Origin of the sequence: Polyangium fumosum (genome assembly GCF_005144585.1) — a bacterium.
Lineage (GTDB): Bacteria > Myxococcota_A > Polyangia > Polyangiales > Polyangiaceae > Polyangium > Polyangium fumosum.
Genome location: NZ_SSMQ01000085.1, coordinates 1 through 53,292, shown reverse-complemented (window position 1 = coordinate 53,292; position 53,292 = coordinate 1). Strand labels below are relative to the sequence as shown.

32 protein-coding genes and 1 pseudogene are annotated in these 53,292 nt (G+C 68.0%); 13 read left to right on the top strand and 20 right to left on the bottom strand.

Annotated elements, in window-relative coordinates; all coding sequences use genetic code 11:
• The first annotated feature begins 788 nt into the window (after positions 1-788).
• On the top strand, positions 789-1,529 hold the full coding sequence (locus E8A74_RS45210; RefSeq protein WP_136935372.1) for a sterol desaturase family protein: 741 nt from the start codon (positions 789-791) through the stop codon (positions 1,527-1,529).
• Between the two features lie 530 nt (positions 1,530-2,059).
• Positions 2,060-2,518 (top strand): hypothetical protein, encoded by a 459-nt coding sequence (locus tag E8A74_RS45205; RefSeq protein WP_136935371.1) that lies wholly within the window; start codon positions 2,060-2,062, stop codon positions 2,516-2,518.
• Positions 2,519-2,865: 347 nt separating this feature from the next.
• Here the strand turns inward: E8A74_RS45205 and E8A74_RS45200 are convergent, their stop codons facing one another.
• Positions 2,866-3,660, bottom strand: coding sequence for an ATP-grasp domain-containing protein (locus E8A74_RS45200; RefSeq protein WP_136935370.1), 795 nt, complete (start codon positions 3,658-3,660; stop codon positions 2,866-2,868).
• 81 nt (positions 3,661-3,741) lie between these two features.
• Between E8A74_RS45200 and E8A74_RS54370 the strand changes: the two genes are divergently transcribed.
• Positions 3,742-4,248, top strand: coding sequence for a hypothetical protein (locus E8A74_RS54370; protein ID WP_136935369.1), 507 nt, complete (start codon positions 3,742-3,744; stop codon positions 4,246-4,248).
• A gap of 34 nt (positions 4,249-4,282) precedes the next feature.
• On the opposite strand, the gene E8A74_RS45190 is transcribed toward E8A74_RS54370, so the two are convergent.
• Complete coding sequence (locus tag E8A74_RS45190) at positions 4,283-4,738, bottom strand: carboxymuconolactone decarboxylase family protein (RefSeq protein WP_136935368.1); 456 nt, start codon at positions 4,736-4,738, stop codon at positions 4,283-4,285.
• Between the two features lie 235 nt (positions 4,739-4,973).
• Between E8A74_RS45190 and E8A74_RS45185 the strand changes: the two genes are divergently transcribed.
• A complete protein-coding gene (locus tag E8A74_RS45185) occupies positions 4,974-5,357 on the top strand; it encodes a hypothetical protein (RefSeq protein ID WP_136935367.1) in 384 nt (127 codons plus the stop codon).
• A 4-nt stretch (positions 5,358-5,361) separates the two neighbouring features.
• On the opposite strand, the gene E8A74_RS45180 is transcribed toward E8A74_RS45185, so the two are convergent.
• The 4 genes from E8A74_RS45180 to E8A74_RS45165 form a co-directional block, all read right to left on the bottom strand.
• A complete protein-coding gene (locus E8A74_RS45180) occupies positions 5,362-6,576 on the bottom strand; it encodes a hypothetical protein (RefSeq protein WP_136935366.1) in 1,215 nt (404 codons plus the stop codon).
• A gap of 197 nt (positions 6,577-6,773) precedes the next feature.
• Complete coding sequence (locus E8A74_RS45175; RefSeq protein ID WP_136935365.1) at positions 6,774-7,517, bottom strand: hypothetical protein; 744 nt, start codon at positions 7,515-7,517, stop codon at positions 6,774-6,776.
• 4 nt (positions 7,518-7,521) lie between these two features.
• The gene (locus tag E8A74_RS45170) at positions 7,522-8,253 is read right to left on the bottom strand and encodes a LysM peptidoglycan-binding domain-containing protein (protein WP_136935364.1); all 732 of its coding nucleotides are present in this window, start codon (positions 8,251-8,253) and stop codon (positions 7,522-7,524) included.
• 34 nt (positions 8,254-8,287) lie between these two features.
• The gene (locus E8A74_RS45165) at positions 8,288-10,783 is read right to left on the bottom strand and encodes a protein kinase domain-containing protein (protein WP_170229867.1); all 2,496 of its coding nucleotides are present in this window, start codon (positions 10,781-10,783) and stop codon (positions 8,288-8,290) included.
• Between the two features lie 373 nt (positions 10,784-11,156).
• Here E8A74_RS45165 and E8A74_RS45160 point away from each other — a divergent pair, with 373 nt between their 5' ends.
• Genes E8A74_RS45160 through E8A74_RS45150 form a run of 3 tightly spaced genes read left to right on the top strand, consistent with a single transcriptional unit; the run spans position 11,157 to position 16,157 of the window.
• A complete protein-coding gene (locus E8A74_RS45160) occupies positions 11,157-13,685 on the top strand; it encodes a hypothetical protein (protein ID WP_136935362.1) in 2,529 nt (842 codons plus the stop codon).
• Positions 13,686-13,707: 22 nt separating this feature from the next.
• Complete coding sequence (locus tag E8A74_RS45155; protein ID WP_170229866.1) at positions 13,708-14,814, top strand: helix-turn-helix transcriptional regulator; 1,107 nt, start codon at positions 13,708-13,710, stop codon at positions 14,812-14,814.
• Positions 14,811-16,157 (top strand): sigma 54-interacting transcriptional regulator, encoded by a 1,347-nt coding sequence (locus E8A74_RS45150; RefSeq protein WP_136935360.1) that lies wholly within the window; start codon positions 14,811-14,813, stop codon positions 16,155-16,157. The genes E8A74_RS45155 and E8A74_RS45150 overlap by 4 nt, the downstream gene beginning before the upstream one ends.
• Positions 16,158-16,168: 11 nt before the next feature.
• Here the strand turns inward: E8A74_RS45150 and E8A74_RS45145 are convergent, their stop codons facing one another.
• The gene (locus E8A74_RS45145; protein ID WP_232380036.1) at positions 16,169-22,180 is read right to left on the bottom strand and encodes an AAA family ATPase; all 6,012 of its coding nucleotides are present in this window, start codon (positions 22,178-22,180) and stop codon (positions 16,169-16,171) included.
• 256 nt (positions 22,181-22,436) lie between these two features.
• Between E8A74_RS45145 and E8A74_RS45140 the strand changes: the two genes are divergently transcribed.
• Complete coding sequence (locus E8A74_RS45140; RefSeq protein ID WP_136935359.1) at positions 22,437-23,426, top strand: response regulator; 990 nt, start codon at positions 22,437-22,439, stop codon at positions 23,424-23,426.
• 27 nt (positions 23,427-23,453) lie between these two features.
• On the opposite strand, the gene E8A74_RS45135 is transcribed toward E8A74_RS45140, so the two are convergent.
• From E8A74_RS45135 to E8A74_RS45120, 4 genes are all read right to left on the bottom strand, one after another.
• Positions 23,454-24,641: a cytochrome P450 gene (locus E8A74_RS45135; RefSeq protein ID WP_136935358.1), complete on the bottom strand. Its 1,188-nt coding sequence runs from the start codon at positions 24,639-24,641 to the stop codon at positions 23,454-23,456.
• Positions 24,642-24,676: 35 nt separating this feature from the next.
• Positions 24,677-25,369, bottom strand: a complete 693-nt coding sequence (locus E8A74_RS45130; RefSeq protein ID WP_136935357.1) for a TetR/AcrR family transcriptional regulator — start codon at positions 25,367-25,369, stop codon at positions 24,677-24,679.
• A 136-nt stretch (positions 25,370-25,505) separates the two neighbouring features.
• Positions 25,506-26,909, bottom strand: coding sequence for a hypothetical protein (locus E8A74_RS45125; protein ID WP_136935356.1), 1,404 nt, complete (start codon positions 26,907-26,909; stop codon positions 25,506-25,508).
• 169 nt (positions 26,910-27,078) lie between these two features.
• A complete protein-coding gene (locus E8A74_RS45120) occupies positions 27,079-27,981 on the bottom strand; it encodes a sigma-70 family RNA polymerase sigma factor (RefSeq protein WP_136935355.1) in 903 nt (300 codons plus the stop codon).
• A gap of 98 nt (positions 27,982-28,079) precedes the next feature.
• Between E8A74_RS45120 and E8A74_RS45115 the strand changes: the two genes are divergently transcribed.
• The 4 genes from E8A74_RS45115 (at position 28,080) to E8A74_RS45100 (ending at position 36,352) form a co-directional block, all read left to right on the top strand.
• Complete coding sequence (locus E8A74_RS45115; RefSeq protein ID WP_136935354.1) at positions 28,080-31,139, top strand: serine/threonine-protein kinase; 3,060 nt, start codon at positions 28,080-28,082, stop codon at positions 31,137-31,139.
• A 94-nt stretch (positions 31,140-31,233) separates the two neighbouring features.
• The gene (locus tag E8A74_RS45110) at positions 31,234-32,850 is read left to right on the top strand and encodes a protein kinase domain-containing protein (protein ID WP_136935353.1); all 1,617 of its coding nucleotides are present in this window, start codon (positions 31,234-31,236) and stop codon (positions 32,848-32,850) included.
• A 196-nt stretch (positions 32,851-33,046) separates the two neighbouring features.
• Positions 33,047-35,239, top strand: a complete 2,193-nt coding sequence (locus E8A74_RS45105) for a TOMM precursor leader peptide-binding protein (RefSeq protein WP_232380035.1) — start codon at positions 33,047-33,049, stop codon at positions 35,237-35,239.
• A 9-nt stretch (positions 35,240-35,248) separates the two neighbouring features.
• On the top strand, positions 35,249-36,352 hold the full coding sequence (locus E8A74_RS45100; RefSeq protein WP_136935351.1) for an amidohydrolase family protein: 1,104 nt from the start codon (positions 35,249-35,251) through the stop codon (positions 36,350-36,352).
• On the opposite strand, the gene E8A74_RS45095 is transcribed toward E8A74_RS45100, so the two are convergent.
• From E8A74_RS45095 to E8A74_RS45055, 9 genes are all read right to left on the bottom strand, one after another.
• Entirely contained in the window at positions 36,349-36,744 is a 396-nt protein-coding gene (locus E8A74_RS45095; protein WP_170229865.1) for a BMA_0021/BMA_0022 family TOMM bacteriocin, read from the bottom strand. The genes E8A74_RS45100 and E8A74_RS45095 overlap by 4 nt on opposite strands.
• A gap of 137 nt (positions 36,745-36,881) precedes the next feature.
• Positions 36,882-40,970, bottom strand: coding sequence for a TOMM system kinase/cyclase fusion protein (locus E8A74_RS45090; RefSeq protein WP_136935349.1), 4,089 nt, complete (start codon positions 40,968-40,970; stop codon positions 36,882-36,884).
• A gap of 164 nt (positions 40,971-41,134) precedes the next feature.
• Positions 41,135-42,865, bottom strand: a complete 1,731-nt coding sequence (locus tag E8A74_RS45085) for an MYXO-CTERM sorting domain-containing protein (protein ID WP_136935348.1) — start codon at positions 42,863-42,865, stop codon at positions 41,135-41,137.
• 326 nt (positions 42,866-43,191) lie between these two features.
• The gene (drmC, locus tag E8A74_RS45080) at positions 43,192-43,968 is read right to left on the bottom strand and encodes a DISARM system phospholipase D-like protein DrmC (protein ID WP_232380034.1); all 777 of its coding nucleotides are present in this window, start codon (positions 43,966-43,968) and stop codon (positions 43,192-43,194) included.
• Positions 43,968-45,845, bottom strand: a complete 1,878-nt coding sequence (gene drmB, locus E8A74_RS45075) for a DrmB family protein (RefSeq protein WP_136935347.1) — start codon at positions 45,843-45,845, stop codon at positions 43,968-43,970. The genes drmC and drmB overlap by 1 nt, the downstream gene beginning before the upstream one ends.
• The gene (drmA, locus tag E8A74_RS45070; RefSeq protein WP_136935346.1) at positions 45,842-49,222 is read right to left on the bottom strand and encodes a DISARM system helicase DrmA; all 3,381 of its coding nucleotides are present in this window, start codon (positions 49,220-49,222) and stop codon (positions 45,842-45,844) included. Before drmA ends, drmB begins: the two co-directional genes overlap by 4 nt.
• A gap of 16 nt (positions 49,223-49,238) precedes the next feature.
• Positions 49,239-49,913: a hypothetical protein gene (locus tag E8A74_RS45065; RefSeq protein ID WP_136935345.1), complete on the bottom strand. Its 675-nt coding sequence runs from the start codon at positions 49,911-49,913 to the stop codon at positions 49,239-49,241.
• On the bottom strand, positions 49,906-51,165 hold the full coding sequence (locus tag E8A74_RS45060) for an AAA family ATPase (RefSeq protein WP_136935344.1): 1,260 nt from the start codon (positions 51,163-51,165) through the stop codon (positions 49,906-49,908). Before E8A74_RS45060 ends, E8A74_RS45065 begins: the two co-directional genes overlap by 8 nt.
• A 652-nt stretch (positions 51,166-51,817) precedes the next feature.
• The gene (locus E8A74_RS45055) at positions 51,818-52,054 is read right to left on the bottom strand and encodes a hypothetical protein (RefSeq protein WP_136935343.1); all 237 of its coding nucleotides are present in this window, start codon (positions 52,052-52,054) and stop codon (positions 51,818-51,820) included.
• On the opposite strand from E8A74_RS45055, the pseudogene E8A74_RS45050 reads away from it, so the two are divergent.
• Positions 52,053-53,292 (top strand): annotated as a pseudogene (locus E8A74_RS45050) (hypothetical protein); the annotation flags it as partial. The gene E8A74_RS45055 and the pseudogene E8A74_RS45050 sit on opposite strands and share 2 nt — an antisense overlap.

The following is a 53,292-nucleotide window of genomic DNA, read 5'->3' as shown; positions in this document are numbered from 1 at the left end:
CTGTTCGATGAACTGCGCATCGCGCAGTTCATCGACCCTGGGTCCAGCGCCTCGCTGGTCCGGGTCCAGGGGCGGACAGCCCCTGGTGGGGCCTGGGGCAACGCCCCAGCGGCCAGAGAAGACCCATCACGGCCAGCGACGCTGCCCGTGCGGGAGACGGACCTCGGCGGCCTCGTGGAAGAGCTGCGCCTCGGCGCGGCGAACACGTGCCCTCGGGCGTCGACGAAACATGTTTGGCGGCGCGACAAACACCTCCACCGGGTGACGGACCGAGGGACGCGGCGTGTTTCCTGCCGTTGGCCTGCGCGCGTTCGGGTTGTCCTCCGCGACAAGCTCCCTCGACGGCCGACGGCGCGTGTGCGGCAGCTCGACAAGGACCCTCGGCCGCGTCCGGTGCTTGTCTTTGGGCTCGACCTTCCCCCCGGGAACACGCCCTGCTGCTTGTCCGGTGGCGAGACGCTTGCCCTTCCGCGCCGACACACCTTGTTCGGGCGTCGTGACGGAGGTCCCACGGCGTCGACGTGCCTTGTTGCGGCGCGGAACAGACGAGGCCACGAGCCGATGTCGCCTGTCGAGGATGCGCAGAGGCAACGGCGCGGGGAGAACCGATCGAGGACGAGCCCCGCGCAGCGCTCGTGGTCTCCCGCCGGGGCTCGTCAGCGCAGCGGACTTCGTTGGCAGGGTCGTCGTGGGTCTTGTCCGCGGGGGGGATCGCCGATTGAGCGCCGGCCCTGGGGCTGCTACCGTCGCCGACGGCCACACCTACGATCCTGCGACGCGAGCTTTTCATGCCCCACCTCACGCTCCCCACGATCTTCACCATGGCTTCGACGCTCGTGTTCCTCGTCCTCGAGCGCGTGCGGCCTGGGCGCGTCTTGCCGCACGTGCCTGGCTGGCATGCGCGTGCGCTCCTCCTGAACCTCGCGCAGCTTGGCATCACGCTCGCGTTGAACCGCGTCTGGGTGCACGTGTTCCAGGGAGCGTCGCTCTTCACGGTGTCTGCGCTCGAACGCCCGTGGCTCGAAGGGCTCATCGCTTGGTTCGTGGGCACCTTTTTTTATTACTGGTGGCACCGCCTGCGCCATGCGAACGGCTTCTGGCGTATCTTCCACCAGATCCACCACTCACCCGCGCGTATCGAGATCCTCACGTCGTTCTACAAGCACCCCGTCGAGATGGCCTCGGATGCGCTGCTCAGCGCGACGATTGCGTACCTCCTGCTCGGCATCTCGCTCGAAGGCGCGTTCTGGTTCAACTTCTTCGCCGCGACGGGGGAGTATTTCTACCACGGCAATTTCAAGAGCCCGCGCTGGCTGAAGTGGTTCATCCAGACGCCCGAGCTGCATTCCGTGCACCACGAGCTCGACGTCCATCGCTACAACTTCTCCGATTTGCCCCTGTGGGATCGGCTCTTCGGCACGTACCGGGACGCGGACGCGTTCGCCCCGCAGTGCGGGTTCCCCGGCACGAACGAGCGCAAGCTCGGCGCGATGCTCGTGTTCCGGGACGTCTATCACGATCCCTCCTGAAGGCGCTCCGGGCGCGGCGCACGGCTGAGCATGGGTCTCATCGTAAGCCGCCGCGCCGGGGCGCTGCCCCGGACCCTGCGGGGGGCTGTCCGCCCCCTCGACCCCGGACCAGGCACAGCCTGGACCGAGGGTTGAAAAACTGCGCCACGCGCAGTTTTTCAAACGGGCCGACGAAGAACCCAGGTTGCCAGCAGAACCCGCAGCGCGGCTGTCTCGGTGGGCAACGTCGCTGCGGGTCTTGACCGGGCCTGTTCGATGAGCTGCGCACCGCGCAGTTCATCGAGCTTGGGTCCAGCCCCTGGCTGGTCCAGGTCCAGGGGCGGACAGCCCCGGTGGGGTCTGGGGCAAAGCCCCAGCTCCGCGCCTCCCCAGAGGAGACCCATGCTCAGCCGCGGCGCAGCGCAAACGTCCCTCTTTTCGCCACGTTGGAGAGCCTTCGAAAAAAAGTCGACGGCCGTGTCGATCTCGCGCCCCCTCGTTCGACGTGAAGACAGCGCCAGGGCGAAACGCCCGGTCGAGGGAGAAGAGACATGAACTGCAAGCGCATCTCGATGGCCGTGTGTCTGTTCGTCGTCGCGTGTGGGGGAGAAGACCCGGAGCCCGCCGCGGAGCCGACCGCCTACAAGGACATGAGCTTCGCAGAGCGCGTGGTCTTCATGAACGACGTCGTGATGCCGGAGATGAAGGAGGTCTTCGTCGCGTTCGACGCCAAGTTCGAGGCGATGGACTGCACGACCTGCCACGGCCAGGGCGTGACGGATGGCACCTATGCGATGCCGAGCGCGCAAATCGCCCCGCTCCCCGGCACGGAGGAGGCGTTCCTCGAATACGTCAAGGATCCGGAGGCAGCGCGGTGGAGCCAGTTCATGTTCGACGAGGTCATGACGCGCATGGCCGCCTTGCTCCAGGTCCCCACGTACAACCCCGAGACCCACGCAGAGGGGTTCTCGTGCAGCAACTGCCATACCCATACGGTGGAGGCTCCCTGAGGCCTGAGGCCGCCGCGCCGGGGCCCTGCCCCGGACCCCGCGGGGGGCTGTCCGCCCCCTCGACCCCGGACCAGCCAGGGGCTGGACCCAGGGTTGAAAAACTGCGCTGCGCGCAGTTTTTCAAACAGGCCGACGAAGAAGCCGGGGGGCCAGCCGAACCAGCAGCGCGGCTGTCTTGGTGGGCAGGGTCGTTGCCGGTCTTGACCGGGCCTGTTCGATGAGCTGCGCGGAGCGCAGCTCATCGAGCCTGGGTCCAGCCCCTGGCTGGTCCGGGTGCAGGGGCGGACAGCCCCTGCTGGGGCCTGGGGCAAAGCCCCAGCGAAACGACTTCACGACGAGACCCATGCTCAGCTCTTCATGACGCGGCGCACCCAGCGCGTTTCGGCCTCCGACAACATGTCCCGCGCCACGCTCGCGCGCCGCAGCACGGAAAGCACGCTCGCCGGGTCGCATCCACAAAGCCCCGAGGCCCACGCGGGGTTGGCCTCGACCACGCCCCAGCCACGCCCGGCCATGCGCCCGACGTCCACGACGACCGCGGGAGGCATCTCCACGTCGGGGTCGTCGAGCACCGCGCGGATCGCGGTGGACGCCGCCTCGATCTCCGCGGGGGCCGCCTCCCAATCGCCCGCGGCATTCCGTGCGATCTCGCCATTGCGGATGTACGGCGAGAAGGCCGCCACCTCGCGCTCGCGCACGAAAAACCGGAACTCCACCTCGAAGACGACCGGCTCGCTCACCAGCACGGGCAGGTCCGGCGGCAACACCGGGTCCGGATCGAGCGCGGCGCCGTTGGCGTAGACGCGGGCGGGGAAGCACTTCTCGTCGGTCGGCTTGATGAACACGCGCTCCTGGATCGACAGGGCTTCCGAAAGCGTCGTGAGACGCACGTCACGGAGGCGGTGGCGCTGCGGGAGCCTGGGCAGCCAATCGCTCGTCGGTTCGAGGAGCACGAGGCAGAGGTCGTCCATGATCGCGTCGGCGAGGATCGTCTCGCCGTAGAACACCGGGGCGCGCGCGGCGAGGCCGTCCGGGCAACGGAAGGCGTGAAGGCGCTCGATGTCCCAGCCGGCCGCGAGCGCAGCGGCGAAGAGCGCGTTCGAGTCGGGGCTGTAGCGATGGGAGAGGACGAGCGTCGGCACGCAACGAGGGTACACCGAGTCGGCGTCCGCGACCGTCCTTGACCGCCCTTCGGCCCCCCTGGCATAACCGATCCACCTCGCGTGCCCCTCGACGCCCGCCCGCCGCTCGCCGCCCTGTTCGTCACCTGTGCCGCTTGCACCGGCGTGCCCCCCGCGCCGGCATCCTCCCCGCCCGCGGCTCCGGCGGCGACGGCCCCTGCTGCAGACGATCCGCACGTCCCCTCGGCTGCGGCGCAAGCTTCGAGCGAGCCGCCGCCCGCCCCCGCGGACGTCACGCCCGCCGGGCCTCCGCCCTACCCGGAGGCGTGGATCCACGAAGCCGAGGCCACGAACCACGCGCTGAGCTGTCACGAGCTCATCTACAAGCAGGGCTGCGCGGAGCTGCGGGTCGGCTCGGTGACGGTGGTGGTCACGCTCGCGCCCGACGGAAAGGTCCTCCGCGTCGATCAGGTCGACAACACGGTGGAGAACGAGCCGGACGTCGTCTGGCGCTGCCTGGCGCGGAAGCTGCCGCAGTGGAAGGTGCACGCGCCGGAGGGCACGTCGCCGACGTTCCGGCTGACGCTGCACTTTCGGGACAAGTGCTGAAGGCGCGCACGACGCGCGCCCCGGCATCACGCGACTACCAGACCGTGCCAGCGACCTGCTTGGTGGTGGCCATGAGGCGGTTGAACAGGTTGGTCAGGCCAATCATCAGGGTCAAGGCCGCCAGCCCTTGCTCGTCGTAATGCTTGACGGCCTCGTTCCAGATCTCGTCCGGGACCGGATCCGACCGATCGCTGAGCCGCGTGGCGGCCTCGGCGAGCGCCAGCGCGGCGCGTTCGGCCTCGGTGAAGTAGGGCGTTTCCCGCCAGGCCGCCACGGCGAACAGCCGTTCGTCGCTCTCGCCGGCCTTCTTGGCGTTGCGCGCGCCCGAGTCGACGCAATAACCGCATCCATTGATCTGGCTCGCGCGCAGATGGACAAGCTCGAGTGTCCTTTCCGGCACGCCGCCTTTCTTCGCGGCCTTGATCACATTGAGAAGGGCGGGCATCGCCTCGGGAAGGATCACCGCCGGGTTTTTCATCCGTGCCTGCATCGTTCGTCTCCTGGGTCAGATCGACTGGGAATCGTCCAGCACTGCGATGACGGACCGCGACGAGGGAACGTGACCGATGGACGAAAATTATTTTTCTGGCCGAGCGCTTCGAGGCCCACCGGACCCGAGCACCAAGCGCGGCTCGCCGACGCGGTCGGCCTCGCGCGGCTCGGCGCGCCACGTACGTGGGCTCCTCCTCCAGGCCAGCTCGTGGGGGTGTGGTAGGCTTGGCGCCATGGCGCGCAAGGCGAAGGGGCAGGGGCAACGCGGAAAGCCATGCGCGCTCCTCGTGGCCACGCTCGTCGGGACGCTCTCGGGGTGTGGTCCGCAGCTCCTGCACCGAGGCGAGAAACGGTTCCTTTTCGTGCGGCTGCGCGCGGGCGACGGCCGCGCCATTGCAGGGATGGTGGACGCGCCACGCTCGGCGACGCCGGAGGTCTGCACCCTCGCGCCCGTAGAGAAGCCGGAGCGCGCGCGCGAGGTCCTCGAATTCAACCTCCCGCACGCGCGAGACTATCAGCGGTCGGCGTGGGAGCTTCGCGCCCAGGCGCGCGGCACCTGTCGTGTCGAGGCGCGCGTCGGCGAGGTCGTCGCGCAAGCGCTCGTCGAGGTCGACTGAACGGTCATTTTGGCTCCGTCGCCCGCAGGAGCAGTTTTTGGATCGTGTCCCCGTCGAGCACCGTGAAGACGGAGGATTGGCCTTCGTGGTGCACGTAGATCCCGGTTTGCATGGCGACCGCGAGGGCGAGCAGCTTGACCGCCGGCATTCCCTCGGGTTTGCTGGTGTCCCCCTCGGCGGCGCGGAGGGACGCCTCGTCCGTGTACACGGCGAGGTTGCCCTCGTGGCGGGGCATCTTCCCGCCCGCGTTGTTGTAATAGAGGACCGACCGCAAAAGCTCCCGTTCGAAGACCTCGTGCGCCTTGGCATGGTCGATCCCGTAGGCCTCGGGCGTCCATATCGCGATCAGCGCGGGGCCGAGCTTCTCGTTGTTCGGGATCCCCGTCGTGAGGGCGGGATCCAGCGTCTTCGCCATCCGGATCTCGGGGACCGCCGTGGTCTCCGCGGGCGCCGATGCGCGCGGACGCTGGCCCTCGACGACATTTCGCACGTGCTCCTCGGTCGCAAAGCGCTGGAACTTGTTTTCCATGCGCACCCCGGCGAGGCTCTCGGCCTGCCTCATGGCAGCGTCCTGCTCGCGCGAACCTTGCCCTCGCACGTAAAATCCACCAATCCCCACGGCCATGAAGCCCAGGGAGATAGCCCCCGCCGCGGCCGACGGGACAGGCGGCGAGGGGTCGTTCTTCGTGGCCGCGAACAACACGCCCGCGCCGAGCATCCCGACGATCCCGACGATCCCCAGGCCGAGCCCGAGGTTCTTCTTGCTCTGCGCGCGGAGCACGTCCGTCTCGTAAAGCTCGAGGGCGCGGGCGTGGCTCTGGCGGACGCGCTCGCGCTCCTGGTCGTACGCCGTCTCGAAGGCCGCATCCCGGGCGATGCGCAGGGCGCTGAGCGCGTCGATCTCCGTATCGCCCTGGTAGACGTGCCATTCGTGGAAGGGGACCTCGGTCGGCTCCGTCGTGTAGACGACCTCCTTGCCCACGTACCTGCCGCTCGCGCTGTAGACCTGGCGCTCGCCGACACGGACCTTCTTGTCGACCGTGCGCACGGAGTCCTTGGCCTCGAAGCGGAGGGGTTTCCCATTCGACAGGTGCGAGACCTGGTACTCGTACATCGCGGGCGCCTGCGGCGGCGCCGGCGGCGCGCACCCGCCGAGCGCGGCGCCGAGCAAGAGCCCTCCCAAAAGATTCCTCGTCGATTCCGTAGATCCAGGATGCATGCGCATGACCTCGGTTGCCCCTACGACAAAAGCCGTGCCAGCATCCGAGAGACGCGCGCAGCCGCAGAATCGAGGGGGCTCTCGCCGGGCGTAGTCACGCCGTCATGACACTTCGGTGTCATGCGCGCGTACCACTGTAGCGTCCGCGTACCACACGCAACCAGGTCGAGGGCCCCCCCGAGGGTGTTCGGCGGCGGCTAATCCTCGTTCCAGGTCGGGGCCACATGAAACCCTTTTCCCCGGAGGATCTTGTGGTTCTCCTGGAGGAGCGCGGCGCGGAGCGGCCCCGTCTGCGTATCGATGCTCTCCTGGATGTTGTCCAGGCGCGGCTCGATGAAATCCTTGATGGCCGGCTCCTTCGTTCCCTGGAGAACGGCGAACGACTTGTTGTATTCGGCTTCCTCGTCCGCGAGGCCACGAATCAACGAGCCTATCTGGGCGACCCTCGCCGCGTCCATCCGGACGGTCGGAACGACGCGGGTGCCGTTCGGCAGCGACATCCCGGCCCCTCCGCATACGGCCCATATCACGCGGCGTTGCCCCGGCGGAATCACGATCCTGGAGAGCGAGTAGTAGGCCTGATGCTCGCTGAGCTTGCCGTTCTGCTGGTCCTCATACCCTACGAGGGTCGTGCCGTAATCGACCTGAAGACGCGCGTTCTTCGGCGCGTGCACGCAGAACGCGCCATGAAAGAGGATCCGGGTCAGCCAGTAGGGGGTCGGCGTCGTCCCGCCGTTGCAATCCGGGACCATGTCTCCGGCCATCACGGCCTGGCTTGGCTTGGATTCTGCCGCTCCCGGTTGGGAGGCCTTGGCGTTCGCCGAGGCCAGAGGCAACGTATCCGCTTCGGCCGCGGGCGCGGGGACAGCCCAAAGCGTCCCGAGGACCACGGCGAGCCCAAAGCATCGTCGAAGTGTCGAACCCTTCGTCTCGTTCTTCATGGCTCTACTCCAGCATGGCGCTGCAATCACGCGCAGAGGCCTCCGGCTGGTCGTACGGCAAGGTCGCCGGGAGATGGCTGCACGACGCGCCGCCGTCGAGGAACCTCTTCGCGACCCCGAGGCACTCATAATAACAAAGCGACTGGAACTTGCCGCATACGGCGACGGCACAACGATGCAATTCGTTCTCCGGCTGCCCGAACCACTTCGGTGGCGTCTCCCTCGCGACGGCGCTGCTCGCGGCGGACACCTGCGCGTAGCCCGGGAGCGCAGGGGTTGGCTGGGGAGGCCTGATCCCGAGAGGGCGCATTTCTGTCGCGATCTGCCCGAGGTCGTCCAGGTCCACCCGCTTCTTGCGCGCGATCATCTCCGCGATCTCGCGCTTGAGGGGCAAACTCCGCCGCTCGTAAAGGACGCCTGCCGGCGTCGCGAGCTCCTGGGGCAACACGATCCTGGTCTTCGGCCAGATCGTCCCGGTCCCGAACGGCTTGGGCGGCACGCCACGCTTGGCGGCGTCGAGCATATATTTGTCGTGCGCTTCTCGCAGGACGGCCTCGTTTTTCTTGAAGATCAGCTTGAAAGCCGCTGGGTCGCCGTAATAGCGCGTCGCCACCAGGTAGAGGGTGTCTGAATCGGTGATCTCGTACACGAGTTCGTTCGGCTGGCCGGCGCTCGCCACGGTGCATGTGCCGGCGACGAGCATGGCGACCATCAAGGCGCGCCGAAACATCTTCATTCGAATCATTGGTCTCCAAGTCCTCCCATGTCGCTCATTTGGCGACCGATACGACTTCGCCCGAGGCTTCGTTCACCCAGTACACGCGGGTCGCGTCGACCGCGATGCCCATCGGGCGCTGCTGCGCGGACGCGAGCAGCACGGGCTCCTGCTTTCCGTCGAGCCGTGCCTTCTTGACCATTCCGCCTTCATTTGTCCAATATACCCACGTGTCGTCGACGGCGACTCCGCGTGGCCCGGGCTCGTTCGCCGCAAGGACCTCGACCGGGCCGCCGCGTCGCGCGACCGAGAGGGTCCCCGATCCATTGCCTTCACGCGACCAGGCCACGACCTCTTCGCGGGGGTCGACGGCCACGGCAAACGGCTTGTCCTGGTTCTCGGCGACGAGCCAGGGCTCGCCCCGCTCTTTGAAGGACCAGCCCCAGATGCTGCCGCCTTGCGTTGTTCGCACGAAATAGACGCCGCGGCGCCCGGCGGCGAAGCCGAAAGGATTCGGATCGGCGCCGTCGTACTCGAGCAGCGGCTTCTTCCCGAGCTCTCTCCGCGCCCCAAAGAGCGTTCCCTTCTTGGTGTTCGTGTTCTGGAAGAAGAAGAAGGCACCACCTTCCGAGGACGCGAGCCCGGCAATCTGCTGCTCGGGATGGAGCCATTGGACCAGGGATTTTCGCGCGCCCGTGACGGCGTCTATCGTGAGCAAGCTCTTGGAGGACGTGTCCGTCCAGTACCAGCGACCGGTGTCGAACGCGATGCGGGTCGGCGCGCCCCCGACCGACATCGGCGCCGGGGTGCCTCCGCCTTTGCGCATGCGGAAGGCCTTGCCCTGCCTGGGAACGGTCCAGGCCACGATCCCCTCCACGTCGTCGTCCACGGCGACGCTGAGCGCACCAGGCTCGTACGTCCCGAGGACGATCGGCTTGCACCGCCCGCCTTCGAAGGCCTCCGGCGTCGCCTGCGCGTCGACCTCGCACCCATCGGCGGGGTCGCCGTTGCAATCGTGAAGCCCGGATCCGCAGGTCGCCTTGCAGATCCCCTCCTGGCACGTCGCGCCGTCGCCGACGATTCCTTTGCACGCGCGTCCGCAGAGGCCGCAATGATCGGCGCTGGACACGACGTCCGTCTCGCAACCATTGGCTGGGTTTCCGTCACAATTCATGAAACCCGGCTGGCACGTGGACGCGCACTCGCCAGCCGCGCACGCGGCGTCACCGTGCTGGTTCGTGCATGCGTTGCTGCATTTCCCGCAGTTCGCGGGAGCCCCGAGATCGGCCTCGCAACCGTTCGCCGGGTCCCCATCACAATCGGCGAAGCCTGCCGCGCAGACAGGCGCACAGGAGCCGCTCGTGCAGCTCGTCGAGCCGTGCTCGTTGAGGCATCGCACGCCACAAGCGCCGCAGCTCTCGACGTGCGTGAGATCCGTCTCGCATCCATTGAGCAAGGAGGCATCGCAGTTGCCCTTGTGCGGGTCGCACGTCGACGAGAGGACGTCCGGGCGCGCGCTGGCGGTGACGAACATTCCCGCGACGACGAGGGACGCCATCGCTCCGCCGAGCCAAATACGCCGCGGCTTGGAGACGGGCCGCGCCGGCGCCGGCGCCTCGACCTTCGAGCCATCCGGGAGAACGTCGAACGCCGCGGAGAACTCGGCCGCCGACTGGAACCGCATCTGCGGGTCTCTCTGAAACGCGATGCGGAAGAATGCGTTCACCTCGCCCGGAAGATGCGAGATGGGCGGCGGGCCATCGGAGGAGAGCAGAACGAGCCGCGCGACGTCGACGTGCGCCGCTCCCGTGAACGGCAACTTGCCCGTGAGGAGGCGGTAGAGCACGGCCGCGAGGGACCAGAGATCACTCCTGAAATCGACGCGGTTGGAATGGCGCCATTGCTCCGGGCTCATGTAGCTGACCGTGCCCATCGCCATGTTCTCTTGGGTCAGCTCGTCGTGCTCGCTCGTGATGATCTCGGTTCCGGGATCCACCATCGGCTCGACGAGCTTCATCAAGCCGAAATCGACGATCTTGACCTTGCTTTCGATGCAGTAGATGTTCCCCGGCTTCAGATCACGGTGAATGACGCCCGCGGCGTGGGTCGCCTGCAGCCCTTTGCATAGCTGTCTGCAGATCGACTTCACCGTCGGCATCGACATGGGCCCCTCGCGCTCGAGCCGCTTCGCGAGGCTCTCCCCCGTCAAGAGCTCCATCACCAGGAAGGGCGCCGGCGCGTCGCCATACTCGAAGCACCGGAGGACGTACTCGCTGTCGATCAGGCAAAGCGCCTGCGCTTCCCGGCGGAATCGCTCGAGGTCGTCCGGCGCGTGCGTCCGCGGAATCTTGAGCGCGACCTTCAGATGAAGCTTCGTGTTGATCGCCTTCCAAACCTGCCCGAAGGCCCCTTCGCCGAGCTTCGAGATCAGTTCGAACCGGCCGGCGAAGGTCCTGCCGGGACGAAGGTCGACCGGCTGGATGCCACCGACTTCGTCCGGCTGGAGCTTCAGGGTGGGCACGCTGAGGTCATCGCCAGTGGCCGTGTTCATGCTCGCGCCACCAGATTGCAGCAATGCGACGGGCTGGCCAAAATTTCGAGTCCTTATCAACGTGTCTCCGAGAAACGACACGGCTACGTATTTCTGCGTATGGACAGCCGTTCGATATCGTGCATGCAGGCGCCGGGAATCCCGACCACACACGAACGGGACCACGATGGCATCGAGGGACCGCCGCCGACGGGATGCACCTGACCATCCGAAGAGCCTCGAACTGCGCTCTGCCGGATGCACCCATCCCCCGAGATGCCCGGAAAAACGGCCCCGGACCGCAGGCATGACGCGTGCAATGCCCGAGGACATCCCTGCCGCTCGATCTTCATTGGATCGGCAGCGCGAACCCCTGCGATCAAGGAGCTCTCCCATGCAATCTCGGCGTTGGTTCGAGGTCAAAGTTCAATCGCCTTGGCGGACCGCGAGGAAACAGGCGCGGCGTATCATCCTGCTGCCGGACGGAAACCATCGCAAAGGCGAGTCCAGTCGCGACTACGCCGCCGGTGCCGCCAACGTCGTCGGCTGCGCCGAGCACGTCGCCCTGCGCGGCGACGTGGAGACGCTGCTCGTCTGCATCGCTTCACGTCAAAACGTCGACAAGAGGCCGGAGGCATTCTTCGACGTCGTCGCCGCGCAATTCGCGTGGCTGCGCACGGAGGTCCGGGAAGGCCGCGCGCTCGTTCCCTGCGGGATTCGTTGCAGCGTGCGCGGGGACCTCGCACGAATGCGCGCAGCGGGCGGCGCACGGGCCCGGCTCGTCGCCAGCATCGAAGCAGCCTGCGAGGCGACCCGGTCTCTGCCGGAGCCGCGGATGAACCTCGAATTCTGGATCGACTATCCGGACGAGCTCGCCTGGGAGCGGGATGTCGATCTCGTCCTCCGCACCGGCGCCGAAGAGCCGGACGTCGTGCGTCCCGGCTTCTGCCTTCCTCCTTTCGTGCCGTGCGCCGCGACGACGACGTTGTGGCCCGACGTCCATCCCGAGGAGATAGGAGCTCTCATCGATCGAGGCCTGCGGGACGCGCCGTCCCATTTCGCCCCCGGATACAATCTCGAGCTGGCGCTCGAACTCGCCCGGGCGCTGCCGCGCGCGCGCATCCCTGCGCCGATGCGGCTCACCCTTCCCGTCTGCGCCTCGGCAGAGGAGATCGACACGAGGCTCGGCGCCTTCCACGCCGATCCGACGGGGGAGCCCGCCGTGGAGGTGAGCTGCCTGGGTCCGCGCGGATGGGGTGGTCACGAGCGCGCGCTCGACGACGATACCTGGTATGCGATTCGAATCGTCCCGGCGGCCCGCTCGGCCGAGGGCATTGCCGAGGACTACGACGCGGTCATCGCCCCGGGCCAGGCTGCGCCAAACGTCCTCCTCGCCGCGCCTTCCACGGCCGCGGCGCCGGTCCATCCGTGCGCCCCCACGGCGCAGGGCATTCTTCATGCGCTCCGACGCGCGGTTCGTTTCCCTGTCGCGCACGTCCTCTTGCAGGGCGCGGACCGGAGTCGAGGGCCCTCGATTTCGGTCGATCCGCCCTGGCCCGCCGAGATCCTCGACCTCATCGAGGTGACAGCAGCGAAGCCCGAGCGCTCGATCGAGCAGATCGTGCGCGCGCGCTTGCCGAGCGCCGCCGGCGCGGACGCCGAGCGCGACCTGCTCGTCGAGGCCATGTCGGCGCGGGTGCTCGGGCAGGCCCTGTCGGAGGGGCTCCTGCTCCCGGATCGATCGTTGCGCCAGGGAGATCGCAACTATGCGTATACGGGCGCCTACATGATGCTCCGCGTGCCGGACGAGGCGGATCCGACAGGGGAGGGGTGGGAGCGTTCGGCGGAGCTCGCCATTCGTTGTATGCTCGCGATCTCCGCGGGCGACAATGGGGTCTTCGACCGGGTCCTGCCAGGCGAGATGCCGGACGCATGGCGCGCGCGGCTGCAATCTGCGGCGCATCACCTGGAGGCGATCGCCCGCGGCGAGCGACCTGCCGCGCCCCCCGTCGGGCCGGGCATGCGGATCGTCGACGCCATCGGAAAGCAATGGGAGAGCCTCTTCTCGCGCCACGCGAGCGCCAGCGGCGCGCTCTCGCAGGCCTGCCGTGACGCGCTCGTACGCCATTATCGGGCGAACGCGCTCGAACGCGCGCCGGACGTCGTCGACAATCCGCTCGTGCGCCGGCTCGGGCTCGGCGGACCTCCGCGGCAGGAGGCGATCGCGCACATCGAGGCGAGGTATGCATCCAGGGCGCCTGGTCCCGTCGGCGAAAGAATTCGGCGCCTCCTGCACGAGCACGCGGGCGATCCAGCGCGCTTCGCGGATCTCCAGCGCGAGCTTCGACTCCTGCTGCACATCGTGGATACGGCGCCGACCATCGCCGTGGAGGTCTTGTTTCTCTTCTGCGGGCTCGCGACGCCCGCGGAGCACGTCCACGAAATGCGTCTGCGAGCCTTGATCGAGGTCGGGCAGCTCGCCGACCCTACGTTCCGATTGGCGAACGACCTCGCCAGCCTGAGCAGGAACGGGGGCGATCGAGATACCGGCAAGGAGAGCTGCCTGTCGATTCTGATCCCCAAGGGCGTTTCACCCTCGACGGGCGCTGCGGCCCTGGAGCGTGCGCGGGCGCTCGGGGAGACGTACCTCGCGTGGCTCGAGGAGCATCTGGGGCACGCGATGGCGAGGCTCGCGCCCGCGTGGCCCTCCATGGCGGAGAAGGTGATGAGAGCCGTGCACGTGGGCCGAGGCGTGTACCGATGCGCGCACTACACGACCCTGTCGTCGGAGGAGATGCTCGCGCTCCTCGGCGAGGTGAGCCGGGCGCGGCCCCGACGCGACCCTCCAGCAAATGCGCTCGCTGCGCCGGGTTCGTCCGCGTCGCCTGTGAAACCTTTGCTTCCCCTCACGGGAACCGGGTAGAATGGGCGTGACGAGGTGCATCATGGACGAGCGTCAGGTTTTGCATCGCGCTGCGCAGATGTTATCGAAGGTCGCCGCGGGAAACGATCCCGCGGTGATCCTCGACGCCCTCGCGCAGTGCGTCCCTACCGTGGCGGGCCTGATCTCGGTGGTGCGCCCTGACGCGCCGCAGATCCTCATCAGTCACGCGATGCGTTTGCCCACGGAGCTCCTCGAGGGGTGGATGCGCACGCGCTCCGAGCACCTCGAACCCGCGCTCCGCCTCGTCTTCGAGGCGAGACCCGGCGGCTTCTGGCGGGACGCGGATACGATCGCAGGGCCGCTGCGTGACGGCCTGGAGGTGCTCCACGCCCTCGACGATTTCGGGCTGGGGGAGGGGGCCGGGTACAAATTGCATCAGCGGGTGGTCCCCGGCGGCGGAACGGAGCACGTCATGCTGGCACTGCTCACGGAGAGAGGGAAGCAATTCCCGAGGACCGCGCCCGCGATGATGGAAGCATTGGCCGCCGACGTGCGAGCCGCCGTTCATCGAGCCAGTTTGCCGCTGGTGGCGTCGCGCTCGATCCTGTCTCAAATCACGGAAGAGCAGGCGATGGGGTACATCTGCATCAACCGACGAAATGGCGCGGTCCTGGAGGTGAACCAGCGTGCGTTCGACCTGATCGCCAAATACCACGCCCGCGAAATCTCCAGGAGCCGCAGCGCCCTGCTCGATTTCGCGGACTCCGCACGGAGCTTCACGGCCACACGAGCCTCCTGGCAGATCGTTCATCCCACCGGTTTTTCCGTGCTCGAGGTGCACGTGCACGCGCTCGCCAAAGAAACGCACGAGCTTCACGAGGATGTACACCTCCTGGCGATGCGGGAGTGGATCCTGCCGAGCGTCCTGCGCCCGCCCCGCGCCGCGAGCTCACCCATTCTGGAGATGCTCCCGCCGCGCAAGCGTGAAATTGCCCTCCTCCTGGTGGGCTCGAGCCTTTCTTACAAGGAGATCGCCCACCGTCTGGGCATCAGCCCAGGGACGGTCCGTGCACACGTGCAGAACATCTACCGCATCGCCGGCGTGGATTCCCGCCCGGGGCTCACGACGCTCCTGAATGCTGGGTCGCATGACGAGGAGGATCGATGAATCGAAACGACGACGACTCGACGAACACGATGGTGCCGTCGCCGAACGGCTTGACGTTGCGATCCAACAAGATCCGCATCGAGGTGGGTGAGGGGCCGCAGGCCGGGGAGATGCGCGAGCTGCCGGGCCCCGAAATCAGGATAGGCAGCGGCGCCGACTGTGATTTCAAGGTCAAGGACCCGACCGTGAGCCGGCACCATTTGACCTTGCGGATCGAGCGAAACAAGATCCGGATCCTGGACGCCGGGAGCCTCAATGGGACCAACGTGGACGGCGTTCAGGTGCGGGATGGTTATGCACGCCCGGATTCGCGTATCACGATTGGCAAGACCGTATTCCGACTTTTGATGCTGAACACGATCATCGAGCTACCCCTCTTCCCCGGTGAATGCTTCGGGCAGATGCTCGGAAGGAGCACCGCGATGCGGGCCGTCTTTTCCGTGCTGGCACGCGCGGCGGAGACCGACGCCACGGTGCTGATCGAGGGAGAAACGGGGACGGGGAAGGAGGTGGCCGCGCGGGCGATTCATGACGCCAGCCCGCGGTCCGAGGGGCCCTTCGTCGTGCTCGACTGCTCGGCCATCTCTCCGGAGCTCGCGGAGAGCGAGCTCTTCGGGCACGTCAAGGGATCGTTCACCGGCGCGACGATGGATAGGCCTGGCATCTTCGAAGAGGCCGACGGCGGCACGGTCTTCCTGGACGAGATTGGGGAGCTCCCGCATGGCCTGCAACCGAAGCTCTTGCGGGCGCTCGAGAGGATGGAGGTGCGTCGCGTGGGAGCGAATCGGCCGAAGCAGTTCGACGTGCGCGTGGTCGCCGCCACGAACCGGCCGCTGGCCCGCGCCGTCGATCTCGGTGTGTTCCGCGAGGACCTGTATTATCGGCTCGCCGTGGTTCCGGTGCGCCTTCCGCCGCTCTCGGAGCGCTCCGAGGACATCCCCATGCTCGTTCGCCATTTCGAGAAGGAGCTCTCGAAGCGCATGCGGTCGACGCAGCCGCTCTCGCAGGAGGTCGTCGACAGGTTTTCGGGTTTGACGTGGAACGGCAACGTGCGAGAGCTTCGCAACGCCGTGGCGCGTGTCCTCGCGTTCGGGGCCGGGGAAGGGCCGAAGACCCCTGAAACGTGGGAGCCGGATGTACAGTCGCTCGGCATTCGCCTGGACGACCCGCTGCTCCACGGCCGCGACCGCGTGGCCCAGGCCTACGAAAAGCACTACCTGAGGCTGATGCTCCAGAAGACGGACGGCAATGTCTCACGCGCAGCGGAGCTCGCCGGCGTCGGGCGGAAATTCGTGCAGATGGCGATGAAGAGGTACGGCCTGCGCGGCGACCTCGAACCATGATTCCCGTCCGACTACGGGCTCTCGCTGGCCGCGGCCGCGCCCGCGGCATACCCATCGACGAACTCTTGTAGCTTCCGCATCTGGTAGGTCCGCACGAGCCCCCGGAGCTGCTCGAGCCACGGGCCGAGGCGCGGGTCGTCCTGCTCCATGCGCGCCGCTTCCGCCACCACGTTCCGGACCCGCCCCGACATCACCAGCCGCGAGAGAACGGCGAGCTCTTTCGCGGAAGGCGGCACGAGCGGACCCCGCTCCTGCGCCGCCGGGACCGGGGCCTTCTCCTCGGCATGCATCCACTCCACGCCGAGGAAGCGCTGGATCTTCTCGAAGAGCGCGCTCGCTTGCACGGGCTTGTGCAAGGCGTCGTTCCAACCGGCGCGGGCGCCGTCCTGCTTTTCGACGCCGGAGACATTCGCCGACGAGATCAGAATCACGACCTCCCCGAGCTCGGGCATCTGCCGCAAGCGGCGCGTGGCTTCACGACCGTCCATACCCGGCATGGCCAGGTCCATCAAAATGAGGCCAGGCCTGCGCTCCATCGCCAGCCGCAGCGCGGCCTCGCCGTCTTCGGCCTCGACGACCTCGAATCCGATCGGGGCCAGCAGATCGCTCACCAGGGCACGGTTGTGCGGGTTGTCGTCCACGACGAGGATCGTGCGGCGCTCGCCTCGATAGCCCGTGATGGTATCCCACCCGAGGACCTTGTCGGCGCTCGTGACCGTGGCCCCGTCCGCGAGCGGGAGCGTCACCGTGAAGGCGCTGCCTCGGCCGAGCTCGCTCTCGACCTCGATCGTGCCGCCCATCTGATCGACGATCCGCTTCGTGATGGCGAGGCCGAGCCCAGTGCCGTCGCCCTTCGCCTTGGAATCGCCGACCTGCTCGAAGGGATCGAAAATTCGTGAAAGGTGCTCCGGGGCAATGCCGGGGCCCGTGTCCTCGACCCGGAGCCGGAGCTTGCTCCCTTCCTCGGGACCACGTTTCAGCTCGTCGATGACGAGGCGGACGTCTCCTCGCTCCGTGAACTTGATGGCATTGCTCAAGAGGTTCAAGAGCACCTGCGTCAGGCGTTTCTCGTCGCCGTAGATCGCCGACGCCGTGCCACTGCGTATCTCTCGGGTGAAGGCAATGCTCTTCTGGTCGGCGCGCACGCGGCACAGATCCACCACCGTGCCCACCCAGGCGTCGAGGTCGAATTTCTTCGGGACGAGCTCCATCTTGCCGGCCTCGATTTTCGCGAGGTCCAGCAAGTCTTCCAGCAAGGAAAGGAGGTGCTCGCCCGATTTCTTGATCGTTTGCACGCCATCCCGGCTCTTCGCGGAGAGCTCGGGCGCGCGCGAGAGGACCTGGGCATACCCGAGGATTCCGTTGAGCGGCGTGCGCAGCTCGTGGCTCATGCTCGAGAGGAAATCGCTCTTTGCGCGGTTCGCCCGGTCGGCCGCCTCCTTGGCGATCCGAAGCTCGGCCGTGCGCTCCTTGATCTTGGCCTCCAGGTCCCGGTACAACATGGCATTCTCGACGGCGATGGCCGCCTGGGAGGCCAGCACCGACAAAAGCTCCACGCGCGCGGGCGGGAAGGCCGACGGCACGTCGCGGTGCTCGAGGTACAAGACGCCCACGAGATGGCCCCTGTGGGTCAAGGGCAGGGCGAGCAGCGCGAGCACCGCGCGCGACGCGAGGTAGGGGTCGCTGGCGAAGCGCGCCTCGTTCCTCGCATCACCCGTCACCACCGGCTCGCCCGTGCGGGCCGCATACTGCACCACGGTCGCCGGCACGTCGTGGCATTGCCCGAGCGGCTCCGACAGCCCCGTCTCGATACGAGCCCCCTCCACCGACAGCCGCGCCACGACGGAGAGCGCTTCCCCTTCGCTGAGCACGAGGGCGCCGCGCTGCGCCCCCGCATTCTCCAGCAAAAGCCCCATCAGCCGCCCCACCACGCGCTCCGGGTCGAGCTCGCTCGAGAGCGCCTGCGCCGCGCGCACCGCCGTGTTCACGTCGAAATTCGCGCCCGCCGTGGAGGTCGTCGTGGTCGCCGTCGCCATGCTCGTGCGCTCGGCGGCCGACGCGAGCGTGGGCGCCTTGAGCAAGGCGGGATATTTCGCGCTCAAATGGGCGACCACGTTGACGGCGCCCCAGCGCGTATAAGCGTCGCGCGCCTCGCGCAGGTACAGGGCACCGATGTGGCTCTTGCCCGTTTGCAGGCGGAACTCGGCGGCGAGGTGGGTCGAGAGGGCCTCGATGTGCAGGAAACGGTGCTCGCGCGAGAGCTCGATGGCCTCGTCGTACTTGACGATCGCCTCTTCGGTCTTGCCGAGAATGCGGGCGTATTCGGCCTCGACGAGGCGCAGCTTGTGGAGGAAGTTCGGCGCGCAGCCTTCCGCGAGATAACGCAGCCGCTCGAGGCCGTGCTCGATGTGCTCCCGCAGCCGCGCCTGCTCCTCGGCGCCCGCGGCGGTATGCCAGAGTTTCGCCGCCGAGATCGCGAGGAAAAGCGGGACATCCGTCACCGGCGGCATGCCGAGGATGTCGGCTCGATATTGGTCGGCCTCCCGCGCCCGCGAAAGCGCTTGCTCCCACCTGCCGGTGGCGCAGAACAGATAAGCTTCCAGGGTACGAGCGAGGCCGCCCGTGAACCCGTCCCCGTCGGCCAGGAGGGAACGCGAACCGCGCGACAACGGTTCGTCCTGCAGGAGCTTCGGGGCGCCGTCGGCGGTCATCAGCACCTCGCAAAAGGACGCGACCGCCTCGTAGTGGTGCCTCCCGACGGCATCTCCCGAGCGCTGCACGAGATCCCAACGAGCCTTGACCTGCGCGTCGACCTGAACGAGCGGCTGGCCACGCCAAACGCGGTGATAAAATAGCTCGGCCAGGAGGCCCCAGCTCGTGCCCGTGAACGAACCGATCTTCAAGCCGGCCGTGATGGCTCGTTCGTAGAGGGGTGCCGTCTCGTCGACCGGCCGCGAATAGACCATGTAGATCCCATGGAGCACCAGGCATTCGGGGAGCATCGGGGATCCCACGCGCTCTGCGGCACGCACCCCAGGTTCGACCCAGCGCAACACGCGGCGATACATGCCCGTGGCCACCGACCACACATTGGCGAAGCTGCAGATCATGAGGGTGGCCGCCGGCGTGAGGGACGCACGTCGCACCGCCTCGGAGACCAGGCGAACGATGATGAGCGTGTAAAGCATCGGCCGGCCGCCGTAGATCGAGCAGAGCTGCGTCTGCGTCATCAGGGCATCGATGAGCCGGTGCTCCAGGGACCACTCGGGCGGCATTGGATCAAATGCGCCGAGGTCCTTCTCCAGCCATCGATCGAGCGCGGCCGACTCCTCGACGAGCGCCGGCTGACACGCAGCGTCCGTGTCGGGGAAGGTCAACCCCCGCTCCGCGAGCGCCGCGAGACCAAGCCCGATTCCCCGCGTATACTGGCCCGTCGCTAGGCAGCAGCGGACGCGGATCTCCTGTGCCGACAGCCAAGGCACCACCGCAAGAGGCCGCACGAGCAAGGCGAGGGCGCGCGCTTCAACGTCGTCGAAATCGCGCAAGAGATAGGCCGCGTCCAGCCGCTCCAGGGCAATCTCCACCGACAACGCTTGCTCTTCCGGGGCGGCTCGCTCGCCGAGGAGCGCCTGCGCGGTCTCCAGCAGGGTGGCCATCAATCGGTAGGAGCTCGCCGCCTTCGCGACGCGCGCGGCCTCCAGGTTCATCCGCGAGACGTCCTTGCGCTCCTCCGCGTCCGTGATCCGCGCCGACCCCTGGTTCATGTGCCGCGCGAGCTCGAGGAGCTGCTGCGCCGTGCCCCCTTCGGCCCGATACCGCGCCCAGAGCCGCCGCCCAATCTCGAGGTGCGCGAGGACGCGCTGCTCCGGCGAGATCCGCTCGTAGCTCGCTTGCTGCACGCGGTCGTGCAAAAACCGGTAGGAAGCATCCAGCGTTCCTGCGCCCACCTCTCCGAGCGCCTGCGCCGGGCGATACGCCCCATCGACCGGCACGACCAGCTCCTCCTGCAGCGCCGGCCACAACGCCGCCGTCACCCGCGCGCGCTCCCACCCGCTCAATCGCTCCAGATCCTGGAGATGGAACGTATGCCCTGCGCACGCCGCGAGCCCCAAGAGCTGCTGCGTCGCCTCCGGCATGTCGCGCACCTTGTCCGTCAAGAGCGCGACGACGTTGTCGGTGACCTGCGCTCGCTCCAGGTCCGTTTGATTCCAGCGCCATTCCCCGGTCTCCACATCCCGCACGACGTGCTTCTGCCGGTGCAGGGAGAGGAGCAGTTGCTCCAGGAAGAACGGATTTCCGCGCGTCTTTTGCCATTGCACGCGCGCGAGCGGCGCCACGCGGCTCGGCTCGCTCTCGAGCGTGCGCGAAAGCCACTTTTGCACCTGCTCTTCCGACAGAGGGCCCACCGTCAGCCTCGATACCTTGGCCTCGCTCGCCTCCGTGGCCTCCACGAGCTTCCACAACGGATGCTCGGGGGGCGTCTCATTGTCCCGGTAGGCGGCAATCACCAGCAACGACTTTCGCTCCACGTCCGTCAGCAGCGTCTGCAGGATGATCAGCGTGGCGCTGTCGGCCCACTGCATGTCGTCCAGAAACATGACGAGCGGCGGGTTCGGCGTCGTGACCGCTCGAACGAAGTTCAGCCACGTGAGCTTCTGCCGGTTGAGGACCTGCTCGCCCTCCACGGGCGGCACCGGCGGCAATTTGCCCATGACGAGGTCGAGCTCCGGTACGACATCCGCAATCAGCCGCGCGTTGTCCCCGACCTCATTCCGGATCCGCGTCTGCCAGGTCTCGAGGACCGACTTCGGGCTCGAGAGCCATTGACGCATCAGCCCCCCGAAGGCTTGCGCGATCGCCGCGTACGGCGTCGACCGCGCGAGCTGATCGTGTTTGCCTGCAATCAGGAGTCCACGCCCGGCCTTCGCGATGTCGTGGTAGACCGTGCGCACAAGCGCCGTTTTGCCAATGCCCGACGGCCCGCCGACGAGCAAGAGCTCCGCCGTGCCCCGCGCGACGCGGGCAAACGACTCGCCGACCCGCTCGACGTCCTTCTCCCGCCCCACGAGCACCTGCGGCAGCCGCAGCTTCCGTGAGAAGTCCTTTTTGCCAAGCGAGAGGGGCTCCACCGTGCCCCGCTCGTGGAGCATGCGGAGCGCCTCCTCCAGATCCTCCGCCACGCCCCTGGCGGTCTGGTACCGCCGCTCGGGATCCTTCGCGAGGAGCTTCGAGACGATCGCCGACACGGCGCTCGGCACCTCCGGCGCAATCGTATCGAGCGGAGGCGGGGTCTTGGCCAGGTGCGCGTGCACCAGCGAAAGCGGATCGCGATCCGTGAAGGGCCGCCGCCCCGAGAGCACCTCGAAGAGCGTCACGCCCAGCGAATAGAGATCGGTACGTGTATCGAGGGCGCGCGCCGTGCGCCCGGTTTGCTCCGGCGAGATGTACGCCAGGGTCCCGTCCAGCGCTTCGGGAATGCTCGCCTCCGTCGCTTCCTGCGACAGGAGCGAGGCGATGCCGAAGTCGAGCAGCGTGACCTGCTCGTACGTTTCATCCACGAGCACGTTCTGGGGTTTGACGTCCTTGTGCATCACCCCGGCGGCGTGCACGCCCTCGAGCACCCGGGCCAGGCGTCGCCCGAACCGGAGCGCGGCCGCCACCGGCAAACGGCCCTGCTTGGCGAGCACCTGATCGACCGAACGGAATCCGGGGTTCTCGAGGACGAGCGCCACCGTGCCGTTCCGCTGCTCGAAGGCCTGCACGCGCGCCACGCCGGGCACGGACGCGAGCTGCCGGAGCACCTGATGCTCGTGGACCAGCCGCCCCATCACGCGCGGGGCCGGCACCTCGGCGACGGGGACCTTGATCACCACCTGCGCGCCCGAGGGACGATGCACCGCCCGATGGACGCGTGTCTCGCTTCCCTCATAGACGATGTCCCCAAGTTCGTACCCCGTGAGTTCCATCCTCGAACCCCTCCCGTGCGTCTCGTCGAGCGGCACGATATCCGAATCGTACACCATACTAACCTCGGCAGGGCTGCAAACGTCAATGCAATTTTGAAAGATATTTCACGATGTCGTGGTACGCCAAACCGTGTGTGCACACGATGGAAAACCACCCCTCATGGACGGCGTGTCAGGCGCGTGACGCATAACCCGTGCATCCAGGTTTTTGCAGAACCGCCGGACCCCGTTCCATGGCGCGACGTCGCATGCTTGGCCCTTTACTGCCGTGGTACTTCTTGATAGGGTCCACGCTCATCTTCTCGGGCGCGGGATGGACGATCTGACGCAATTCAATGGTCTCGTGGTCGCGGTCGATGACAACCCCATCAACCTCGACACGCTTCTCGAAGCCTTGTCGGGCGAGCGTCTGGATCTTGCCGTCGCCACGGACGGCGTCATGGCGATGAGCCTGATCGAGCGCGAGCAGCCCGATCTCGTCCTCCTCGACGTCATGTTGCCGGATATCGACGGTTTCGAGGTGTGCCGGCGCCTGAAGGCCAACCCGCAGACCGCCGATACGCAAATCGTCTTCATGACCTCCTTGAGCAATCGGGAGCACCGGCTGCAGGGGCTGCATGCGGGCGCCGTGGATTACATCAGCAAGCCCTTCGATACCGAGGAGCTCCTCGCGCGCATCCGCCCGCACATCGCCGTCCGGCGCATGACACGGGCGCTGCAGGAAAAGAATACGAGCCTGGAGGCAGAGATCCGGCAGCGCGTCGCCGTCGAGGCCGCGCGCGAGGCGCTCCTCGTCGAGCTCATGTCCCGCACCGACGAGCTGCACGAGGCCAAGGAGCGGCTCGAACGCGAGCTCGTCGAGAAGGGCCGCGCCAATGCGGAGCGGACCGCGCTCCACGAGCAGATCATCGCCGCCCAGCACACCCGGCTCCTCGAGCTCTCCACGCCGCTCATTCCGATCACGGATCGCATCCTCGTGATGCCGCTCATCGGAACGATGGATACCGCGCGGGTCCAGCAGGCCATCGAGACGATGCTTCAGGGCGCCAGCAGCCGCTCCGCCGACTTCATCATCCTCGACATCACGGGCTTGAAGCGCGTGGACGAGAACGTCGCCAGCATGCTCCTCACGGCGGCCAGCGGCCTGCGGCTCCTGGGGACGCGCACGGTGATCACAGGGATCCGTTCGGAGGTGGCCCGAACGCTCGTCCATAGCGACGCATCGCTGCAAGGGATCGTCACGAAGGCCACGCTGCAGGACGGCATTGCCGTGGCCATGCAGGCGGCCCGTCATCGAGGGTAGGGCGCCTCGCGCTGCCGGAGCGCGATTTCAGTGCCGCAGCAGCGACAGCTTGCGCACGCCGGTCATGTTCGGGCTGGGGAGGAACTCCGGCGGCGCGTCAGGATCCAGGCGCAGGCCCGGGAATCGATCCATCAGGATGTTCAACGCGACCCGGCCTTCCAGCCGGGCGAGGGGAGCGCCGATGCAGAAATGGATGCCTCGCCCGAAGGCGACGTGCGGGTTCGGATCGCGGGACGGGTCGAACACGTTCGGATTCGTGAACTGCCGAGGATCCCGGTTCGCCGCCGCGATCCACACCATGAGGAGCTGATCGGCCGGAATCGTCTTGCCGCCGAGCTCGACCGCGCGCATCGTGACCCGACCGAGGACCGCGAATGGGCTGAAGAAGCGCAGCGATTCCTCGATCGCCGCGGGCACGAGCGACCGGTCCGCGCGCACCCGCGCCTTCTCGGCCGGGTTCGTATCCAGGCAAAGCACCGTGTTGCCGAGCAGCATGGTCGTGGTGATGTGCCCCGCGATCAAGAGGATGTTCGCGAAGTTGGCGACCTCGGTCTCCGTGAGCCGGTCGCCGTCCACTTCGGCCTCGACGAGCTTGGTGAGCAGGTCCGCGCGAGGCTTTCGCCTGCGCTCTGCGGCGTGCGCGCTGAGGTAATCGGTCAGGTGCTTGGCCTGCTCGAGCGCGACCTCGACCATGCGGTCCTGCTCTTCGGAGCGCTTGACGAGGGAGAACTGCAAGGAGTTCTCCAGCATCTTGTCGACCCATTGCTTGAACATGTCGCGGTCGCTGCTCGGCACCCCCAAGAGCTCGGCGATGACGATGACCGGGAGCGGGTACGCGAGATCGGCCACGAGCTCCAGCCGGTCCCGCCCGTCCACCGCGTCGAGCAGCTCGTGCGTCAGGCGCGCGATTCGCGGCTCGAGGTCCGCGACGACCTTCGGCGTGAAGGCGTGGCTGACGAGATTCCGGAGCTTCTTGTGCTCCGGCGGGTCCATCCGCACCAGGTTGCCCTCGTTGGATCGCTTGATCTCCGGGACCATGCGCATGGTCTCGGACGAGAACAGGCCGGGATCACCGAGGATCCGCAGCGTCTCCGGATATCCGTAGACGTTCCACATCCCGAGATCAGGCGCGAACTGGACGGGTTCGTCCGGGATTTGCCCGCGTAGCCAGAACTGCGCCTTGTGAATGCCCCACGTATCAGCCTGCGTCGTCATGGCGTTCCCCTTTCAGCGCGCTTCCGGGCCCGGGATCAGCCGGGCTCGGCGGCGTAGATCCATGTGCGGTAACAAGCGATGAGATCATCGAAGATCGCGCAGAGCTCGGCGGCGGCCGCCGCCAACACCTCCTTCGGTGGCTCGCCGGCAGGCTCGAAGGCGTGCCGGATGACGTGCGCGAGGGCGTCGGCCCTGGCTTCCACGTCGAGGCCGACGCTCGTCGGGTCGACCGTGCCGAGCAGGTAAAACCCGGCCGAGGTGGCCCGCAGCGCATGAACGATATTCGGGACGTCCGCGCGGAGCAGGCCGTGGCGGGCCAGGATCTCGAAAAACCTGTCGGTCACGAGTAGCTCCTTGCTCCCGAGCGTGCCCTCCCGCAGCTTGCCGAGCAATTCGACGTTCCCGACGACCAGGGCCATCGTGAGTGGCCTTTGATGGACCGCCAGGAACGAACTCCGCACGAGGCGGTGGGGCTTGATCTCGGCCACGTCGCTCCGCAGCCGGTCCCGCATCCCCTCGACGAGGACGATGGATTCACGCCGGAGCAGCGCCTGGAAGAGCTGCTCCTTGGAGCGCCAGTGCAGGTACACCGTGCCCTTGCCGATGTCCGCCTGCTTGGCGATGTCCTCGATGGTCACCTTCCGGTAGCCCATGCGCAGCAGCAGCATGGCCGCGGCGTCGAGGATGCGATCGGCGCGGCTGCTGGCCTGGGACGGGCGTTGGAACACGGGGCGCTCTCCTGGCTGACCTGTTGACCAGTTTTGAGCTTCTGGTCAACAGGTCAAACGAAGGTAGCAGCCTCGCATGCGGAGGCAAGGGAGAACCGGCGTGCGCGCGTGAGGGGCCCCGGGGCAGGCCCCCTGGCTAGAAGGATTGCACCACCTTGCCCTCGCGCTTCACCTGCACGAGGTGCTTGCCTTCGAACGCGTAGGCGCGGCTGGTCACGACCTCCGCCGGGGTCTGCTTCACCGACTTGTCCTTCTCTTCGCGCGAGAGATCGCCGTAGAACGTGATCTCATCCCCCTTGGCGAGCTGCATCGAGGCAGGGAGGTCGGCGAAGGTGACCTCCGCGATGCGGATGCTCGTCTTCGATCCCACCTTGCAGTCGCGCTTGTAGACGGGGTTGTTGTTGAGGTCGTACGACTCGATGACGCCCGTCGAGCGGCAATCGTAGTTGAACGGCTCGGTCTTGCGCTGCTCGCCGACGATCACGACCTTGGCCCCCTCGCGCTGGAGCGAGGTGAGGGTGTAGGGCCCGGTGTAAAAGAGCTTGGGCGCCTTGGGCTCGCGGTCGAGTGTCCCCGTCTCGAGCCGGGGGACCTTCCATTCCTGCATCACGAGCGCCGCCGCCGACGCCGATTGCAGGCTCTGGAGCTTCTTGTCGACCTCGGCGTGACGCGCGGCGGCGACCGGCCAGCGCGCCGGCGCGTCGCGGCCGGGCTCCCAGCCGCCGATGTCGGGCAGCTTCGGCGTGCGCTGCGTGCCGCTCACCTCGGCGTAGGCGCAAAAGACGTCGCGATCGAACGTCTTGTCCTCGGACCAGGGCCGGCCGAAGCGCGAGAACTTCTCGACCTGATCCCCCACGGGCTTCACGAAATCGGCGAGCGCGAACTCGTGGCCGGTCTCGCGGTGCACCTGGAAGAGGGCGACGAGGATGTCGTAGCGCAAGCCCACCCAGGTCATGGGATGCGCGCCGTGCAGCTTCAGGCCCTTTTGCTCGGCCTCCTTCAGGACGTCGGACAGGAGCGTGTTCAGGCCCGAGGCCTGCTCGTAGTAGTTGCCCTGCTTGCGCAGCGCCACGAGCTGCGGGCGGTGCTTCTCCTCAATCGAGGCCCAGCCCTTGCGATAATCCTCGTAATCGGCAAAGCATTGTTTTTGCCAGGTACGGTTGACGGCGCCTTGGGCCAGCGCGTTCGTGAGCTCGATGGTCGAGAGGTCGTTCGACCAGCCGGGGATCCACTCCGGATCGACGTTCCCGCGCTTGAACAGCCCGGTCGTATCGACGCCGGCTTTCTGGAAAAACGCCCTGCCGCTCGCGCGCGTCTGCGTGCAGCAGGTGTAATCGATGGACTGGTAGAGCTCGAGAAGCTCCTTGTCGGTGGACTTCGGGCCCGAGGCCTGGCCGGAGCCGGAGGCCTGGCCGGAGCCGGAGGCCTCCGACGGCTCGCCGGACGAAGACGAAACGGAGGAGGGCAGGCCCCCCACCTTGATGAAGCCGCATCCGGCGACGAAGGTGGCGAGCAGCGATGCGAGGAGCGTTCGTGTCATGGTCGTGGTCGATGGTCTTCTGGGTGGGAAGGTGCGGGCGCAGCCGCGCACACGTCTCCCGCTGCCCGAGGTGACCCCCAGCAGCAGGCGCTTGCTCTAGAGGACGGAGAACCCGCGCGCGTTTGCGTGTTTTGTTTGTCTGGTACGCGCGCTTACGGGGACGTTCCCCCTACGAGCGCCCGTCGAGCATGCTCCGGGAGACCTCGAGCTGGCTCTGGACGAGGAGCAGGATGTTGTCGACTTCGCGCCCGCTCAGCCGCAGCCGCGCCATCAAGGCGTTGCGCACCCGTCCCATGAGGGTCGCGCGTGTCTTCGCGAGGCTCCGGCTCACGGCAGAGGGCGAGACCCGGTAGAGCGCGGCGAGCGCCTCCAGGTTGGCGCCGTCGAGATAATACTGCTGCAGCAGCGTCCGCTCCCGCGCGGAGAGCGCGCCCAGGGCGTCGCGCAGGGCGAGCTTGAGCTCGGCGAGCGAGGTGCGCTTCAGGTGCGACAGCTCCGGATGGTCGGCGGGGACCTCGATGGCGTCGAGCAGCTCGTCCTCGACGGGGATCTCGCGCGCGGCGCGCAGGGCGTCGATGCTGGCGCGCACGGCGACGGCCCGGAGCCACCGGCGCAGCTCCCCGCGGCCCCCGTACTCACGAATCTTCGGCCCGGTCCCCGGCTCCCCGACGAAGAGCTTTTGCCGCAGCACCTGCAGGACGTCGTCCGCGTGGCTGCCGGACCGATCGACCTGCTGGATCGCGGCCGCGAGGTCCGGGATGTAGGATCGCTCGAACGCCGCGAGCGCCGCGCGGTCGCCCCGCTCGCACGCACAAGCGAGGTAGAGGTCGCCGAGGCGCAACGTGCCGAGCGCCCGTTCGAGCGTCTCCACGTCCCCCGCGGGGAGCCGCGTCGAGAGCCAGCGCACGAAGGCCTCCGCGGGCACATCGATCTCCGGCCACGGGGCCCGCGCGGACGCGACGGCTCGTTCCAGGAGCCCCCCGAGCGCGTCCTGCCCCTCGTGTCGCGCCGCCCCTTGCCCGCTCTCCTGCGCCAGGAAGACCTCCGTGAGACGGCACGATGGAGCGGTCACGCGCGGACTTTACCGGATTCATGCGACCCCTGTACAGTCACGCGTGGTCCACGGCGCGCTTGCACGAAGCACGGCGTCGTGCACGGCAACGGCATCGGATGAGCTGCCTGAGTGACAACACGGTCGCCGAGTTCGCGGAGGGCCTGCTCGAGACCCGCGCGGCCGAGCGGGTCGAGCAACACGTCGCTTCTTGCGTGACCTGCCGGAAGCTCTTGTCCGAGCTGGCCAAGCAGATCTCCGGGCTCGAATTGCCCGATCATGAGGCGGGCGCCACGGACGAGCTGCGCGCCGGGGAGGAGGGCAGGGCGACCCCGCGAACCAGGGCCTTGGCGGCCGGGGCGGCGCCGGCCAGGGAGCTTTCCCGGGGCGCGTCCCTCGGGCGGTACATGATCCTGGAGACGCTGGGGGCCGGGGGAATGGGCGTGGTGTTCGCCGCCTACGACCCCGAGCTCGACCGGAAGGTCGCGCTCAAGATCCTGCGGCAGGAGATCCTGCAGCGGGCCCCGGGCGCCGAGCTCCGGCTCATGCGCGAGGCGCAAGCCATGGCGCGCATCTCCCACCCGAACGTGCTGGCCATCCACGACGTGGGCACGCTCGGGGAGGGTCTGTTCTTCGCCATGGAGTACGTCGACGGCGCCACGCTCGCCGGGTGGCTCTCGCAGAAGGAGCGCTCGTGGCGCGAGATCCTCGACCTCTTCGAACAGGCGGGCCGAGGGCTCGCGGCAGCACACGCCGCGGGGCTCGTGCACCGCGATTTCAAGCCGGAGAACGTCCTCGTCGCGCGGGACGGGCGCGTCCGCGTCGCCGATTTTGGCCTCGCGCGTGCCCTCGCCGCGCCCCCGCCGTCCCCGGAGGACGTGCCGGAGACACGAGGAGACAACGAGGCCCTCGCGTCGTTGACCCGCTCGGGCGCCGTCCTGGGAACGCCCGCCTACATGGCGCCGGAGCAATTCGAGGGCGTCTCCGTCGACGCGCAGGCCGACCAATTCAGCTTCTGCCTCGCGCTCTTCGAGGCGCTCTACGGCGAGCGGCCCTTCACCGTGAACACGCGCGAGACGGTCCTGACCGAGGCGCCTTCGGGGAAGTTGCAGCGGCCGAAAGACGTGCCCGGCGTGCCCGCGCGTGTGCTGCGCGCGCTCGAGCGGGGCCTCCGGCCCTCGCCGGAGGAGCGCTTCCCGTCCATGGACGCGCTCCTCGCCGCGCTCACGCAAGACGAGCAGCGCACCTTCCGGAACCGCGTCCTCGGCGCCCTCACCGTGGCGGCGATCGGGGGCGTGGGGGTCTTCGGCGCGCTGCGTGCCGCCGAGCCGAGCGCGCCGCTTTGCAGCGGGGCGCCGGAGATGTTCGCGGGCGTCTGGGGGGAGCCGCAAAAACGAGCGATCCGCGAGCGATTCCTCGCGACGGAGCTCCCGTACGCGAAGGATGCGTGGCTCGGCACCGAGCAGGCGCTCGATGCCTACGGGCGAGGGTGGTCGACGATGCACACCGAGGCGTGCGAGGCGACGCGGCTGCGCGGCGATCAATCCGACGAGGTGCTCTCGCTGCGGATGCTTTGCCTCGATCGGCGACGCGAAGAGGTGCGCGCGCTCGTCGGCGTGCTCGAGACGAGCGGCAAGGACCAGGTCGCGAAGGCCCCCGAGGCCACGAAGTCGCTCGGCGACGTCTCGGTCTGCGCCGACGTCGAGGGGCTCCGGTCTCCGGTGCGCCTGCCCGAGCGGCAGGCGGCGGCGGACGAAGCCCGAGAGATCCGCGCGCAGATCGCTCGCGCCTCGGCGCTCTCCGCCGTCGGCAGATACCCGGAGGGCCTCTCCGTCGCCGAGGCGACGGTCACGCGCGCGCAGACCCTCGCCCACACGCCGACCGAGGCCGAGGCGCTCACGACGCTGGCCGATCTGCAGAGCGCCGCCGGGGATCCCAAGGCTGCCGAGGCGTCGCTCCGGCGCGCGTTCTCCGCGGCCCAGGCGGGACACGACGACCGAGCGGCGGCATATGCGGCCATCCAGCTCGTCGACGTCGTGGGCGCGCAGCTCCGCCGCTTCGACGATGGCCTGCACTGGGCCTGGCTCGCCGAGGCCCTGCTCCGCAGGGGCAAAGAGGACGAGGGGCTCCTGGCCCAGCTCCACGAAAACCGGGGGGATGTCTACCTGACGAAGGCCGATCACGCCCGCGCCGGGGAGCAGTACGCGCGCTCGCTCGTGTTGTGGCAGCGCGTGGTCGGGCCGCAGCACCTGCGGGTGGCCACGGAGCAGTACAACCTGGGTCAGGTGGCGATGTGGCGCGGCGACATGGCCGAGGCCATGGAGCAGACGCGTCGCTCGAGCGAGCAACTCGAGGCCCTCCTCGGCCCGCATCACCCGAAGGTCGCGTTCGTCTTGTCCGGGATCGCGACGGCGCATTTCAACGAGGGGCATCACGTCGAGGCGCTCGCGGTTTTCAAAAAGGCGCTCGCGATCCAGCGAGCGGCGCTCGGCCCCGAGCACGTCAACGTCGCGCGTACGCGGCTAGGCATGGGCCACGCGCTCTCGGCGCTGCACGAAAACACCCAGGCGCTCGCCGCTTACCAGGAGGCGCTCTCGATCTTCGAGAAAGACAAAAGCACGCTTTCCCTCTCCGCGGAGGTGCTCCTGGGAATCTCGTGCACGCAAGTGGACGCGGGTCGCCTGGAAGAGGCGCTCGCCGCGAGCGAGAAAGCACTTTTGGCCTTCGAGCAGGTCTTTGGGCCCGAGCACGACCAGGTGGCCGCGGCCCTCAACAACATGGGCGATGTCCTCCTGGAGCTCGGGAGATCGGAAGAGGCCGGCGCGCGTTTCAGCCGCGCGCAGAAGATGTGGGAGAAGGTCAACGGCCCCGAGGATTTCCAGATCGGCATTGCGCTCACGGGGCGGGGCCAGGTGGAGCGGCGCTTGGGACGCTCCGCGCAGGCGGTATCCCTGCTCGAGCAGGCGGTGGAGAACCTCGAGAAATACGACGGCAATCCTGTATTTCTCGCCCTCGCGCGCTTCGAGCTCGCCCAGGCGTTATGGGACGGCGAAAAGGCGCGCGACCGCGCCAAGCACCTCGCGACCCAGGCCGAGCAGGCGCTCGCGAGCATGGGCGAGGCCGAGGCGAAGGAGCTCGTGCGTGTCCGGGGGTGGCTCTCGCGCGTGGTAGGCCGCTGATCGACCGAGGCTCAGCCTGCGTGGCTGGGCACCCAGCCGACTTCACCTTCACCGCGCCCATTTCGCCCCGCAGGGTGCTGCCTATACTTTGGAGGTGACTCCAAAGCGGGTGCGCGCGAGCCAGCTTGAGGTCGAGCCCCCGCCTCCGCCGCTCACGTTGATCGAGCGTGTCCCCGGGTCGATCGGGGCGGGTTCGCTCTTCCAGGGTCGTTACGAGATCCTCTCCAAGCTCGGCAAGGGAGGGTTCGGCACCGTCTACCAGGCGCGCCAGATCACGACCAACCAGCTCGTCGCGATCAAGGTCATGCGCTCCGGCATGGCAGGCGACCACGACCGCCGTGTCGCGCGCTTCCAGCGCGAGATACGCCTTTGCGCCCGGCTGCACCATCCCAACATCGTCCGGCTCATCGACTCCGGCCGTACGGCGGAGGGGCTGCTCTACACCGTCTTCGAATTCGTCCCGGGGGAGAACCTCGCGGACCTCCTCGCCAGGGAGGGCCCGCTCGATCCACGCGAGGCCAGGCACCTCATGCTCCAGGTCCTGGATGCGCTCAGTTGCGCCCATGCCCAAGGGGTCGTCCATCGGGACATCAAGCCAGCGAACATCATGGTGGTCCCGACCGGAGCGCGCCGAAACGCCATGGTGCTCGACTTCGGCATCGGCGCGCTCGTCGACGCGATGGCGGGGTCGAGCCCGGGCAGGGCGACCAGCCTTGAAGTCCTGTGCACGCCCGAATATGCCGCGCCGGAGCAAATCGAGGCGACGCGGCCGACCCCTCGCTCCGACCTCTACGCCTGGGGGCTCGTCTTCCTGGAGAGCCTCACGGGCAAGCCGGTCATCACGGGCGGCTCCTTGCAAGAGGTCCTCCTCAAGCAGATGAGCCGCATGCCTATCCCCCTTCCCAGGCCACTCTGGGGCCACCCCCTCGGCGAGATCCTCCAAAAGGCGACCGTGAAGGACGTCCGCAAGCGCAATGTCGACGCCGAGGGGCTCTTCTGGAAGCTCCAGGCCTGCGACGTCCACGCGCTGCGGCGGGAGTCCTTCCTCACGTCCGCCGCCGGGCCCGCGGAGCGGTCGGCGACGATCCCCCTGCGGACCCGGGCCGAGGGCCGCGGCCTTGCGCTCGTCCCGTCGAGGCACGCCCCCGAGGCCGAGCGGCGGCAGGTCACGGCCCTCTGTTATGGCCTGACGGCGCTCGGCCCGGGCCCGGCGTCCATCGATATCGAGGAGGTCGAGGAGCTCATCAGCCGGGAGCAGGCGCGCGGAGCCGACCTCGTGCGCCGCCACCAGGGCCGCTTCGCCGGTGCGCTCGGCGAGGAGGTGTTGAGCTACTTCGGCTGCGAGGCGGGCCCGGAGGAGGGCGCCCTCGCCGCGGGCCGCGCCGCGCGGGAGCTCCTTTCGAGGGTGCGCAGCGAGAGCCACCGGCTCGAGGCCGAACGCGGGATCCGCCTCGAAATTCGGATCGGCCTGCATACCGGTCGCGTGGGGAACCGCGACATGCGCGGCCCGGCGTACGCGCTCGGGACCACGCCCGGGATCGCCGCGCGCCTGAGCGCGCTCGCGGCCCCCGATACCATCGTCCTCAGCAGCACGACCTCCCGGCTCCTCGAAGCCCATTTCGCGCTCGTACGCGGCGGAGCGTTGCCCGTCGAGGGGCTCGACCGCCCCGTCGAGGTCTTCCTCTTGCGAGGCGAGCAGGCCGTCGGTTAGACCGAGAAAAATCGTCGAATACGGTGCCCGGCCGTCCGGAACAGGGCCCCCCATTCTCGGCGTGCGAGGTGCGCCCCCGGCCTCGCGGGGGCCACGATTTCTGTTAAGCTCCCGCACCTTTTGATTTCGGTCGCGGTGCGCCACCGGGCGTCCCCGTCTCCTTTCTTTGGTCAGCCATCTGCGACGGATGTGCGACATGAACAGAGTCTTGCGATTCGCGCCGCACGTACGCCCGGCGCTCCTGGGCCCGGATTGCCTCGCGCTCCTCGGGGAGCATGACGAGACCCTCCTCCAGGGACGCCTCTATGCGCTGGTCGCGCCCCTCGTGGACGGCATACGCACGAATGCGGAGATCATCGCGGCCCTCCGGGGAAAGGCCACCGCGCCCGAGGTGTACTATACAATCACGCTGCTCGAGCAGGGCGGCTACGTCACCCGTGCCTCCCGCGAGCCTCCCGCCGAGGACGCCTTCTGGCGCTCGCTCGGGGTCGCGGGGGACGTCGCGGCCGAGCGCCGCTCCGGAATGCCCGTGACGGTCGAGGCGCGCGCGGGATTGAATGCGGAATCGTTCTGTGAAGCGCTCCGGGCGGCCGGTTTGCGGGTCGAGCCCGGGGCGGGGCTGCGGGTCGTCCTCGTCGAGGATTACCTCGCGCCCGAGCTCGCGGAGATGCATCGGCAGGCCCGCGCCGAGGGCTTTTGCTGGATGCCCGTGAAGCCGTCCGGGGCAGCGCCCTGGATGGGGCCGATGTTCCGCGCAGGGGGTCCTTGCTGGGATTGTCTTGCCTTCCGGATCCGCGCGCATCGCCCGGTCCAGACGTTCCTGCGGCGGAGCGCCGCGCGGGATGCATTCTCCCTCCCGCGCCCAGCGAGCCCCGCGGGGTTCGCCGCGGCCCACGGGCTCGCAGCGCTCGTGCTCGCGAGGTGGATCGCAGGCGGCGCGTGGGCTGAGATCGAACATCACGTCCTCGTCCTCGATTTCGAGCACCTCGCACTCGAAAAACACGCCGTGCAGCGCCGCCCGCAATGCCCGACCTGCGGAGACCCGGACCTCGTGAAGCGGCGCGCCGCACAGCCACCGATTCTCGAACGCCGCGCGCGCCTGGCCGCCCAGGAGGGGGGCAGCCGCGTGATCTCCCCGGAGGAGACCTTCGCGCAGTACCGGCACTTGATCAGCCCCGTGACCGGTGTCCTTTCCAGCGTCGAGCCCGTCGCCGGGCGGGAGGGCCCGCCGTGGTTCGTCCAAGGCGCGCGGTATCCCGTGGTGCCGGCCGCCGACGCGCGGAATCGGACGGACTTTCATGCCATGGCGGGCGGCAAGGGCCGCAGCGCCGCGCAGGCGCGGACGAGCGCGCTTTGCGAAGGAATCGAGCGGGTGAGCGCCCTCTACCAGGGAGACGAACCCACGCTCCGCGCCCGCCTGGCCGAGCTGGGGGACGAGGGCGTCCACCCGCACGATCTCCAAGGCTTCAGCGAATCCCAGTACCGGACGCGCGACGCCTGGAATGCCTCCGCGCGCAGCCGCAAATGGCATGTACCGCTGCCCTTCGACGAGCGACGCGTGATCGACTGGACACCCGTCTGGTCCCTCGCGACGCAGCAGCGACGCTACTTGCCGACGGCCTTTTGTTATGCACAAGCCCCGGTCGCCCCCGAGGAGCGATTCTGCGTGTACAGCTTCAATGGTCACGCCTCCGGCAATTGCCTCGAAGAAGCCATCCTGCACGGCTTCTTCGAGCTCGTCGAGCGCGATGCCGTGGCCCTTTGGTGGTACAACCGGCTGCGCCGGCCCGGGGTTGATCTCGCGAGCTTCGACGACCCCTATTTCGACGAGATCGAGGCCGCGTATCGTTCGATGGGCCGGCCGCTCCAGCTCCTCGACATCACGAGTGACCTCGGGATTCCGGTCCTCGTCGCGCTGGCGCAGGGCAAGGAAAAAGGACAACTTCATGCCGGCTTCGGCTCTCACCTCGACATTCGTGTGGCCGCGCAGCGCGCCCTCACCGAGCTGAACCAGGTATACGACCCCGCGGGCCATTTCCCCCCGCTCCCCGACGTACGAACGCTCGAAGACCGGAGCTTTTTGACCCCCGCCGAGGACATGCTCCCCCGGACCTGTTCCCGGGCCCCGCGCCTCCGCGAGGGGAACGACCTCGCCGAGGACGTCCGCACATGCGTGGAACTCGCGGCCCGCGCCCACCTCGACATGCTCGTGCTCGACCAGACCCGGCCCGACCTCGGCCTTTGCGTCGTCAAGGTGACGGTGCCGGGGCTCCGCCATTTCTGGCCTCGCTTCGGGCCCGGGCGCCTCTATGACGTGCCCGTACGTATGGGGTGGCGGAATCGCGCGCTCGACGAGGCGGAGCTCAATCCCGTGCCTTTCTTGACTTGAGGAGGGAGCATGCTGATCGATGCAGATCGTCACGTCATCGAGCCCATCGACCTGTGGAAGAGGTACCTGGAGGAGCCCTTCCGCGCGCACGCGCCGTATTCCGAGGACGTCGGCCGCAGCGGGCGGACGCCCCGGTTGATGCTGCACGGGGAGCCGGTCCATCACAAGCTCTCCGAGCGCGCCGTGCGCGAGCTCTCCGCCGTCGGATCCCGGCGAAGCGACGAGTTATGGGCGGGGAGGGACCCCGCCGCGCAGATCCGGGCGATGGATCGAGCCCATGTCGACATGGCCCTCTTCTTTCCGACGACCACGCTCTTCCTGCTGGGAATCGACACGATCGATCCCGCCTTGGCCGGTGCTTTCACCCGCGCCTACAACCGCTGGCTGCACGATTTCTGTGCGCACGATCCGGCGCGGCTCCGAGGCGTCGGGGTGGTGAACGTCCACGACCCGGCCGCGATGGTCGAGGATCTCGCGTGCATCACGGCGTGGGGGTGGACGGCGGTGGTGCTAAGGCCGAACCCCGTGAAGGGGCGGATCTTGTCGGATCCCGCCTATGAGCCTTTCTGGTCCGCGTGTGAACGGCTCGACGTGGCGGTCGCTCTCCATGAAGGCGCGCACGCGCGGGTCCCGACCGCGGGAGCGGATCGATTCGAGAGCCGCTTTGCGCTGCACGCGTGCTCGCATCCCATGGAGCAGATGATGGCGTTCCTCGCGCTGGTCGAGGGGGGCGTGCTGGAGCGGCACCCCGGTCTGCGCGTCGCGTTCCTCGAAGCCGGCTTCGGATGGCTGCCGTACTGGTTGTGGCGGCTCGACGAGATTGAATACCGCAACCTTTCGGGCGAGGTCGCGGAGAACGTCCGGAGAAAACCCTCAGAGTACTTTCGGCGGCAATGTTTCGTCGCCATCGAGCCCGACGAGCCGTACCTGCCAGAGCTGCTTCCCTACGTCGGCGAGGACAACCTGATCTTCGGGACGGACTTTCCCCACCTGGATCACGACAGCGACATCACGGAAAAACTCGTTCCCTTGGGGCAAAAGCTCCCCGGAAACGTGCTTCAGAAGATTCTGCGGGACAATCCGGCTCGGCTCTACAGGCTGGAGGGGGTTTAGCAAGGCTCCCCCCCCGGTCGTGCCCCCATCGCCGCACCCACCGGGGGGACCTGGGCTACATCGGGTTTCTCCGGGAGCGTCACCATCACCTTGTAGCGTGCGGGATGCCCGGATTGTCTCTCCACAATCTCGAGATGCACGTCAGACGGAACCTTGTAGTTGAAGTGCGCCTCGAGCGCCTGCGCAGGGTTTGCGAGCAGCTCCTGCTTGAATGTCTCGTCGTTCCACGCCTTGGTGATCACATAAACCCACAGCTCGGAGAAATCCTCGACGGGCTCGGATTTCGTGGCGGAGTCCCCCGCAGGGACCTCGTTCCCCTGCGTCTCCGACGCGGACGTCGACAACGCGAGTGCCACCGCCACGAGCGCCCAAAGGTCACCTCTCGTTCTCATGACTCGTTCTCCTTTCCACGATCTCCGAACGGCGGCGCTCCACGTCGTCCGCTCGTTCGCCATGGCCGAACATGGGACGACCCTTCCGCCGGTCAAGCGACCGGCGTTCTCGTCTCGAACGTCGCTCCCTTCGGATGTCAGCGGCTCTGCGACGAACGACGAAGCTCCGTGAGGAGCACGCGAGCCGCCTTCAGATCCGTGGTCTCGAAGCCCTCCGTGAACCACCCATAGACCCCCTCCAGCATCCTCCGCGCCTCGTCGATCCGGCCCTGGGTCCGCAGGATGCGAGAGAGCTCCATCGCGGCGCGCAGCTCCGGCATCCGCGCGCCCTGCCCACAGGCGACGTCCATGGCCTTGCGGAAGTGATGCTCCGCTTCCCCCATCGCCCCGTTGCCCTGCGCGAGCAGGTACGTGCCCAGCAACCGGTGCAGCTCGGCCACATAGTAGAACTCGCGTAGCTCCGCTGCGAGCACCAGGCCCCATCGGAGGCGCGCGAGCGCGTCGCCGATCCTGCCCACAGCGGCCTCGGACTCCGCGACCAGCGAGCTCCAATAGGGCATGGCCGTCTGCCCACTGGAGGCGTGGAGCATCGAAAGGCATCGTGAGCCCGCTTCGACGTCGTGTTCGACCCACGCGCCGAGGACGGTGCCGAGGATCTTCCAAGGAGCGAGGCCCATTCGTTCGCCCAAATCGATGAGCTCGGTGGCCAGCTCCCGGACATGCTCCGGCTCACCCCGATAATGCCGAAGGCCGGCAAGGTACACGAGCGCGAGGCCGAGGCTATTGGCGTGCTTGAGCTCACGCGCCCACGCGAGGGCCGCCATGCTCTGCACGAGCGATCGCTCCGGATACCCCAGCAGCCAGAACACCAGGGAGAGGACCGATTGGGCATGGACCTTGGGATCGATACCGAGCGTCACGGCATACGAGCGGTGCTCCGTGGGGTCGTACAACAAGAGGGCGCGCTCCAGGCTGGTCCGAGCCTCCGCCAATTGGCCGGCGAAGAAGAGGCGTTTTCCCAGCGCGATCCATGCGGCCGCCTGCTGCGCTGGCTCTTGGTTGCGCTCCGCAGCGGCGAGCATCTGCTGCGCCATCGCCGTGGGCTGATGGTCGTGCCCTAGATCATGATAATAAAGAAACCGCGCCCAGGACGTGCCGAACGCGAGCGGATGGTCCCCCATCTGGTCCAGGATCTCCTGCGAGCGTCGCGCGACCAATGCGGGCTCCGGGTCCGCGTTGCCACGCGTGGCCATCAGCGCAGGCATCAGGCCCCCATTCAGCTCGAGCTCGACGACAGCCCGCTCCCGTGCATCCTCGATGACGGGAAGCCAGTCGAGCGCCTCCGTGGCGAGCTCGATCGTCTCCCGGTAGGCCGACCGGTGCAGCGCCGACCTCACCGCCTTCTGCGCATATCCAAGGGCCCGCCGTTTCTGCTCCGAAGCCGCGAGGTGATAGGCCAAGAGCTCGGGCCGCCCCTCGACGACGTCGGGAAACTTCTCCTCCAGCACCGCCGCGATCCGCGCGTGCACCTCCCTTCGTGATCGCTTCAGCATCGACTCGTACGCCGCGTCCCGCACCAGCACGTGCTTGAACAGGTAGACCGGGTTCTTCAGCCGCCGCTTGCAATGGACGAGGTCGGAGGCCACGAGCTGGTCGAGGTGCTCGCGCAGCTCGTCGGGCTCGAGCGGATCGACCGCGCTGAGGAGATCAAGCGAAAACTCCCGGCCGATCGCCGAGGCCACCTGGGCCGTCTCCTTGGCCTTGCCGAGCCGGTCGAGCCGCGCCGTGAGCAGATCCCGCAGCGTGCTCGGAATGCTGAGATCCGAGAGCCGGCCGGCGAGGTGATACCGGTCCGCCTGCTCCACGAGCGCGCCGGACTCGATCATCATCCGCACGAGCTCCTCCACGAAGAGCGGAACTCCATCGGTGCGCGTGGCAATGCAGTCGAGCACCTCCGGCGGGAGCGATCGCCCTGCGGTCACCGCCGCGGCCAGTTGCTCCACCTCGGGACGACCGAGACGATCGAGCTTCACGTGGTGTACCGCGGCGGGCGAAAAGCGCGCCACGAACTCGGGGCGCGCGCAAAAGAGCGCGAACACGCGGGCCGACGCGAGCTCGCCCGTGAGCTGGGTGAGCAGCTCGAGCGTGCTCGGGTCCGCCCAGTGCACGTCCTCCACCACGAACACGAGCGGCTCCCGCTCGGCCATCTCGAAGAGCAAGGAAAGCACGGCGTTGCGCGTCAGCTCCCGCAACCACTGCGGCGAGACGTTGAGCGGCGGCCACCGCTCGGGGAGCGGGATCGAAAGAAGCGACGCGAAAACGGGCATGGCCTCGACGAGATCGAATCCATATTTCGTGAGCAGCGCCTCCAGCCCCTCCGCGCGGCCCTCGGCGGCCGCCTCTCGCCCCGGCGAGACGAGCCGCATCAAGGTGTCGATGATTGGGTAAAAGGGGCTGTTCATCGTGTGCGGCGTGCACCGGCACTTGATCCACGTAAACGTCCTGCCGCGGATACGCTCCCGCAGCTCGCGCACCAGCCGGGACTTTCCGATGCCTGCCTCGCCGCTCAGGACGACGGCCTGCCCCGCGCCGTCGAGCACCCGGCGAAAGCGCTCAAGCAGCGAATCGATCTCCCGCGCGCGCCCAATGAGCGGAGCCTCCCGTTCGCCCTCCGGCGGCCCCTGCTGGAGCAGGTACAGCTCCACGGGGGCCGCGGCGCTGTCGAGCCGCAGCTCCCCGCCCTCGTCGAACGCGAAGTGGCCTCGGAGCAGCCGGTAGGTCTCCCCGCTGGCCACGATGGCGCCTGGTTGTGCCAACAAGCTGAGGCGATACGCGAGCTTCGGCGTCGCCCCGAGGAGAGGCCCGGGGCCCGTGCTCGCCGGCTCGCGCAGCTCACGCGCGACGACCATGCCCGTGTGCATGCCGACCCGAAGCTCGGCGCGCACCCCGCGCCCAGCCTCGAGCGTCGCGCTTTGCCGGCGGATCTCCTCCATCGCGGCGAAGGCCGCCTGCGCCGCTCGCTGGGCGTCGTCTTCCCGCGCGGCCGGGTAGCCGAAATAGAAAAGCACCGCCCCACCGAGCGCCCCCGCGACGTGCCCGCCGCGCGCCCGCGCGATCCGCACGCACGCCTCCTGCTGGGCGCCGAGGACCTGGTCGAGCTCCTCGAGCTCCACGGCGCCGGGCTTCACGCTCACGACCGTGAGCGAGCAACACACGGCCGTGATCTGCCGCCGCTCCCCCTCGATCAGCCGCGCGCGCCCCTCACCGCTGCCCTCCAGGCCGTCGCTGCCGAAGGACAGACCCCCGACCGTGCTCGCCTTCGCCTCCGCCCCGACGCTCGGCGCGAGATCGCCGACCTCGAGGCCCTCGAGTTCGCGGAGCAGCTTCTCCGCCGTGACGCCACGCGCGGCCGGGTCCTTCTGGGTCACGCGCCGGAGCAAATGCCCGAGCGGGTGGTCCGCGATCCTCGCGGGGATGGAAATGGGCTCCGGCGCGAGCTGCGCGGCCATCACCTCGGCCACCGTCGCGCCCTCGACCGCCCGCCGGCCGGTAAGGCATTCGAGGAACACGAGCCCCCACGCATAAAGATCCGATCGCTGGGTCAGAGGCAGCCCGCGGAGCTGCTCGGGCGCCGCATAAGCGGGCGTCCCGAGCGACTCGTGCGTCATCGTGATCCGGCTCTCGTCGCCGCGGACCTCCCCGAGGAGCGCTCCGACGCCAAAATCGAGCACGAGCACGTTTCGCCGCGCGCCGGTGGTCGTCACGAGGAGGTTTTGGGGCTTGAGATCCCGATGCACCACGCCGCTCGCGTGCGCGCAGGCGAGGGCGTCGAGGACCTGGAGCATGAAGTGCTGCGCCTCGAGCGGGTGCAGGCAACCCTCGTCGGCGAGCACCTTGGCGAGGTCCTTGCCGGGCACGAACTCGAACACCGAGTACACGAGCCCTCCGTCGGCCCGCCCCGAGTCGAGGAGATGCACGATGTTCGGGTGGTGCATCTGCGCGCAGATGTGCACCTCGCGCTGGAAGCGGGCGAGTCTCTTGTCGTGGAGGGGCGCCCGCGGGTCCTCCGAGAGCCGGAGCACCTTCACGGCGACCGCCTGGTGGGTGGTCCGTTGTCGTGCCTTGTATACGGTGGAGAACGCGCCCTCGTTCAGCGTCTCGAGGAGCTCGTAGCGCCCTGCGAGCGCCACGCCGACCGCCGTTTTTGTTCCCTGCGTGCCGCCCATCTCGCCCGCTCCCCCTGGGGACGCCCGGTCGGGGTCGCCCCCGCACCGGGCCTAGCGTGTCCCAGACTAGGATGGGCGCTGCGAACCACAATGTATGCCGTCATCGGCGTGCGCGTGGAGAGGGGCGAGGCAGCGGACGTCGGCGGGTGGGTGAGGGGCGTCGATCAGCGGCTCTCGTTCGCGCGCGGCCTGCGTTCGCGGCCGTTCGAACGCCGACGAGCGAACAGCAGGGCCGCGAGCAGCGCGCTGAGGCCGGTGCCGCCAACGGACGAGGCCGCCGACTCGATACGGCAGCCGCAGCTCCCGGACTCGCCGCTCCCGGGCGGCGCGCCGCCCGCGGACGTGCCACCACCCGCCATGACGCCGCCTGCGCCGCCCGCGCCTCCGTCGCCGCCCGCGCCGCCGGACCCGACGAAGTTGCCGGTGGACGACGAGCTCGTCGCCGAGGGCACGTCCACGGCGCATTGACCGGCCTGGCAGGCCTCGCCCGGCGGGCACGTCACGCCGTCGCAGAGGTCGACGCACTGACCGGCCTTGCAATGGGTGCCGGCGTCACACGACACGCCGAGGCACACGGTCTCGACGCACTGACCGCTGTCCACGTGGCAGCTCTCGCCCGTGGCGCACGTCCGGCAGGCGCACCCGGGGATGCACACGCCGCTCACGCACACCTGGCCTTCGCCGCAGGTCACGCCCGTGCACGGATCCACGCAGTGATCCCCGCTGCAGACCTGGCCCGCGGGGCAAACGACCCCGGCGCAGGGCGCGCGGCACGCGCCGCCGTCACACACCTCGCCCTCCGGGCACACCACGTTCGCGCAGCTCTCCTCGATGCACAGGCTCCCTTTGCACACGAACGAGGGAAGGCAGGGAAACTCGCCCGACTCGCACGACGCGACGCAGGTGCCGCCATTGCACACCGTCTCCGGCGGGCACGTCGCGTCATCGTCGATCAGGCCGTCGCAGTCGTTGTCGATGGCGTCGCACGCCTCGCCCTGGCTGCCGGGCTGGAGGACGGGCTTGCAGATGAGCGTCCCTTGCGCGTCGCAGTCGGAGATGCCCTTCGCGCACGCCCCTTGCGCGCCGGGGACGTCGCAGGGCTGGCCGGCGCCGGGACACGCGACGCCGGTGAAACGGAAGAGAAAATCCTCGTAGTCGAGGTCGTTGCCGTTGACGCCCGCCGAGCCCGCCGCGTTCATGAAATCGAGATCCTCGAAGCCGAGGTAAAACGTGTTGGCGAGCATCTTCGACTTGTAGATGAGATCCGAGTACCAGGGTCCCGGGTTCGAGCAGAGCGTGCACAGGACGTTGAAGCGGTGCTCGGTGTAGTGATACTGCGTCGCGTTCCCGCTGCCGGTGCCGTTCGGGTTGGGGATCAACACGAAGCCGATGTAGCCGCCCTTGTAGGCCGGGTTCTCGCGGATCGAGACGGCGCTCAGGTTGACCTGGTCGGGAGGCGGCAGGGCGCCCGAGAAGGGGAACAGGATCTGGATGTCGCTGTTCGGCGCCGCCACGTTGAGGTTCGCGCCGAGGTCCACGGGGACGTACTTCGGCGGGTTTTCGCTGGGGACGCTGTCGTCGACGTTGTACCAACCGACGGCGAAATTGGCGCCGCCGCCCTTGGCGATGTACTTGCCGCTGAAGTCGCAGAGCGGCGAGAACACCTGGGGCTCCACGGCGGCGTCCTGCACGACGTCGATCCCCTCGTTGATGTTGTCGTTGTTGGCCGACCCGTTGATGTAACCGCTGAGGGCAGCGCCCCCATTCACGGGGATGACGGTGCCATTCGGCTGCGTGACGGCCGCGAACGCCGCGCCGCTCGCGCAGACGACCGCAGCACCGAGGAAGAAGGAGGAAACAACAACGGGGAACGTGGGAGAGCTCGAACCGAGCATGGGATCCTTTCCGGCGCGGCCACCCGAGCCAAGGTGAAGAAATGCTTCGTGATGTTACCACGGGTGCGACACGAGATGGCCCTCCTCCGGCACACGTCCACGCGCTTCCCGGCCAGGTCCACGCGCTCCCGGTCAAGTCTAGGCGTCGGCGGTCGTCACGCGGGCGATGTCCACGAGCGACCCGTCCGCGCTCGAGAGACGCAACCGGCCCGCCTGGCGGGATCGGGGGCGCGACGCTGCGGTACGCGTCGCGGAAAGCCTAGCAGCCTGTGGACTTATCTGCTGCGCGCCCCGAATCGTCGGTCGACATCGCTCGAAATCCTTGACTACAGCGCCCCCACCCCGTACTCCCCCACGATCTCCGTCTCGATCAACCCCACCCATTGCCCCGCCAGATACCCCGCAAAACCCGGATCCTCGATCAACACCCCCACCTCGATGTTCCGCTCCTGCCCCCGCTGGGTGAAGTTCGCGCTCGACACAAACGCCTTCCCCCCGTCCACCACCACACACTTCGCGTGCAGGCTGCAATACGGCGGCCCCGGCACCATCGCCCGCTTGTCGTAATACAGCTTCGGCCGCGGCTCCCCGAACGGCCAGTTCTCGCGTAGGAACTCCCCCAAGCACCGCTCGAGATGCGCCCCCGCATCGACCCCTCGTGCAATCTGCGGAACATCCACGAAGAACCGCGCACGCACCCCGTGCTCCTGCATCACCCGATGGAGCGGCGCAAGCACCTCCTTCGCATGGTCGAAGCTATATCCCGCCAGCAGCACGCTTTCCCGCGCCCCCTCGAACAACGCCCGGAGCACCACCGCCGTATCCCGCGCCGCCCCCGCCGGCGCCTCCGGCCCGGTCCACACGAGCTCCGGCGCCTTCCGCCGATCCTCCCGCTCCGCGAGCGCGACATCCAAAATCGCCACGCAGGCCGCGCTCTTGTGCCCGGACAAGGCCCCCTCGATCGCCTCGATCTGATGCCGGATCCCGAACCCGATCAGCGCCGCCCGATCGACCGGCGTCTTCAAGAACCCCGACGCGATCGCCTCCCGCAGCTCCACGAGCACGGTCGTCGCCACGGTCTTCAAGCTCGCCCGGCTCCCCATCACGGTCGCTCTCGGAAAAAGGCCAGCTCCGGATCATTGCCGATCGTCGGCACGACCAGCGCCCGATCCAGGAACCGATTGAACCACTCGCACGAGCACTCCGCGATGTAGAGGCAGCCGTGACACGCGGCCCCCTCCGTGTGGCGATCACTCGACTCCGCGCTCGGATCGTGCGCCGCACACACCGGATCGTTCGAGCAGAGCCGCCCGAGATCCCACGCCTCGCGCAGGTGATACCGGATCCTCCGCCCCTCCTCGACGAGCCCACCGAGCGTGCCTTCGCTGCCCGTCGTGCCCGTCGTGAGCATCACCGCCCCCATGTTCGGCCCCGAGGCCTCGGCCTGCCCGCAGTAGATTCGCTCGCGGATCGCGCTCGCCGCGTATCCACATTCGAGGCTCACCGCGGTCAGGAGCAGGTGCGAGAGCGAGTGCAAAAGGAAGAACCGGATGCCCGGGAACGCGCCCCTCCCATCCGCCTCGAAGGCCCGCAAAAGCAGCTCGGCGCGCTTCTGCACGGCGGCGCGCTTCTCCCACTTGCCGAGCACGTCCTCGTCGAGCTCCACGAACACGCCCTCGCCGCGCACCTCGGCCGCCGGAAGCCATTTCTCGTTGCCCGTCGGCGACGTCAGCACCGCCGGCTTGACCTTTCGCCCCTCGAAATCGTACTCGCCCTGCAAGTTCGCCCCGATCGAATCGAACCGGCTGAAGCTCACCTGCACGCGCACCTCGCGCAACTCCGGGACGACGACGAGCCCCCGAACCCCCGGCGGCAGATCGATCCGGTGCTTCGGCACGCGGTACGCGGCGAATTGCACGCCCGCCTCGGGCACCACGCCCGGCGGCTCGATGGGCGCCTTGATCATCCGCTCGTATTCGGCGCTCCGCAGCGGCCGCTCCGACGTGTCGCTGGAAGCCTCGTTTTCCGCGCGGATCGCCGCGATGACCTGATCGAGCGGCGCCTTGCCGACGGCGCTCTGCACGTGGTCCATCAGCTCCATCACCGTCGCGAGCTGCTCGGCCGTCTTGACCTTGTGGACCGCCTTCCAGACCTCCTTGTCCCGCAGCCGCACGCGCAGCGGATCCGGCGTCGGTTCGGGCAGGCGCAGCGCGCTCACGACCTGCGCGAAGTACGCGTGGGACGCCGTGCGGACCAAAAGCTCCATTTTCTGATCACACGCCTCGTTCGCCGCCCGACCGCCGAGCCACGGACGATCGCCGTTGCATTTGTACGGCAGCACCGACGCCTTGTTCATCGACGTCCAGGCCTCGCAGTTCCGGCAGCGCACGAGGATCCGCGCGACGTCGCCGACCGCGTTCTCTTCGAGGTAGAGCTCCTGCCGATCACACTCGCCGCCCTCGCGGTCCATGTGGGCGAACGGGATCCACGGAAAGTCCGAGAGGTGCCCGCGCTTGCACGCGGCCACGAAGCGCACCGGCGCCGCGCTCGACCATTTGTTCTTCGCGCACTGGTGCTGGTAACGGCCCTTCTTGTTCTCGAACTGCTCCGTCGCCCGCGCCAGGCGATGGCAATGCAGACAAACGAACCACCGGGGGAATTCGAGCGCGCGGATGCCCACGTTCGGGTAGGGATCCCGCGCGTCGCCCTCCGGCGGCATGCGGAAATAACCTTCCTTCGCGAGGTCGAGATCGGGATCGAGGGCCCTGAGTCGAGGGATCAGGGAGCGCCGCAGGCGCGGATCGTCGAGCGCCACATACCCCTCACGCCCGTACCCCCAGTGCTCGAGCCCCCCGATGACGACCGCTCGATCCACGAGGTCCACCATCGCGCCCGGCCCGAACGTGGTGACGAGCTGGCTCTGCCGGAGCTGGCCGTCCGCGCGCGTCGCCTTGCTCGCGTCTTTTTTCTTGAAGCTCATGCGCCCCTCTCGTCGAGCTGCTTGAAGCGGAGCCATACGTGCACGTTCGGCTCGACGTCACGCATCGACGTCGGGACCTGGAACTTCCGCTCGTCGTGATCGGCGGGAGGATCGTCGTTCGCCGTGAAGAGCAGCGCCTTGCCCTCGCTCCCGGCGCGGTCGTTCTTGCTGTACGTCCGCGTCGCGGCGCCCTTCTTCGCCTCGTCGATCACGCGCTCCCACGCGTCGAGGAAGCTCTTGCCGCGGGCCTCGACCAGGCCGGCGATCCGCGTCTCCGCGTCGTCGTCGGGGAATTTTCGATGCCACCGCGCCCGGTCCACCATCCACGCGAGCAGCGCCTCGGCCGCGGGACGCTTTTCGTGGACGTTCATCACGCCCGTCGGGGCCGAGAGCTCCGTGATCCCGTGCCGGATCATCGAGAGCAGGCTCCCGACGAGCCCCCGATCGAGCGCCTGGCCGCTGAACGGCGTGATGCTCGTCGCCTCGACCTCCCGGTAGAAGCTCTCGTGGTAGGCCACGAACCGTTCGTAATGCGAGCGATCCCGCGGCCGCATCACGTTCAGGCACGTGACGACGAGGCCCGGATAGGCGCGCCCCACGCGGCTCGTCGCCTGGATGTATTCGCTCGTCGTCTTCGGCTGGCCCGTGACGACCATCAGGCCCAATCGGTCGATGTCGAGGCCGACCGAGATCATGTTCGAGGCGAGCACCACGTCGAGCGGCTCGGGGTCCGTCGACGTGCGCCGGGCGGCGAGGCGGGCCTTGGTCTTCTTGACCTGCTCCGTGGGCTCGCGCGAGGTGAGCTCCGCGGGCATTTCGAGCTTGCGATCGGCGGCCCAGGGGTGGGGGCCGATGAAGAGCAAGGGGCGCTTCTTGTCGTCGATGTCGTCGATGCGGTTCTTGACCTCGTCCTCGACGAGCCGCCGCATGCCGCCGAGCTCGCGCAGGCTGTTGAAGTAACCGACGAGCGTCATGTATGGGTCCGCCGGCTGCTTCGGATCACCTTTTGGATCGAAATGCTTCCGCGCGGCAGCGAGCAGCACCGCATACGAGCGCACCGAGACCGCGCGCAGGGCGCGGCCGGGGGCGCCGACGCCCACGTAGAGCCGCCCAGGCCTGTCGTGCTCGACCTTCGCGAAGAAGTTATCGCCCTCGGTGATGCCCCGCGGGGGAAAGAGGTCCATCCTCCGCCCGAAGAGCGCCTGGATCTGCTCCCGCGCGCGCCGGACCGTGGCCGTCGAGCAGACGACCTTCGGCGGCCTCGCCGCGCCATACATGGGCCGTTCGCAGAGGGAATCGACCGCGGCCTCGTAGAGCCCCACCATCGTGCCGAGCGGGCCGCTGATCAAATGCAGCTCGTCCTGCACGATGAGCTCGGGCGGCAAGAGGCCCTCGGGCAGCGGCCGCGCGCCGGACTTCGGCGTATGCATCACCCCGTAGGCCCGGACGTCGTCGAGGTGCGTCGCGCGGCCGAAGAGCATGCCCGCGTCGCCGAGCCACGGCATCATCGCGAACTTGTCGACCGTGGCCACGACGAAGCTCGGGACCTCCTGGTAGATCTGCTCGTCGACGAAGAGCACGGGCAGGCCGAGCCCCGGCACCTTGGCCTCCGTGTAGAGGCATTGGGCCTTGTCGCAATACACCGCCGCGCGGGCGAAGTTCTTCTTCGTCGGTTTTCCTTCGGCGTCGACGATCTTGATGTTCTGGATCTTGATCGCCTCGCCGCACCAGGGGCAATTCGTGAGCGGGAAGGGCGAGTCGGTGCGGCCGGGGGTGGAATCGGAGAGGGCCTCGTGCACGTCCCGGAGCCGGTTCGCCGTCGCGCTCGCGCCGACCCAGAGGCCGATCGTGAAACGCGCATTGCCGAGCTCCTTCGGGTTCCTGCGGCGGATCTCTTCCAGCGCGCAGAGGAGCGTCGAAGCCCGGCCGAGCTGGTCGAGCGTCAGCAGCCGGAGCGTGTACCGCAAAATCACGGCGACCCCGCGCCCCTCGTGCGGGCTGCCTTGCCCGCGGATGCGCCGGAGCAGAAGCACGAACGCGATGAGCCCGAGGTAGGCCTCCGTCTTGCCGCCGCCCGTGGGGAAATAGATGAGCTCGGCGATCTTCCGGTCGGGGTGGCTCGTGTCTTCGAGCGAGGGCAGGTTCAGGAGCACGAACGCGAGCTGGAAGGGGCGCCATTCGGGCTGCTTGCCGCCGACGTAACGAGGATCCTCGCGCGTCTTGTCGGCTTGCATGGCCGCGCCGTGCATCGCCAGGTTGGCGAGCTGAAACGCCCGCAGCGCCTCCTTGTTCTTGCCGAGCAGCTCGATTCCCTCCTGGATACGCTTCCGGGCCCGGTCGGCCTTGTTCATCAGGTCGTCACGTGTACCCTCCAGCCGATCGAGCGGGGCATATCTTTGCTGCTCGATCCACTGCCCATACGCCTCCACGAGCGGCGAGAGCGCATTCGCGAGCCCCTTTCCGTCGAGCTTCCAGAGATCCCCCATGCCGAACGTGCCGTCCTCGATCTGCCGGTGCCCGACCTGCGGGACCTCGAAGCAAGGGAGCTGCGTCGTCCGGAGGCGGGTGACCTTGCCGTCTCTCTCGAGCGGCTTCTCCACGCTCGTATTGCGCCCGACGGCCCATTCCCGATGGTCGCGGAAGCTCAAGGCGAGCACGCGCTGGTCCTCGTCGTTCCCGTCCTCGCCGCGCCGGTTCGGGCGGGAGACGAAGCCGCGCTCGTACAGGAGCTCCATCCGCACCTGAAAGACGAACTGCGTATCGCGGTCGCGCTCCATCCCCGCGCGTTCATTCACGAGGAAGAGGCTCAGCATCCGCGTGCCCGGGTCGAGCCCCTCCATCTCCGTCGTGCGCAGCTCGCCCCGGAGCACGAGGCCCCGCGAGCCTGGCACGGGGATGCCGTCCTTGCTCTGGAGGAGGGCGGCGTCGAGCGGCACGGCCACGCGGACCGGGCCGTGGGGCACACGTTTCCAGCCGGGCTTTTTCTTGTCCGTGTGATCGATCGCGACCTCGATCTTGTCGTAATCGGCGTACCCGACGTCGACGAGAACCGCGTCGCCTTGGCCGGGCGGGAGGAAGACGGAGAGGCCCATCGAGGCGGGGAAGCGGACCGGGCGCTTGGGCTCGGGCTCGTCTTGCCCCGCGTCCTCCGCCGAGCTCTCGCTGCCGGCGGCGAGGCCGTCGTCGGTGGAGTCGCGGTCCTCGGCGTCGGGGACGCGGCCGCCCTGGGGCGCGAGGAAGCCGGTGAGGTACCAGCGCGAGGGGGCGAGGGGGAGGATCTCCTGGCCGCCTTGCGCGTGGGTGTCGGGGACGAAGGGGCCGACGAGGTCGGCTTCGAGGGCTTCGACGAGGCGCTTTCGGACGAGGGTTTCGTTCATGATCATCGCGCCCGCGTCAGTCTTTCAGTTGATCTCGACAACGCTCGATGGCCTGGCTGGTCCGCTCGGCTTCCGCGCACGATTTCCGGACGCGCGCCAGGTTGCTCGCGACGCTCTGGGCAAATTCACGATAACGGTGGAGCTCCTTCCACGGCTTGCCGTCCTTGGGGCTGAGGCGGAGCTTATCATTGTCGACGAGCCATCGCGCACCGTCGGCAATTTGCTCGGGTTTGCGTGCCCTCGGGAAGAGTGCAGCGATCACCCACGCCTCGATCGCCATGACCGGCGTCGAGACCACAATGGCACCCGGCAACTTTCTACGTTTAGGGGTCTTGAGCCACCCCTCGATCGTTCTGCGCAGGCGGGTGCTCTCGTAGCCGCCGACCTCCTGAGGAGGATCGGCGATCCCCGCGGCAATGGCAATATCGATGTCAATTGCGACGACGAGGAGGTCGAGCGGATCACCGATGTCGGGCGCGAGCACATCGTCGAGTGCGGACGCGTGTTGCTCGCACCAGCTCTGGACCTGCGTCCAGCCCGCTGGACCTTTCGCACGTTCCATTTCGTCGAGCTGAGGTTGGAGCGGCAGCACCTCCTTCACGGATGGCCAGAGTGCCTGGATCATCTTTCGCAGAATCGGAACGTCCGTCTGGCCTTCGCACACGAGCCCGGCGATGTGTGTATCAGACATCGTCAGGCATCCCCCCAAGGCGTCCCTCGATCCACAGGCGGCTCACCGCGTGCTCGCCATGTTTCTCCTTCAATGCCGCGAAATCGCGCACGGGGACGCGCCGCACGCGCGTGTGCCCGATGTCGTCGCGTGAGACCGCAAAGAGACGGATGCGGTCATCCCCGAGGTCGAGGCCATCGAGCACGAGTGGGTTATGGGTCGTGAGCAGCACTTGGCGCCCGTGGCGGATAACGTTCTCCACGAACATCCGCGTCAGGGCGCGCGCCGTCCGGGGGTTCAGCGCCTGGTCGAAGTTGTCGACTGCGAAGACGGTAGGTGCCTGCGCGTGCGCCGAGAGTACGAGCATGAAAAGGATGTAGAGTGCCCCCTCGCTCGCATCGTAGCCCGACAGCACGTTGCGCCGCTTCGCCATGAAGCGGTCGTGGAACTCGACGACAGAGCGGCTCGTCGGCACGCTTGGAGACAAGAAGGTTCGGCTTGGCTCACCAGCCTTTACGTCGCTGGCCCAGCCGATCAGCGAGAGCGCCTGTTCGAGCGCTACGTTGCCGGCATCCTGGGTCACGAGCGATCCGACAGCTTCAGCGAGTTGACCGCCATAGAGTCCGACAGGGCTGCGCTGAGCGCTGTCCGGCGCGATACCGCGGAGCACCGGTGTAACGGGCGCAAAGATGCCAAATCCATCGAGCCACGACAAGAAGGTACGCACGCTTGCGTCGGTTGCCTGGCTTGCACGCACGAGCGTCGTGACGCTGCGGCTATTCTCGAGCGGCGCAGAGATTCCGAGCGCCCACGCATTCCCCCTGGGGCCCCGCGACGCGATCGAGTGCCCGGCAACTTCGAGCGATTCGTTTCCGAATACCCAGTACGGCCCAGGGGTCTGGGTGGGGTTCGTGATGTAGGCGCGGTACTTCGCGCTTCCGGTCGAGACCGCGGTGAGCGAGATTTTTGGCGCGATTCTCTCGTTGGAGAAGCTGCTTTTGTATAGTTCGGGTACGCCGGGCCGCACGCCACGGCGGAGGAGCGCCTGGTCATCGACGACGCCAGCGGCGCAAGCGCCGAGGATCCCGATGGCTTCGAGAAGGCTGCTCTTGCCGGCCCCGTTGGCGCCCACGAAGACGCTGACCTGGCCCAGCTCGACGGTGACGTCCTTCAGCGACTTGAAATCTTGGACCGTGACCGACGCTAGGTGGCCGGACGTGTCAGGTGGCTGTCCGCCAGGTTCGGTGGTGACTCTGCTGGTCGTACGCGTCATTTGAAGGGTATCCCCTGCTCATCCAAAGGCTTCTTGCCCTTACCCGTCTTCTGCGTCGCCGGCAACTCCTCCACCGCTTCCTCGTCCGCAACGCCTTCCTTGCTCGCGGCACGCAGGTCTTCGAATGAAAACCGCCCAACGTGCGACCATGGCGTTCGGTGGCTCGTCGACGAGCGCGGGGACCTCGTCGACGACCACCCAGGAGCACGTCGACGACCACCCGGGTGCACATCGACGACTGCCGGGGGCATGACGACGACCGCCGAGAGCATGTCCACGCACACCCGGGTGCATGACGACGACCGTCGGGAGCATGTCGACAACCCCCAGATGCACGTCGACGAGACGGGCGGGATGTCGACATCCGCGGCGGGCGTGTCGACGAAGACCGGAAGCCATGTCGACATCCGCGGCGAGCATGTCGGCGAAGACCGAGGGCATGTCGATATCCGCGGCGAGCATGTCGACGAAGACCGGGAGCCATGTCGACGACCACCGGCGGGCATGTCGACGCGGACCGGGAGCATCTCGACGACCGCCGGGAGCATGTCGATGTCCTCGGCGGGCATGTCGACATCCGCGGCGAGCGTGTCGACGAAGCCCGGGAGCATGTCGACGACCGTCGCGGGGCGTGTCGACGCCCGGTTGCCGTTCAGAACAACGTCCCCTGCTTCCCGGGCGCCTTCTTCGCGCCCTTGCCGGCCTTCTTCGGCGCCGGGGCCTCCGCCTCGTCCCCCGCGCCGGCCGCCTCGCTCACCGCGCGCCCCTTCTTCTTGCCGGCGAGCCCGAGCCGCTGCTCCTCGCGCGCGCGCTCGGCGTTGAGGTAGAGCCGATCCAGGGCTTCCGGCGCGCCTCGAAGAGCTGGTACCCTCGGCGCGGGAGGTCCCATGCGCCGCGGCGTCGTCACCTCGTTCCTTCTGCCTCTGCCCCTCCTCTTCAATGTCTCGCCCGCGCGTGCGCTGGAGTTCCGTGTCTGCGTCAAGCCGCCGGACGTCCCGCCTGGCATGGCCCAGTGGGCCTATGAGCAGGGGTCGGCACAGGTGTGGACCACGCGCAGCCGGGTGGAGTTCACGCGGAAGGTCGAGGGGCGCGCCACCTATATCTTTGACCCTCATGCCCCGCCAGAGAGCGTCCGTGTCTTGCCGATCCCATACAACACGCTGAAATGCCCGCCGCCGCCGCCGCGACCGAAGCCGGCGCCGGCGAAGGAGTTGCCGAAAGAGGAGAAGAAGCCGGAGGACGGGAGCGCGAAAAAAGGGGGCAGCAAGAGCGAGGGCGACGAGGAAAGGAAAGGCGGCGGCGACGAGGGCAGCGTCGAGAAGCGCGTCGAGAAGCATCGCGTTCCGCAGCCGAAGGAGGGCCCGCCGCCTCCGCCTGTTTCGGCCCCGGCACAGCGGCAAGATCCTGTTTTACCGCGACAAGGTGTTCTGTCGAGCGAGCCGGTCCTCCCGCAGCGGGAGGCGAAATGGGCGGACAAGGAGCACGGGCTCGTGGATCGAGGCGGCGTGCTCCCGCAGCTCGTGGACACGGAAGACCGCAAGCCATTGAACGTCACGTCGTGCGAGCAGACGAAGGAGGGCTGCCCGGCGCGGCCGAAGAAGACGCGGGCCGGGGCGATCCTGGAGCAGGTGGTGATCGCGGGGGCGATCTTCAACCTGCAAATGAACGAGGACCTCCATCGGCCCGACGGGAAGGAATACGGGATCGTCGGCGGGATGAATGCCGACGGGCCGAACGACCCGAGGCTCCAGGCGGCGGCCGCGGCGGTGATGTTCTCGCCGGTGGCGATGGCGCTCGGCAACAAGTTCATGAAGGCGACGTCGGAGGCCCTGGCGCGCGGCGAGAAGGTCGTCATCAAGGACGTGGCCGAGCTTTCGGAGGACGCGGCCAAGTACCTGGCGGAGGAGTTTGGAGAGGAGCTGGCGAAGGCGCTCGCGCAGGCGGAGGTGATCGGGCCGTTCCGGGTGATGCGGCATTTCACGAAGGGATATGAAGGGGCCTGTCGAGTAGCCCCGGTCGACTGCCCCGGGGCCCTCACCAGATCCGGACAAGGAGATTTCCACCATCCGGCTCTTCCGCTGCTGAGTCTTGCAGGCTACCGCCCCCATATTTGGACTTTGACGAGGG

Excerpts from the sequence above, each read along its gene's own strand:
- E8A74_RS45210 (WP_136935372.1), top strand. The coding sequence starts at position 789 with ATGCCCCACCTCACGCTCCCCACGATCTTCACCATGGCTTCGACGCTC.
- E8A74_RS45205 (WP_136935371.1), top strand. The coding sequence starts at position 2,060 with ATGAACTGCAAGCGCATCTCGATGGCCGTGTGTCTGTTCGTCGTCGCG.
- E8A74_RS45190 (WP_136935368.1), bottom strand. The coding sequence starts at position 4,738 with ATGCAGGCACGGATGAAAAACCCGGCGGTGATCCTTCCCGAGGCGATG.
- E8A74_RS45185 (WP_136935367.1), top strand. The coding sequence starts at position 4,974 with ATGGCGCGCAAGGCGAAGGGGCAGGGGCAACGCGGAAAGCCATGCGCG.
- E8A74_RS45180 (WP_136935366.1), bottom strand. The coding sequence starts at position 6,576 with ATGCATCCTGGATCTACGGAATCGACGAGGAATCTTTTGGGAGGGCTC.
- E8A74_RS45175 (WP_136935365.1), bottom strand. The coding sequence starts at position 7,517 with ATGAAGAACGAGACGAAGGGTTCGACACTTCGACGATGCTTTGGGCTC.
- E8A74_RS45170 (WP_136935364.1), bottom strand. The coding sequence starts at position 8,253 with ATGAAGATGTTTCGGCGCGCCTTGATGGTCGCCATGCTCGTCGCCGGC.
- E8A74_RS45165 (WP_170229867.1), bottom strand. The coding sequence starts at position 10,783 with ATGAACACGGCCACTGGCGATGACCTCAGCGTGCCCACCCTGAAGCTC.
- E8A74_RS45160 (WP_136935362.1), top strand. The coding sequence starts at position 11,157 with ATGCAATCTCGGCGTTGGTTCGAGGTCAAAGTTCAATCGCCTTGGCGG.
- E8A74_RS45155 (WP_170229866.1), top strand. The coding sequence starts at position 13,708 with ATGGACGAGCGTCAGGTTTTGCATCGCGCTGCGCAGATGTTATCGAAG.
- E8A74_RS45150 (WP_136935360.1), top strand. The coding sequence starts at position 14,811 with ATGAATCGAAACGACGACGACTCGACGAACACGATGGTGCCGTCGCCG.
- E8A74_RS45145 (WP_232380036.1), bottom strand. The coding sequence starts at position 22,180 with ATGGTGTACGATTCGGATATCGTGCCGCTCGACGAGACGCACGGGAGG.
- E8A74_RS45140 (WP_136935359.1), top strand. The coding sequence starts at position 22,437 with ATGGACGATCTGACGCAATTCAATGGTCTCGTGGTCGCGGTCGATGAC.
- E8A74_RS45135 (WP_136935358.1), bottom strand. The coding sequence starts at position 24,641 with ATGACGACGCAGGCTGATACGTGGGGCATTCACAAGGCGCAGTTCTGG.
- E8A74_RS45125 (WP_136935356.1), bottom strand. The coding sequence starts at position 26,909 with ATGACACGAACGCTCCTCGCATCGCTGCTCGCCACCTTCGTCGCCGGA.
- E8A74_RS45115 (WP_136935354.1), top strand. The coding sequence starts at position 28,080 with ATGAGCTGCCTGAGTGACAACACGGTCGCCGAGTTCGCGGAGGGCCTG.
- E8A74_RS45105 (WP_232380035.1), top strand. The coding sequence starts at position 33,047 with ATGAACAGAGTCTTGCGATTCGCGCCGCACGTACGCCCGGCGCTCCTG.
- E8A74_RS45100 (WP_136935351.1), top strand. The coding sequence starts at position 35,249 with ATGCTGATCGATGCAGATCGTCACGTCATCGAGCCCATCGACCTGTGG.
- E8A74_RS45095 (WP_170229865.1), bottom strand. The coding sequence starts at position 36,744 with ATGAGAACGAGAGGTGACCTTTGGGCGCTCGTGGCGGTGGCACTCGCG.
- E8A74_RS45090 (WP_136935349.1), bottom strand. The coding sequence starts at position 40,970 with ATGGGCGGCACGCAGGGAACAAAAACGGCGGTCGGCGTGGCGCTCGCA.
- E8A74_RS45085 (WP_136935348.1), bottom strand. The coding sequence starts at position 42,865 with ATGCTCGGTTCGAGCTCTCCCACGTTCCCCGTTGTTGTTTCCTCCTTC.
- drmC (WP_232380034.1), bottom strand. The coding sequence starts at position 43,968 with ATGGGGAGCCGGGCGAGCTTGAAGACCGTGGCGACGACCGTGCTCGTG.
- drmB (WP_136935347.1), bottom strand. The coding sequence starts at position 45,845 with ATGAGCTTCAAGAAAAAAGACGCGAGCAAGGCGACGCGCGCGGACGGC.
- drmA (WP_136935346.1), bottom strand. The coding sequence starts at position 49,222 with ATGAACGAAACCCTCGTCCGAAAGCGCCTCGTCGAAGCCCTCGAAGCC.
- E8A74_RS45065 (WP_136935345.1), bottom strand. The coding sequence starts at position 49,913 with ATGTCTGATACACACATCGCCGGGCTCGTGTGCGAAGGCCAGACGGAC.
- E8A74_RS45060 (WP_136935344.1), bottom strand. The coding sequence starts at position 51,165 with ATGACGCGTACGACCAGCAGAGTCACCACCGAACCTGGCGGACAGCCA.
- E8A74_RS45055 (WP_136935343.1), bottom strand. The coding sequence starts at position 52,054 with ATGGGACCTCCCGCGCCGAGGGTACCAGCTCTTCGAGGCGCGCCGGAA.